The organism is Pantoea sp. V106_11, from assembly GCF_029967885.1.
In the GTDB taxonomy this organism is placed as follows: Bacteria; Pseudomonadota; Gammaproteobacteria; order Enterobacterales; family Enterobacteriaceae; genus Pantoea; species Pantoea ananatis.
The window spans coordinates 230687-288357 of the sequence record NZ_JASCAK010000020.1; the positions used below are offsets into that span (position 1 = coordinate 230687).

At 56.2% G+C, this 57671-nt stretch carries 49 protein-coding genes and 1 tRNA gene (2 of these 50 running past the window's edge); 44 read left to right on the forward strand and 6 right to left on the reverse strand.

Features of this window, described 5'->3' with window-relative positions:
- Together QLG08_RS02425 and QLG08_RS02430 are read right to left on the reverse strand one after the other, a co-directional pair.
- Positions 1-1122, reverse strand: the 5' portion of a protein-coding gene (locus QLG08_RS02425) for a methyl-accepting chemotaxis protein (protein WP_022623359.1). The gene continues 423 nt to the left of window position 1, outside the view; the window shows 1122 of its 1545 coding nt (coding positions 1-1122); its start codon is at positions 1120-1122; its stop codon lies off the left edge, out of view.
- 796 nt (positions 1123-1918) lie between these two features.
- Positions 1919-1994 (reverse strand) — tRNA-Asn (locus tag QLG08_RS02430).
- A 503-nt stretch (positions 1995-2497) separates the two neighbouring features.
- On the opposite strand from QLG08_RS02430, the gene QLG08_RS02435 reads away from it, so the two are divergent.
- From QLG08_RS02435 to QLG08_RS02525, 19 genes are all read left to right on the forward strand, one after another.
- Positions 2498-3421, forward strand: coding sequence for a sugar ABC transporter substrate-binding protein (locus QLG08_RS02435; protein ID WP_013026300.1), 924 nt, complete (start codon positions 2498-2500; stop codon positions 3419-3421).
- Positions 3422-3451: 30 nt separating this feature from the next.
- Positions 3452-4936 (forward strand): sugar ABC transporter ATP-binding protein, encoded by a 1485-nt coding sequence (locus QLG08_RS02440; protein WP_013026299.1) that lies wholly within the window; start codon positions 3452-3454, stop codon positions 4934-4936.
- Positions 4937-4959: 23 nt separating this feature from the next.
- Entirely contained in the window at positions 4960-5985 is a 1026-nt protein-coding gene (locus QLG08_RS02445) for an ABC transporter permease (RefSeq protein ID WP_172796950.1), read from the forward strand.
- Positions 5986-6878: 893 nt separating this feature from the next.
- Complete coding sequence (gene nac / locus QLG08_RS02450; RefSeq protein WP_013026297.1) at positions 6879-7796, forward strand: nitrogen assimilation transcriptional regulator NAC; 918 nt, start codon at positions 6879-6881, stop codon at positions 7794-7796.
- Between the two features lie 210 nt (positions 7797-8006).
- On the forward strand, positions 8007-8966 hold the full coding sequence (gene cbl, locus QLG08_RS02455) for an HTH-type transcriptional regulator Cbl (RefSeq protein ID WP_013026296.1): 960 nt from the start codon (positions 8007-8009) through the stop codon (positions 8964-8966).
- Positions 8967-9117: 151 nt separating this feature from the next.
- Positions 9118-10575, forward strand: coding sequence for an NAD-dependent succinate-semialdehyde dehydrogenase (locus QLG08_RS02460; RefSeq protein WP_013026295.1), 1458 nt, complete (start codon positions 9118-9120; stop codon positions 10573-10575).
- A gap of 354 nt (positions 10576-10929) precedes the next feature.
- Positions 10930-12399, forward strand: coding sequence for an aldehyde dehydrogenase family protein (locus tag QLG08_RS02465; protein ID WP_019106485.1), 1470 nt, complete (start codon positions 10930-10932; stop codon positions 12397-12399).
- Between the two features lie 32 nt (positions 12400-12431).
- Entirely contained in the window at positions 12432-13100 is a 669-nt protein-coding gene (locus tag QLG08_RS02470; RefSeq protein ID WP_013026293.1) for a haloacid dehalogenase type II, read from the forward strand.
- A gap of 10 nt (positions 13101-13110) precedes the next feature.
- Positions 13111-14388: an FAD-binding oxidoreductase gene (locus tag QLG08_RS02475; protein WP_014605499.1), complete on the forward strand. Its 1278-nt coding sequence runs from the start codon at positions 13111-13113 to the stop codon at positions 14386-14388.
- 145 nt (positions 14389-14533) lie between these two features.
- Entirely contained in the window at positions 14534-16141 is a 1608-nt protein-coding gene (locus QLG08_RS02480) for an ABC transporter substrate-binding protein (protein ID WP_014605500.1), read from the forward strand.
- Between the two features lie 26 nt (positions 16142-16167).
- Positions 16168-17121 carry an ABC transporter permease gene (locus tag QLG08_RS02485; protein WP_238493179.1) on the forward strand — a complete coding sequence of 318 codons (954 nt, stop codon included), beginning with the start codon at positions 16168-16170 and terminating at the stop codon, positions 17119-17121.
- Positions 17121-17969, forward strand: coding sequence for an ABC transporter permease (locus QLG08_RS02490; RefSeq protein ID WP_014605501.1), 849 nt, complete (start codon positions 17121-17123; stop codon positions 17967-17969). Before QLG08_RS02485 ends, QLG08_RS02490 begins: the two co-directional genes overlap by 1 nt.
- A complete protein-coding gene (locus tag QLG08_RS02495; protein ID WP_282472796.1) occupies positions 17966-19630 on the forward strand; it encodes an ABC transporter ATP-binding protein in 1665 nt (554 codons plus the stop codon). The genes QLG08_RS02490 and QLG08_RS02495 overlap by 4 nt, the downstream gene beginning before the upstream one ends.
- 89 nt (positions 19631-19719) lie before the next feature.
- Positions 19720-21051, forward strand: a complete 1332-nt coding sequence (locus tag QLG08_RS02500; RefSeq protein ID WP_282472797.1) for an FAD-binding oxidoreductase — start codon at positions 19720-19722, stop codon at positions 21049-21051.
- Between the two features lie 10 nt (positions 21052-21061).
- Positions 21062-21904 (forward strand): GNAT family N-acetyltransferase, encoded by an 843-nt coding sequence (locus QLG08_RS02505; protein ID WP_029570232.1) that lies wholly within the window; start codon positions 21062-21064, stop codon positions 21902-21904.
- Positions 21904-22830, forward strand: a complete 927-nt coding sequence (locus QLG08_RS02510) for a glyoxylate/hydroxypyruvate reductase A (RefSeq protein ID WP_015699998.1) — start codon at positions 21904-21906, stop codon at positions 22828-22830. The genes QLG08_RS02505 and QLG08_RS02510 overlap by 1 nt, the downstream gene beginning before the upstream one ends.
- Before the next feature lies 1 nt (position 22831).
- Complete coding sequence (locus QLG08_RS02515; RefSeq protein WP_041455860.1) at positions 22832-23965, forward strand: M20 aminoacylase family protein; 1134 nt, start codon at positions 22832-22834, stop codon at positions 23963-23965.
- Between the two features lie 113 nt (positions 23966-24078).
- Positions 24079-25395, forward strand: coding sequence for a 4-aminobutyrate--2-oxoglutarate transaminase (gene gabT / locus QLG08_RS02520; RefSeq protein ID WP_013026283.1), 1317 nt, complete (start codon positions 24079-24081; stop codon positions 25393-25395).
- A 251-nt stretch (positions 25396-25646) separates the two neighbouring features.
- A complete protein-coding gene (locus QLG08_RS02525; RefSeq protein ID WP_015700001.1) occupies positions 25647-26159 on the forward strand; it encodes an Lrp/AsnC family transcriptional regulator in 513 nt (170 codons plus the stop codon).
- Positions 26160-26228: 69 nt separating this feature from the next.
- Here the strand turns inward: QLG08_RS02525 and QLG08_RS02530 are convergent, their stop codons facing one another.
- Positions 26229-28154: a phosphatase PAP2 family protein gene (locus QLG08_RS02530; protein ID WP_015700002.1), complete on the reverse strand. Its 1926-nt coding sequence runs from the start codon at positions 28152-28154 to the stop codon at positions 26229-26231.
- A 492-nt stretch (positions 28155-28646) separates the two neighbouring features.
- Between QLG08_RS02530 and QLG08_RS02535 the strand changes: the two genes are divergently transcribed.
- The 16 genes from QLG08_RS02535 to phnE (QLG08_RS02610) all read left to right on the forward strand — a co-directional run bounded on the left by QLG08_RS02535 (position 28647) and on the right by phnE (QLG08_RS02610) (position 42186).
- The gene (locus tag QLG08_RS02535) at positions 28647-29951 is read left to right on the forward strand and encodes a cytosine permease (protein ID WP_015700003.1); all 1305 of its coding nucleotides are present in this window, start codon (positions 28647-28649) and stop codon (positions 29949-29951) included.
- The gene (locus QLG08_RS02540) at positions 29944-30633 is read left to right on the forward strand and encodes an isochorismatase family cysteine hydrolase (protein ID WP_015700004.1); all 690 of its coding nucleotides are present in this window, start codon (positions 29944-29946) and stop codon (positions 30631-30633) included. The genes QLG08_RS02535 and QLG08_RS02540 overlap by 8 nt, the downstream gene beginning before the upstream one ends.
- A gap of 164 nt (positions 30634-30797) precedes the next feature.
- Positions 30798-31511 carry a phosphonate metabolism transcriptional regulator PhnF gene (phnF, locus tag QLG08_RS02545; RefSeq protein WP_015700005.1) on the forward strand — a complete coding sequence of 238 codons (714 nt, stop codon included), beginning with the start codon at positions 30798-30800 and terminating at the stop codon, positions 31509-31511.
- Entirely contained in the window at positions 31511-31960 is a 450-nt protein-coding gene (phnG, locus tag QLG08_RS02550; RefSeq protein ID WP_013026277.1) for a phosphonate C-P lyase system protein PhnG, read from the forward strand. The genes phnF and phnG overlap by 1 nt, the downstream gene beginning before the upstream one ends.
- Positions 31957-32541, forward strand: a complete 585-nt coding sequence (gene phnH, locus QLG08_RS02555; protein WP_014594010.1) for a phosphonate C-P lyase system protein PhnH — start codon at positions 31957-31959, stop codon at positions 32539-32541. Before phnG ends, phnH begins: the two co-directional genes overlap by 4 nt.
- A complete protein-coding gene (locus QLG08_RS02560) occupies positions 32532-33608 on the forward strand; it encodes a carbon-phosphorus lyase complex subunit PhnI (protein ID WP_014605509.1) in 1077 nt (358 codons plus the stop codon). Before phnH ends, QLG08_RS02560 begins: the two co-directional genes overlap by 10 nt.
- Positions 33601-34449, forward strand: a complete 849-nt coding sequence (locus QLG08_RS02565; protein WP_013026274.1) for an alpha-D-ribose 1-methylphosphonate 5-phosphate C-P-lyase PhnJ — start codon at positions 33601-33603, stop codon at positions 34447-34449. The genes QLG08_RS02560 and QLG08_RS02565 overlap by 8 nt, the downstream gene beginning before the upstream one ends.
- Positions 34439-35200 carry a phosphonate C-P lyase system protein PhnK gene (gene phnK / locus QLG08_RS02570; RefSeq protein ID WP_014594006.1) on the forward strand — a complete coding sequence of 254 codons (762 nt, stop codon included), beginning with the start codon at positions 34439-34441 and terminating at the stop codon, positions 35198-35200. The genes QLG08_RS02565 and phnK overlap by 11 nt, the downstream gene beginning before the upstream one ends.
- Positions 35200-35919, forward strand: a complete 720-nt coding sequence (gene phnL / locus QLG08_RS02575) for a phosphonate C-P lyase system protein PhnL (RefSeq protein ID WP_013026272.1) — start codon at positions 35200-35202, stop codon at positions 35917-35919. The genes phnK and phnL overlap by 1 nt, the downstream gene beginning before the upstream one ends.
- Positions 35916-37052 carry an alpha-D-ribose 1-methylphosphonate 5-triphosphate diphosphatase gene (gene phnM, locus QLG08_RS02580; protein WP_015700006.1) on the forward strand — a complete coding sequence of 379 codons (1137 nt, stop codon included), beginning with the start codon at positions 35916-35918 and terminating at the stop codon, positions 37050-37052. Before phnL ends, phnM begins: the two co-directional genes overlap by 4 nt.
- The gene (gene phnN / locus QLG08_RS02585; RefSeq protein ID WP_014594005.1) at positions 37052-37588 is read left to right on the forward strand and encodes a ribose 1,5-bisphosphokinase; all 537 of its coding nucleotides are present in this window, start codon (positions 37052-37054) and stop codon (positions 37586-37588) included. Before phnM ends, phnN begins: the two co-directional genes overlap by 1 nt.
- Entirely contained in the window at positions 37585-38355 is a 771-nt protein-coding gene (gene phnP, locus QLG08_RS02590) for a phosphonate metabolism protein PhnP (protein WP_014594004.1), read from the forward strand. The genes phnN and phnP overlap by 4 nt, the downstream gene beginning before the upstream one ends.
- A 173-nt stretch (positions 38356-38528) precedes the next feature.
- A complete protein-coding gene (gene phnC / locus QLG08_RS02595) occupies positions 38529-39359 on the forward strand; it encodes a phosphonate ABC transporter ATP-binding protein (RefSeq protein WP_013026268.1) in 831 nt (276 codons plus the stop codon).
- 25 nt (positions 39360-39384) lie between these two features.
- The gene (gene phnD / locus QLG08_RS02600) at positions 39385-40314 is read left to right on the forward strand and encodes a phosphonate ABC transporter substrate-binding protein (protein WP_013026267.1); all 930 of its coding nucleotides are present in this window, start codon (positions 39385-39387) and stop codon (positions 40312-40314) included.
- Positions 40315-40444: 130 nt separating this feature from the next.
- Positions 40445-41299 carry a phosphonate ABC transporter, permease protein PhnE gene (phnE, locus tag QLG08_RS02605; protein WP_013026266.1) on the forward strand — a complete coding sequence of 285 codons (855 nt, stop codon included), beginning with the start codon at positions 40445-40447 and terminating at the stop codon, positions 41297-41299.
- Positions 41300-41301: 2 nt separating this feature from the next.
- Positions 41302-42186 (forward strand): phosphonate ABC transporter, permease protein PhnE, encoded by an 885-nt coding sequence (gene phnE / locus QLG08_RS02610; RefSeq protein ID WP_013026265.1) that lies wholly within the window; start codon positions 41302-41304, stop codon positions 42184-42186.
- Here phnE (QLG08_RS02610) and QLG08_RS02615 read toward each other — a convergent pair.
- Positions 42140-44740 (reverse strand): ATP-binding protein, encoded by a 2601-nt coding sequence (locus QLG08_RS02615; RefSeq protein WP_015700007.1) that lies wholly within the window; start codon positions 44738-44740, stop codon positions 42140-42142. The genes phnE (QLG08_RS02610) and QLG08_RS02615 overlap by 47 nt on opposite strands.
- Positions 44741-44884: 144 nt before the next feature.
- On the opposite strand from QLG08_RS02615, the gene QLG08_RS02620 reads away from it, so the two are divergent.
- From QLG08_RS02620 to QLG08_RS02645, 6 genes are all read left to right on the forward strand, one after another.
- A complete protein-coding gene (locus QLG08_RS02620) occupies positions 44885-46399 on the forward strand; it encodes a sugar ABC transporter ATP-binding protein (protein WP_015700008.1) in 1515 nt (504 codons plus the stop codon).
- 10 nt (positions 46400-46409) lie between these two features.
- Complete coding sequence (locus QLG08_RS02625) at positions 46410-47390, forward strand: ribose ABC transporter permease (RefSeq protein ID WP_014593999.1); 981 nt, start codon at positions 46410-46412, stop codon at positions 47388-47390.
- Positions 47391-47460: 70 nt separating this feature from the next.
- Positions 47461-48399 (forward strand): ABC transporter substrate-binding protein, encoded by a 939-nt coding sequence (locus QLG08_RS02630; protein WP_013026261.1) that lies wholly within the window; start codon positions 47461-47463, stop codon positions 48397-48399.
- A 48-nt stretch (positions 48400-48447) separates the two neighbouring features.
- Positions 48448-49140: a D-lyxose/D-mannose family sugar isomerase gene (locus QLG08_RS02635; protein ID WP_015700009.1), complete on the forward strand. Its 693-nt coding sequence runs from the start codon at positions 48448-48450 to the stop codon at positions 49138-49140.
- Positions 49140-50000 carry a ketose 1,6-bisphosphate aldolase gene (locus QLG08_RS02640; protein ID WP_014605515.1) on the forward strand — a complete coding sequence of 287 codons (861 nt, stop codon included), beginning with the start codon at positions 49140-49142 and terminating at the stop codon, positions 49998-50000. The genes QLG08_RS02635 and QLG08_RS02640 overlap by 1 nt, the downstream gene beginning before the upstream one ends.
- On the forward strand, positions 50001-51053 hold the full coding sequence (locus tag QLG08_RS02645; RefSeq protein ID WP_022623342.1) for a carbohydrate kinase family protein: 1053 nt from the start codon (positions 50001-50003) through the stop codon (positions 51051-51053).
- On the opposite strand, the gene QLG08_RS02650 is transcribed toward QLG08_RS02645, so the two are convergent.
- On the reverse strand, positions 50990-51733 hold the full coding sequence (locus tag QLG08_RS02650; protein WP_014593994.1) for a response regulator transcription factor: 744 nt from the start codon (positions 51731-51733) through the stop codon (positions 50990-50992). The two genes, QLG08_RS02645 and QLG08_RS02650, sit on opposite strands and share 64 nt — an antisense overlap.
- Positions 51734-52180: 447 nt before the next feature.
- Between QLG08_RS02650 and QLG08_RS02655 the strand changes: the two genes are divergently transcribed.
- Together QLG08_RS02655 and QLG08_RS02660 are read left to right on the forward strand one after the other, a co-directional pair.
- Positions 52181-53479 (forward strand): NCS2 family permease, encoded by a 1299-nt coding sequence (locus tag QLG08_RS02655; RefSeq protein ID WP_015700012.1) that lies wholly within the window; start codon positions 52181-52183, stop codon positions 53477-53479.
- A 402-nt stretch (positions 53480-53881) separates the two neighbouring features.
- Positions 53882-54610 carry a hypothetical protein gene (locus QLG08_RS02660; protein ID WP_275268718.1) on the forward strand — a complete coding sequence of 243 codons (729 nt, stop codon included), beginning with the start codon at positions 53882-53884 and terminating at the stop codon, positions 54608-54610.
- Positions 54611-54692: 82 nt separating this feature from the next.
- On the opposite strand, the gene QLG08_RS02665 is transcribed toward QLG08_RS02660, so the two are convergent.
- Positions 54693-56147: an AMP nucleosidase gene (locus tag QLG08_RS02665; RefSeq protein WP_014593991.1), complete on the reverse strand. Its 1455-nt coding sequence runs from the start codon at positions 56145-56147 to the stop codon at positions 54693-54695.
- 394 nt (positions 56148-56541) lie between these two features.
- Between QLG08_RS02665 and QLG08_RS02670 the strand changes: the two genes are divergently transcribed.
- On the forward strand, positions 56542-57671 hold the 5' portion of the coding sequence (locus tag QLG08_RS02670) for an EmmdR/YeeO family multidrug/toxin efflux MATE transporter (protein ID WP_024470994.1). Its footprint extends 286 nt past the window's final position; only the first 1130 of its 1416 coding nucleotides appear in the window; it begins with the start codon at positions 56542-56544; its stop codon lies beyond the right edge, outside the window.

Here is a 57671-nt window from a genome sequence, read left to right on the forward strand (position 1 = left end):
GATGTTGGTCTGAAACGCGATGCTTTCAATGACCGAGGTAATGTCCCGGACTTTAGCGGCACTGACGGAAATATCCTGCATCGTGCCAGACATCCGCTGCACGTCGGCCTCACCCGAACGGGCCAGGCGGGCCGTATCGCGGGCCGATTCAGCGGTTTGCTGCGCGCCAGCGGTGTTGCTCTTCACCGTGGCGGTCAACTGCTCCATGCTGGCAGCGGTTTCCTGCAGGGCGGCGGCCTGCTGCTCGGTTCGTGACGACAGCTCGGTGTTGCCCTGGGCGATTTCGTCGGCCGCCAGCGCCACGGAAGTGGAAGCATCCTTTATCTGCGATACCAGGCCGCGCAGCCTGGCCTGCATGCTGTCCAGTGAGGCGAGCAGGCTGCTGGTGTCGTTGCGACGCAGCAGCACGGTGGAGGTGAGGTCCCCGGAAGCGATGGTCGCGGCCAGCGCCTGAGCCTGTGCAGGTTCACCGCCCAGTTGGCGCATCAGCTTCCTGCTGATGACGAGACAAATCAGGGCGCCGGAAATGACGGTTGCAATGATGAGAACAATAAAGGTTTTGATAACGCGGCTGGCGGATGCGTTACTTTCCACGGCGGTGTTTTCAGCAAAGGCACGCTGCATGTCCGTGAGTTCGTTGAGACTGGAGATAAGGATTTGCTGAGGGGGACGAACAACGTTGGTCAGATAATCTGCGAGGCCATTCAGTTGTCTCTGCCTGCCCATGTTTGCCGCCGTCGCGAGTGTCGTGAGCGCGGCCTGTTCATTCTGCTGTACTTTCCTGAGTAGACCAATTTCCTGCTGGTTGTGGTCGCGTTCGATCATGGATGCAAGCTCAGTGCGTTTCTGGGTATAAACCCCTTTCTGAGTTTCAAAGCGGCCCCACTCATTCTCAATTGCTTTTTGATCAGAGAAGAGCGCCATGTTTCTCACCTCAACAAGCATGTTTCTCAGCGCCGTACCTGCATCATTAGACAAAGTCACTTTTTTAAGGTTGGTGTTGACGATCTCATCAATATTCTGACGCGTCTCAAGCAGATTGCTGATTGCAACCGCTGAACTGATGACGAAAAGCAGTATCAAAAAAGCAAAGCCAGCAGACAGTCGTGTCGATACCTTCATCATTCTCTCCGGTTATGGTGTTGTCGTACCCATGTTGTTTTCGGCAAAGAACGAGTGAACCTAAGTGTCCTTTTCAGAAACCGCAGAACGACGCTTTTTTAAGACGGAGGGGATATCGGCAGGAGCTGACGCCATAAAAGCCATTATTTTTATATCAACACATGACTCAAGACTTCTGTTGCCTGTAAACATACCTGACCACGCCAGCGCTATGGGTAGCGCTTCCTTGCCCAATGCTGTCGCGGACAGCGCCACGCTTCACAAACAAAAAGCCTTGGCCGTGTAGACGTTAGCCAAACCGGGCGCAGAACAGCGCGGAAAAACCCAGCTTTCAACAGGATACCTCCTGTTACTGCGCCAGCCTGCAGGTCGGAATCTGAACCAACTTTTCCAGTTTAGTGCGGTTATGCGGGATTGATCTTCTTTTTCAGCCAGTTACGCATAGCGTCGCGCGGATGGCAGACGGAGTCAGTGACGGGCACCTGATGCAATGCGGGATTCTTTTTGGTCGAGGCGCTCTCGGAGAGGACAGCGGCGTGAACCGTCAGGATGGACAAGCAGAGAAAGACGCTGTGTATCAGTCAGTATAAAAGGCGATCACAAGGGGGATGCTGAGGCTTTTCACGTAGGGCTGGGGAACAGATTTATGACGCTATTATCGAGCGGGAATGATGCCAATCAGACTTGCTGTTTCGCCGAATGCGCAGGTAACCCCACTACGCATCGGAAAAATTTCTCACGCAGACGTAATAAAACCGGGTTGAAAGGCTTTAAAGCATGCCTGAAAACAAGAATTTGGCTCCTCTGACTGGACTCGAACCAGTGACATACGGATTAACAGTCCGCCGTTCTACCGACTGAACTACAGAGGAATTGTCAGAACGGGGCGAATAGTAGCGGCGCCGGTTAGGGATGTCAAAGCCCTCTTTCATGGTTTGCGTTTAAGTGCTCGTAAAAGCAGCGCATTGGTGAATATCAGACACATTCGCTTGCTTTTCAAACTGCTAACAGGATCTCACTTTAACGCCATTTCTCAGTAGATGTTAGACGCATGTCAAAGTTTTGTTATTTGACGATATCAAAACGCTTGTTTCAGTGCTTTTATGATAAAAATTTCAAAAAAGAAATATATGGAATAAACAAACTGCTTGGCGCCTGAAAGTGGGATGGACGTACCAGCGTCAGGACAATACCGTCAGCATGTTAAGAAAAATCATGCGGATAAGAAAAGCAGTGGTGATTTTAGCAAAAGCATCAACGTAGTCGTCTTACCTCAAATTTTCCATAAAAACGCCGGCGAGGCAGTGTGAATGTAAAAGATATTTTTCATTCGAAACGTAAATCGCTAGCAAGTTAACAAATAAGAAGGGTCCCTATGAACATCAAAAAAACGATTGTTGCCTCACTGTTAGCCTGCATGTTGCCCGCCGCTGCGATGGCGAAAGATATTTCCGTGGGTGTTTCTATGGCGGTTTTCGATGACAACTTTCTGACGATTGTGCGTAACGCTGTACAAAATGAGATGAAAAAAGATGGCGTCAAAGGCCAGATCGAAGATGCCAAAGGCGATGTGGCCCAGCAGCTCCAGCAGGTACAGAACTTTATTGGACAGGGCGTTGACGCCATCATTGTTAACCCCGTCGACACTGACGCCGTAAAACCCATTATCGATCAGGCGTCCAAGGCCGGTGTGGCGTTGGTATTTGTTAACCGTAAACCCCAGGCCCAGCTAGGCGACAAAATGGCGTTTGTGGGCTCTGACTCTGAACTGGCGGGCCGTCTGCAGATGGAAGCCCTGGCGAAGGCGATGAACGGCAAGGGCAACGTTGCCATTTTATTAGGTGATCTGGCTAACGAATCGACCCGCGAACGCACCAAAGGCGTGGAAGCCGTAGTGGCGAAATACCCGAATATTAAAGTGGTGCAAAAGCAGACGGCGAAATTCAGCCGCAACGATGCGGTAGATGTCGTGAGCAACTGGATGACCGCTGGCGATGATATCAATGCCATCGCGTCAAACAATGATGAAATGGCGATTGGTGCCATTCAGGCATTAGGCAAGAACGATAAACACATTCTGGTGGCAGGCGTGGATGGCACACCGGATGCGTTGCAGATGATCAAGAACGGCAAGATGGTGGCCAGCGTATTCCAGGATGCAAAAGGGCAGGGTGAAGGCGCTGTTCAGACCGCAATCAAACTGGCAAACGGTGAAAAAGTGCAGAAGATTGTTGATATCCCATTCCAGCTGATCACCAAAGACAACTACACCAAATATACCAGCATGAACCAAAAATAAACGTCTGAACCCGTAGTACGGAGGTGATGTATGACCGCTTTTGCGCTTGAAGCCGAAGGCATCAGCAAGTTCTTTCCGGGTGTGAAGGCACTGGACAATGTGTCGCTGCGCGTCCGCTCTGGAACGGTACATGCTTTGATGGGTGAAAATGGCGCGGGCAAATCCACTTTAATGAAGTGCCTGATCGGGATTTACCGTCCCGATCAGGGCACCATCAAGATTAAAGGGGAGCCAGTGCAGTTCAGGGACACCATGGATGCGTTACGTTCGGGTGTGTCAATGATCCACCAGGAGCTGAATCTGGTGCCGCACATGACCGTGGCCGAGAATATCTGGCTGGGGCGGGAGCCGATGAAATTTGGTTTTGTCGATCATGCCCGGCTAAATAAAGACACGCAGGCGCTGCTTAACCGGCTCAATATCAAACTGAAAGCCGACCGCATGGTAGGCGAACTGAGCATCGCCTCACAGCAGATGGTGGAAATCGCCAAAGCGGTGTCCTGGGATGCCGACATTGTCATTATGGATGAGCCCACCTCCGCGTTGACGGAAACCGAAGTCGCACATTTATTTACCATCATTCGCGATCTGCGCGAACAGGGTAAAGCCATCGTTTATATCAGTCACAAAATGGATGAGATCTTTTCCATCACGGATGAGATCAGCGTGTTTCGTGACGGCAGTTGGGTGGGCAGCGACAGCACCAGTGCGTTCACGCGCCAGTCTCTGATCACTAAAATGGTCGGGCGTGAGCTGACACAGCTTTTCCCTAAATTCAACAATGCCATCGGGGAAGAGGTGCTGACCGTTCGTCATCTGAGCTGCAAAGACCGCTTCACCGACGTCAGTTTCGGTGTGCGCCGGGGAGAAATTCTCGGTGTGGCAGGCCTGGTCGGAGCCGGGCGCAGCGAAGTGATGGAAAGCCTGTTTGGCATGACGCATTTTGACAGCGGCGAAATTCTGATTGACGGCATCCCGGCGAATATTGACTCACCGTCGGTCGCCATCGAAAAGGGCATGGCATTTTTGACTGAAGATCGTAAAAAGTCAGGATTGTTTTTGGTGTTGTCGGTGCTGGAGAACATGAGCATTGTCAACATGCCGGAATACAGCGGCAAAAGCGGCTTTGTCAGCCATGTCAAAATGGCTCAGGACTGCATGGATCAAATTCGCCGTCTGAATATTAAAACCCCTACCATGGATCAAATCATCAATAACCTGAGCGGCGGCAATCAGCAGAAAGTGCTTATCGCCCGCTGGCTATTGGCTCAACCGAAAATCCTGATCCTGGATGAGCCGACGCGCGGCATTGATGTTGGGGCAAAAGCAGAAATTTATCGTTTGATTAGTGAGCTTGCCAACCGTGGCGTTGCCATCATTATGGTGTCCTCAGAGCTGCCTGAAATTCTGGGCATGAGTGACCGCATCATGGTGATGCATGGTGGGCGCATTACCGGCATCCTCGATAAAGAAGAGGCCGATCAGGAAACTATTTTGTCGTTAGCATCCGAATGAGGCGCGAAACCACGATGAGTAATATGAAAGCCACGGCCGCTCAGGCTTCTCAGCAACAACCCTCTTTCCTGGCAAGCCTGCGTCACCGGGTTCCAAAGGATACCGGCATCTTTGTGGTAATGGTGGGGATTGCCTTAATTTTTGAAATTTTTGGCTGGTATGTTCGCGATCAGTCGTTCCTGATGAACACGAACCGCCTGATTTTAATCGTATTGCAGGTCGCTATCATCGGTATCATCGCCGTCGGTGTAACCCAGGTGATCATTACGACCGGTATCGATCTCTCTTCCGGTTCGGTGATTGCGTTGACTGCGGTGGTGGCTGCCAGCCTGGCGCAAACCTCAGATACGCTGACGCCGATGTTTCCATCCCTGGTGAATATGCCTGCGGCCGTGCCGATTGCTGCCGGCATTGGCGTCGGTTTACTGTGCGGGTTGATCAATGGCGTATTGATTACCCGCACCGGCATCCCACCTTTTATTGCCACACTGGGCATGATGGTTTCTGCGCGCGGTCTGGCGCAGTATTACACCCAGGGTAACCCCATCAGTTTTCTGTCCGATGGATTCACCTCTATTGGTCAGGGTGCCATGCCGGTGGTGATTTTTCTGGTTGTGGCGCTGGTGTTTCACGTTGCGCTGAAACATACCCGTTATGGCAAATATGTTTATGCCATCGGCGGCAATATGACGTCGGCCAAAGTGTCCGGCATTAACGTCAACAAATACCTGATCATGGTTTACACCATTGCGGGGGCGCTGTCAGGCCTGGCAGGCGTAGTGCTGGCGGCACGCGTCAGCAGCGGCCAGTCAAGCATGGGCGTGGGCTACGAACTGGATGCGATTGCCGCAGCGGTGATCGGCGGCAGCAGCCTGATGGGTGGAGTGGGCCGTATTACCGGCACGCTGATTGGTGCGGTAATTCTTGGTCTGATTAAAAGCGGATTCACCTTTGTTGGGGTGGATGCCTATATCCAGGACATCATCAAAGGCATCATCATTGTTGCCGCAGTTACCATCGATATGCGACGCAATCGCGCTAAACGCTAAAATACGCTGCCGCCTTTGCGCCGTAGCGGCGTTGGCACCAGGCGCTTATCCCAGTCACATAGTTTACTATGCTCCTGGGCCTAAGCGCCTGGCGCCGCCTTGCTACAACACACATGCGTTTGCGTATTCGCACTTCGCTGGCTGGGGTGAACAAAAGACAGCAAAACCAAAAAGCGTTTAAACGGAATCCCGTGGCGGTTTTCTGTGTTGCCAGAGAATCGCTGCCTTGTTACAACACACATGCGTTTGCGTATTCGCACTTCGCTGGCTGAGGAGAACAAAAGACAGCAAAACCAAAAAGCGTTTAAACGGAATCCCGTGGGGGTTTTCTCTGGTGCCAGAGAATCGCCGCCTTGCTACAACACAAATGTGTTTGCGTGTTCGCCTTTCTGACCTTTTTAAAAAAAACGTGAGCGTATTGAGCGTTGCAGGTGGGAAGACGTTTCGAATCGATCAACCGCTCAGGCAATAAACCTGTTTCTCCTCAGCCAACAGTCTTAGATTTTTACGCAGCCACGCAGCCACGCAGCCACGCAGCCACGCAGCCACGCAGCAACACATCTCACTCTCTTTCTGCTTTTTCTCCTGCATAACCGGGCCGGACACTGGCACGTCGATAACCTTTGCTGGCACAGGGCCGACGCTGCACGCTGGTTTGACATGTTTCGCACTGTTGCGGTGCAGCTCACCCTGTGTCGCCGCCTGAATGCGGTGGTGCCCCCCGACGTACCTCTTTGGAGGTACAGAGAAACGCTGTTTATTCTGATGCTTAGCAATTATTTCCCGACATGTTTCGCGATCTGAATAAACCTGGTCTGCATATTGCAATTCATCTGTATACAGGCTGGTTGATACGGATCAGCCAGAAACCTTGACGTAGCAACGGAGGCAAGATGAATTTAAGACGGCTGAAATACTTTGTGAAAATCGTCGATATCGGTAGCCTGACGCGGGCAGCAGAAGTGCTGCATATTGCCCAGCCTGCGTTAAGCCAGCAGGTTGCTACGCTTGAAGGTGAGCTGGAGCAGCAGCTTCTGAATCGCACCAAACGCGGCGTAACACCTACGGAAGCCGGAAAATTACTCTACAGCCATGCGCGCGTTATTCTGCGACAGTGTGAGCTGGCACAGTCAGCGGTGATGAATGCCGGTGAAGTGGTGAAAGGGCAGGTTTCCATTGGACTGGCTCCCGGAACGGCCGCCTCCTCGCTGACGATGCCATTGCTGCAAACGGTACGGGAACAGTATCCGGATATCATTGTTTACCTGCATGAAAACAGCAGCAGCGCCCTGAATGAAAACATTATTAGCGGGCAGCTGGATATGGCCGTGCTGTATGACCGTGCGCCGACGGCAGGGATCAACAGTCTACCGCTGCTCAAAGAAGATCTGTATCTGGTCGGCACCACTGCCTGTCCGGGTACCAATGTGGATCTGGCTGAAGTGGCACAGATGAGCCTGTTTTTGCCACGCGATTACAGTGCCGTGCGTCAGCGCGTTGACGAGGCATTTTCACTGCGCCGCCTGAGTGCGCGTATTATTGGTGAAATAGAGTCGCTTTCCACGCTGACCGCCGCGATATCCAGCGGGATGGGCGTCACTGTATTGCCGGAATCCGCCGCCCGGGCGCTGGTGGGATCCACCCAGGCATGGATGGCGCGTATTACCAGCCCGACGATCAGCCTGCCGTTATCGCTCAACCTTTCACATCGGTTACCTTTATCGCCCCCGGCGCAGGCCGTTAAAAATATCCTGCTGTCGCTGCTGAACAAACCGCTGACGGAAAAACGGGAACTCACCCTGGTCAGCTAGTACGCCTGTCCTGACCCACTTTCTCTAAAGCAGGGCGCGTAGATATCGCGCCGCTGCCCTTTCTGTGACTGTCCATCAGGATGCAGCTCAACGTCTCCCGCCCTGTTCTATATGCTTCAAATGCATAAATAAAACTTTTTTAGTATTTCCAGTTATCGAAAATCCTTTTTACCCTCTGTTTATCGGATTGTGTAAAGAGAGGTAAATAGTGTGAATTTCCAGCAACTTAAAATTATCCGCGAAGCGGCACGACGGGAGTTCAACCTTACAGAGGTCGCAAGCACGCTATTTACTTCGCAATCGGGCGTCAGCCGCCATATTCGCGATCTGGAAGATGAGCTTGGGGTTGAAATCTTTATCCGACGCGGCAAGCGGCTGCTTGGCATGACAGAGCCCGGGAAAGCGCTATTAACCATTGCGGAGCGCATTTTGGACGAAGCCGGTAAAGTCCGCCGTCTGGCAGACGTGTTTACCAATGAATCCAGCGGTATCCTTTCCATCGCCACCACGCATACGCAGGCGCGTTACAGTCTGCCGCCCGTCATCAAGGCGTTTCGCCAGCTTTATCCCAACGTCAGGCTTGAACTGAACCAGGGCTCACCGCAGGAAATTGTGAACATGCTGCTGGCAGGCGAGGTGGATGTCGGAATTGCCAGTGAGATGCTGGTGAATAACAGCAGCCTGGCGGCGTTTCCGTGGTTTAGCTGGCATCATGCCCTGCTGGTGCCGCACGATCACGAGCTGGTGCAGCAACAGCCGGTATCGCTCAATGCGCTCAGTCACCATCCGCTCATTACTTATCGCCAGGGGATTACCGGGCGTTCACGTGTGGATCGGGCCTTCCAGGGGGCAGGCTTAAAGCCGGACATCGTGCTCAGCGCACAGGATTCCGATGTGGTGAAAACCTATGTCAAACTTGGCCTTGGTGTCGGTATTCTGGCCGATCAGGCCTGTGAAACCGAACCGGGCGGTGAGCTGGTCAGGCTGGATGCCACGCATCTGTTTGAGGCTAATACGGTGTGGCTGGGGCTGAAGCGGGGCCAACTGCAGCGCAACTATGTCTGGCAATTTCTGGAGCTGTGCAACGCCAACTTATCGCTTGAAGAGATTAAAGAGCAGGCACTGTCCTCCGCGGGTGACGATGAGCCGGTTATCGATTTTCAGATTTAGCAACCCTGAACATCCAGCGCCCTGGCGCAACGGCATAAAATTTTTTTTCTGCCGTAAATCCTCACAGCGAACGCTTTCTGGCCGGCAATAACAACATCCTGCGCTTCTCCCCTCCCGATAAAGTGGAAAGATCTGAACAAAGGGGGATGCGATGTCACGTATACAACTAAAAGATCACACGCTGTTGCGTCAGCAGGCGCTGTTTGCGGGTCAATGGCAGAACGGTTATCAGGGCGAAACGCTGCCGGTTATCGATCCGGCAACCGGTGAGACGCTGGCGACGGTTCCGGCGCTGGGGCGGAAAGAAACCGAGGCGGCGATCGATCATGCGGAGTCGGTACGCCATGACTGGGCCAAAACACCCAATGCCACACGCGCCGCACTGCTGGAAAAGTGGTATCAGTTGATTGTCGATAACGCCGACGATCTTGCCATCATCATGACGGCCGAGCAGGGCAAACCGCTGGCGGAAGCCAGAGGCGAAGTCCTGTACGGTGCCAGTTTTGTTAAGTGGTTTGCCGAAGAGGCGCGTCGCATTTACGGCGATACCATCCCCGCGCCCACGTCCGACCGCAGAATCATCGTGTTAAAACAGCCGGTCGGCGTAGCGGCAGCCATTACGCCGTGGAATTTTCCCATTGCCATGATTACCCGCAAGGTGGCGCCTGCGCTGGCGGCGGGTTGTCCGATTATCGTTAAACCTTCTGACCTGACGCCGCTGTCTGCCCTGGCGCTGGCGGTTCTGGCAGAGCGCGCCGGCTTTCCGTCCGGTGTTTTGCAGGTGGTCACCGGTATGCCGACGGAAATTGGCGCCGCACTGACCGAAAGCCGCCTGGTGCGTAAAATTTCATTCACCGGCTCAACCCGTGTGGGTCAGTTACTGATGAAACAATGTGCCGACAGCGTAAAACGGTTGAGTCTGGAACTGGGCGGCAACGCGCCGTTAATCGTTTTCGATGACGCCGATATTGAGATCGCGGTGGCTGGCGTCATGACCAGCAAATTCCGTAACGCCGGGCAAACCTGTGTCTGCGCCAACCGGATTCTGGTACAGCGCAACATCTATGAACGCTTTTCCGCCCGCTTACTGGAAGCCGTGGCCACCCTCAAGGTGGGCGACGGATTTGCGGCCGGTAGCACCCTCGGGCCCCTGATCAATACCGCCGCGGTTGAAAAGGTCAATGCACATATCGACGATGCCTTACAGAAAGGGGCGACGCTGTTAACGGGCGGCATCAGCAGCGGAGCGGGAACCTGGGTTCAGCCTACCGTTCTGGGGCATGTGACGAGTGAGATGCGCATTGCGCAGGAAGAGACCTTTGGCCCGGTGGCACCACTGTTTGTGTTTGACGATGAGGCGCAGGCATTGGCGATGGCGAACGACACGCCTTATGGCCTGGGCGCGTATTTCTTTACGGAGAATATTCGACGCGCCTGGCGGGTAGCGGAAGCGCTGGAATTTGGCATGGTAGGATTTAATACGGGCGTAATCTCTTTAGAAGTGGCGCCCTTTGGCGGCGTTAAATTATCGGGAATCGGTCGTGAAGGTTCACGTTACGGAATTGATGAATATCTGGAACAAAAAACATTCCATCTCGGCAGTTTGTAATTTAAGACGTAATACCTGAATTCAGGCGCCAGCATAATCGTTATGCTGGCGCTTTTTTTTGTGCATCAGATCTGGTTTTTGCGCCTTTTCTCCTTTTTAGTGCAAGTTTCATGCGCAATGCACCAAAGCAAGGCGGGTTTTTTGTGAGGTAAATCATCTGTTTAACGCTTCGGCAATTCCGCAATAAATCCGTCATTAATACGGCAGAAAAATTTTTTTGCGTCGTTTTAAACGCATTTTTATTTTTTTAACGGCTGGCATACTTTCTGCATTACCTAATTACTTATTCAGAAAAGCATTGCCGAAATTTAACCAATCCAGAGTGTGATGGGTGTAACAAATAAGGATTCTTCCATGTTGAGTTTCGACCCGGAAAGCGTGCCACTCCCGTTAGGCCATTATATCGGCGGGAAACATGTGCAAACACAAGGCGAATCTTTTGCCGTTAAACGCCCCTCAGATGGTCGTGTTTTTGCCACCCTGCATGAAGCCCAGGCGGACGATGTTGATCGTGCCGTGATGACGGCGCATCAGGCATTAAAAACCAGCGGCTGGTCAGGTTGTCCCCCCCGTGAACGCGGTCGGGTTTTGCGCCGCTGGGCGGACTTAATCGAACAGGATCTGCTGCTGGCCCAGCTTGAAGCACTTGGCTCAACGCGTCCGATCGCCGACGTGGTACAGCATGAAATTCCCTTCACCGCCGAAGCCATTCGTTTCTATGCCGAATGTGCTGACAAATACAGCGGTGACCTGTTTCCCACGCGGGATAGCAGCCTGGGAATGCTGATTGCCGAACCCTATGGCGTGATCGGGGCGATTACGCCCTGGAATTTCCCCCTGTCGATGGCCTCGTGGAAATGCGGGCCGGCCCTGGCAGCAGGAAATGCGGTGGTGCTGAAACCCTCTGAACTCACGCCGCTTTCTACCGTACGCATGGCAGAGCTGGCGGTTCAGGCTGGTTTACCCGCTGGCATCCTGAATATCGTGCAGGGCAGCGGGGCGGTAACGGGCAGCGCGCTCGTCAGACATCCGCGCGTGCGCAAAGTGTCTTTCACCGGTTCCACCCTGACCGGCGCGCGCATCATGAGCGATGCCGCACAGTTTGGCATGAAGCCCGTTACGCTGGAACTGGGCGGTAAAAGCCCCCAACTGGTTTTCGATGATGCAGGGGATATTGAGGTGCTGGCGCAGCGTATTCTGCGCGGCTTCACCGCAAATGGCGGCCAGGCCTGCGTTGCGGGTACGCGCTTAATCGTGCAGCGCGGCATTGCCGATGCGCTGACGGAACGGCTGGCGGCGTTATGTCGTGAGGCCAGGCCAGGCGTTACATGGCAGGACACCTCGCGTTATGCACCGCTGATTGATGCGCGACAGGGCAATAAAGTGCGTTCGGTCATTGAAGATGCCAAAGCGCAGGGCGCTGAGGTGCTGGTAGGCGGCGAACGCTTCGCGGACACCGATGAGGGCTGGTTCTGGCAACCCACGCTGTTAAGCCAGGTGAAGCAGGATAATCCGGCGGTACAGCAGGAAATTTTTGGTCCGGTACTGACCATTCAGACCTTCGACGATGAAGAGCAGGGGCTGGCGCTGGCAGCACATGATACGTACGGCCTGTGTGCCGGTGTGCATACGCTGAGCCTGCCACGGGCCATGCGGGCGATACGGGCGATTGACGCCGGTACCGTGTGGGTCAATCGCTATGGACGCTCCGGCGATTTCATCATTCCAACCGGCGGTTTTCTGGGCTCGGGTATTGGTAAAGATTTGGGACGCCAGGCGTTCCAGGCCTGCCAGCGCCAGAAAAGCGTACTTATCGATTTTTAAGCACCACACCTGACAATAACGAGGTTAATTCCATGGCACTGTTTAAACCCAAATTCATCACTTTTGATTGTTACGGCACGCTGATCTTTTTTGATATGGCAGGTGCAGCAAAGCGCTGTTTTGCGGAGCGGGTGGACGCGAATGCCATGGATGCCTTTGTCGCTGACTTTTCGGGCTATCGTCTGGATGAGGTGCTGGGTGCCTGGAAGCCTTATTACGACGTGGTCAGCAATGCGATTCAGCGCACCTGTAAAAAATGGGGCGTGAAATGGGAGCAGGCAGACAGTGATTTTATCTACACCGACTGCGCCACCTGGGGACCGCATCCGGATGTGCCCGCCGGATTAGCCAAAGTGGCGAAAGAATTCCCGCTGGTGCTGCTGACTAACTCGATGAACGACCTGATTCCGCATCACATTCCTCGTCTTGGCGCGCCTGTGCATATGGCGATTACGGCGGAAGAGGCCGGTGCCTATAAACCGCAGATGAAAGGCTTTGAATACATGCTGGAAAAACTGGACTGCCGTCCAGACGAAATTCTGCATGTGTCATCCAGTTTCCGTTATGACCTGATGACCGCGCACGACCTGGGCATTAAGCATAAGGTCTGGGTCAATCGCGGGCATGAACCGGCCAATCCCTATTATCAATACACCGAAATTAAAGATATTGGCGGCCTGCCTGGCGTCGTCGGTCTTTGAGGACACCGTCATGAAACTGGAATCGTACTGGCAAGCCACCGCCCCGTCGTTCAGCGCCGCCGCTAAAGCCCCCTTACCTGCACAGGCCGATGTGGTCGTGATTGGGGCGGGTTTTACCGGTGTGTCCGCAGCGCTGACGCTGGCGCGTAGCGGAATTAATGTGGTGGTGCTGGACAGCGGAGAGGTGATGAGTCAGGCCTCGTCACGCAACGGCGGCCATTGCAACACCGGCGTGGCGCAAAACTTTGCCTCGCTGGTTGGCAGCCACGGACTTGACCAGGCCAGTCGCTTCTACAAGGCATTTGACGATGCGGTGACCTATGTTGAGCAGTTAATTAAGCAAGAGCAGATCGACTGCGATTTTCGTCTGTGCGGCAAGCTCAAACTGGCCAGCAAGGCATCCCACTTCTCCGGCCTGCAGGACGCCTGGACACTGATGCGCCGCACCGTGGATCCCGATATCCAGTTACTGAGCAAAGATGAGGTTCAGCGTGAAATTGGCGGTGGTGACTTTCATGGTGGACTCTTGCAACAGCATGGCGGCCAGATGCACATGGGCAAGTTTGGTGTGGGCCTGGCCGAAGCTGCGGTGCGCAGTGGCGCAAAAATCTATACCCATCATCACGTCACTCAGCTGGTACGGCTCGACGGCTATCGTCACCGGGTGGTCACCAGCCAGGGCGAAATCCTGGCCGACAAAGTGCTGATGGCAACCGGCTGCTCCAGCGAAGGCCCGTTCCCGTGGTTTCAGCGTCGTATTGTGCCGGTGGGCAGTTTTATTGTCGTCACTGAGCCACTGGATAATGCGCTGCTTCATGCGCTGCTGCCCGAAAACCGCAACTACGTGACCTCGATGAACATCGGTAACTACTTCCGTACCACGGCGGATAGCCGTCTGGTGTTTGGTGGCAGGGCGCGCTTCGCCATCAGCAATCCGACGTCGGATTCACGCAGCGGCGACATCCTGCATGCGGCAATGGCGAAAATGTTCCCCCAACTGGCTAACACGAAGATCGACTACTGCTGGGGCGGCATGGTGGATATGAGTGCCGATCGTCTGCCACATGCCGGTGAACAGGACGGGGTGTTTTATTCACTGGGTTACAGCGGGCATGGCACGCAGATGTCGGTATGGATGGGCCGGGTGATGGCCGATCTGATAAGTGAGAAATCTCGCGATAACCCCTGGCAGCGCGAGGCATGGCCTGCACTACCGGGCTATCACGGAAAACCGTGGTTTTTGCCGCTCGCCGGGCTCTACTACAAAGCAAAGGATCGCCTTTCATAAATTCACACTGTTTTTCAGGCCGCTCTGGGCGCGCAGTGAATGACGACTCGCCAGCCCGGCAGCGGAACGGCCAGCCAGCATGCGCCGTCTGAATGACGCAGGGGATGTTTCCATGTTCTCTCGAACACGTAATGAGGGTGTACAGATGAGTAAAATTGATAATAAAGAATCTGACGTAACCAATCCTGCTCTGACGCGGATGATCACGGAGGGCACGCTGTCCCGTCGCAGTTTAATGAAGCTGCTTTCCGCCGGTGCGGTGATGAGCACCGGACTGATCGGCTTTCCCGGCATGGCGCTGGCAGAAAGCAAACCGGTTCAGGGCGGAAAAATACGTGTCGGCATGTCTAACGCGTCTGCGACTGATACGCTTGATCCGGCAAAAGGCAGCAACAGCGCCGACTACACGCGCCAGTTTATGTTTTACAGCTGTCTGACAGAGGTCGACAAGTCAATGTCGGTTAAGCCCGGCCTGGCAGAGTCGGTGGATTCTGACGACGGTATCACCTGGAGCATCAAACTGCGCAAAGGCGTCACGTTCCACGACGGTAAGCCCTTTACCGCGAAAGACGTGATTTTCTCGCTTAACCGCCATAAAGATCCCGCCGTGGCCTCAAGTGCATTCAAGCTTGCCGAACAGTTCAAGACCCTTACAGCTGTCAACGACAATGAAGTTCAGCTTGTTCTCGTGGCACCTAACTTTGACCTTCCTTACATGCTGACGACATCTCCCTTCCTGATCGTTCAGGATGGCACCAAAGATTTCAGCAAAGGGATCGGCACCGGCCCCTTCGTGTGCAAAAGCTTCACGCCCGGGGTCAATACCGTGGGCACCAAAAACCCCAACTACTTTAAACCGGGGCTACCGCATCTGGATGAAGTGGAACTGCTGGGTGTGACCGATCAGGCCGCCCGCGTCAACGCGCTGCTGTCGGGCGATATCCAGGTGGCCTCGGGCCTGAAAGCGCCGGACAGTATGCGCATCAGCCGTACGCCGGACCATGCGGTGCTTGAAACCAAAGGTGGCATGTACACCAACCTGATTATCCGCACCGATATCAAACCCGGCAGCAACCCGGATTTCGTGCTGGCGATGAAATATCTGCAGCCCAGAGAAATCATCGTGAAAACCGTGCTGCAGGGCTTTGGCGACGTGAGTAATGACACGCCGGTTCCACCTTGGCATCCGCTGTTTAACGCCGACCTTAAACCGCGTCCGCTCGATCCCGAAAAAGCCAAATTTTATATCAACAAAGCGGGCATGACCGGGCAGACCATTGAGATTGTGACCTCTCCGCCGCTGGAAGGCGCAACGGAAGGGGCACAGCTGATTCAGCAGGTAGGACGCAATGCAGGCCTGAACGTCAACGTGCGTCGCGTGCCTTATGAAGGCTACTGGGGCACCCACTGGATGAAAGATCCGGTGGGCTACGGCTCGATCAACCCGCGCCCAACGCTCGATATGCTGTTCTCACAGTTCTACCTGTCAAGCTCATCCACCAACGAGAGCGGCTGGAAAAACCCTCAGTTCGATCAGTTGGTGATTGCGGCACGTGGCGAACGTGATAAAGCCAAACGCAAGCAGATGTACGGCGATATGCAAACCCTGATCTATGACCACTGCGGTACGCTCATCCCGGCATTTATCAGTTCCATGGACGGTTACAGCAAGAAGGTTAACGGACTTGAAGCCTGGCCATCGGGCATGCTGATGGGCTATCGCTTCCATGAGTTCGCCTGGCTTTCAGCCTGATAATCGTCTGAAGAAGGAGTTCGCCGATGAACCGATACATGATGTTCCTGATTGCCCGGCGCATTGGCGCTGGCATCCTGACCTTGCTTATCGTCTCGGCGGTGGTGTTTTTTATCACCAGCCTGCTGCCGGGCGATGCGGCGCAAATGATCCTGGGGCAAAACGCCACGCCGGAAACCGTGGCGGCCCTGCGCCAGCAGTTGGGCTTAGATCAGCCCCTGCTGGTGCGCTATTTCACCTGGCTTGGCGGTATGCTGACAGGGAATTTTGGCACCTCATTTGCCAGTCATCTGCCGGTAGCACAGCTGGTGGCGCAGCGCTTGCCTGCCACCTTTGAACTGGCTGCCACCACCACGGCGATTTGTGTCCCGCTGGCGCTGATTATTGGCATCGCGGCGGCCATGAATCGTGGCTCAAAACTCGATCGTGCCCTGGTGATTGGCACCATGGCAACGGTTGCGGTACCGGAGTTTCTGGTTGCAACCGTCGCGGTCCTGATTTTTGCAGTGAAGCTGCACTGGGTTTCGGCCATGTCGCTGGGCAGCCCCAATATGGACTTCGCCAGCTACCTTAAAGCCTATGCGCTGCCGGTGATGACGTTATGCTGCGGCCTGGTGGCACAAATGGCGCGCATGACCCGCGCGGCCATTATTAACCAGCTCGACAGCCCTTATCTGGAAATGGCCTTGCTGAAAGGCGTTTCCCCGATGCGGGCGGTGCTCCGTCATGCCTTACCGAATGCCGTTGGCCCTATCGCTAACGCCATTTCCCTCAGTCTTTCTTACCTGTTTGGTGGGGTCATCATTATCGAAACCATCTTCAGCTATCCCGGCCTGGCCAGTCAGATGGTCGATGCGGTCAGCAACCGCGATCTGCCGGTAGTTCAACTCTGTGTGATGCTGTTTGCCAGCTGCTATCTGCTTCTGCTGCTGGTGGCCGATATCCTGACTATCGCCTTTAACCCGAAATGGAGGAGCTGATGAAAATATTGCTTCCCTGGCGCATTTTTCAGTCACTGTCTTTATCGGGCCAGTTAGGCCTGGTGGTGACCTTGTTCTGGCTAATTATCGCGCTCTTCGGCACCTGGTGGGCGCCCCACAATCTCGACGACATTGGTGCGGGCCCGTTAATGGGGGGATTTACGCATGAAAACCTGCTGGGTACGGATTACCTGGGGCGGGATATGCTCAGCCGCATTATGTACGGGGCGAAATTTTCCCTTGGCCTGGCGCTGGGCGCTGCGGTGCTGGCCAGCCTGATTGGCACCCTGCTGGCGCTGTTAGCGGCGGTGACCGGACGCTGGCTGGAAGAGCTGCTGGGCCGTATCAACGACGCCATGCTGGTGTTACCGGGGAAAATCCTGGCGCTGATGATCGTGGCAGTGTTCGGATCTTCATTGCCGATGCTGCTGATTACTGCGGTATTCACCTACTGGCCCGGCGCATTTCGTATCGCCTTTGCCCTGGCCAGCAACTTGCGCAATATGGATTATGTCCGCGCCTCCCGACTGCGGGGAGAAAGCCGCTGGTACATCGCCATCCACGATATTCTGCCCAATATGGTGCACCCGGTCCTGGCCGATTTTGGCCTGCGTTTTGTGTATATCGTTTTACTGCTGAGCGGGCTGAGCTTCCTTGGCCTGGGCGTTCAGCCACCTTATGCCGACTGGGGAACATTAGTGCGTGAAAATATTCAGGGGCTGTTTGATGGTTCACCGGCCGTGTTGATGCCCGCGGTGGCCATTGCCAGCCTGACCATCGCCGTTAACCTGTTTATTGACAGCTTGCAAAGCATGCGTCCGTTGACGCTGGCAAAGGAGGGGGCATGAACGTGACGCAACATACGGCAATGCCTGTGATATCTGTCGATAACCTGCGCGTAACGGCGCATAACGACAACGGGGATGAGCTGGATATCGTGTCCGATATTCGCTTCACGGTGCAAAAAGGCGAAGTGCTGGCGCTGATTGGCGAATCCGGCTCGGGTAAAACCACTATTGCGATGGCGCTCATGGGCTATGCACGCCACGGCTGTAAAATAGCCGAGGGCAATATTCATGTTGCGGGGACCAACATCATGAATCTTACCCCCGCACAGTTGCGCGTTTTTCGCGGCAACAAAGTCGCCTACATTGCCCAGAGTGCGGCTGCCTCTTTTAACCCCGGCATGAAAATTATCGATCAGGTCATTGAACCGGTCGTGATTCACGGCACCATGACGCGCAAGGCGGCGAAGGCCAAAGCGCTGGCGTTGTTTCGTGAGCTGGCGTTACCCAACCCGGATACGATTGGCGATCGCTTCCCCCATCAGGTCTCGGGCGGGCAGTTACAGCGTTTGATGACGGCGATGGCGCTGATCAGCGATCCGGACGTGGTGATTCTGGATGAACCCACGACGGCGCTGGATGTCACCACCCAGGTTGAAGTGTTGAAAGCCTTTCGTCGGGTGGTCAAACAGCGCGGCGTAACGGCAATTTATGTCAGTCATGACCTGGCCGTGGTGGCACAAATGGCCGATCGCATCCTTGTTCTGCTGCAAGGTAAAATCGCTGAGTACGGCACCACTGCGCACCTGATTGGCGCACCGCAAGCGGACTATACGCGCCTGTTGATGGATGCGGCTCAGCAGAAAGAGCGGCCCAGCCACTGGTGCCCGGCGAAAGCCGGTGAACTGCCGCTACTGGAAGTGCGCGATCTGTCTGCCGGTTACGGCCCGAAAGGCAGCGATGGTTTACCCAAAGTGCGCATTCTGGAAAACATCAATCTGACGCTCTGGAAAGGTCAGGCCATCGGCATTATTGGTGAATCCGGATCGGGCAAAACCACCCTGGCTCACGCTATCGCTGGCCTCAATCCGGCCTGCCAGGGGCAAATCTTGTTTAATGGCTACACGGTGGCCGATCAGATGCAAAAGCGCACGGATAACGAGCTGCGCCGTATTCAGTATGTTTTCCAGATGGCGGATACGGCGCTCAATCCGGCGCAAAGCGTGGAGCGGATTCTGTCACGTCCCCTGACGCTGTTTCATGGTCTGAGCGGCATCGCCCGGCAGAACCGGCTGTATCAACTTCTGGATCTGGTGAAGTTGCCGCGCACGGTACTCTCGCGCCGTCCCTGGTCGTTGTCCGGTGGGCAAAAGCAGCGTGTGAATCTGGCACGTGCCCTGGCGGCAGAACCGGATGTCATTCTCTGTGATGAGGTGACCTCGGCGCTCGATACCGTAGTGGCCTCGGCGGTGCTGGATCTGATCAGTGAACTGCGCCGTGAGCTGGGATTGTCGGTAATGTTTATCAGCCACGATATGCACGCCGTGCGTGCCGTGTGTGACGAGATCGTTGTGATGCGCAATGGCGCTATCGTGACCCAGCTGGCACGCGGTAACTACGATCAACCGACCAGTGAGCTCTATTTCGAACGCCTGAAACGTGCGGTTCCTGAGCTACGTCAGGGCTGGCTGGACGAGCATGAAGAGATTCTGAAAGCCGAATAACCGGCACCGCCATTTTGGCAAGCAAAACTCATTTTGGGGCAGCTGAACCAGGGTCATTCTGCCCCAATACACGACGAGGTTGTGACGTCATGCCTGCACCGATTCGTTATGTACAGGACAGCCCGGACTTCCCGGATGCCGCTGATGTGGTGGTGATTGGTGCCGGTATCGCCGGTGCCGCTGCCACCTGGTATCTGGCAAAGCAGGGCCTGAAGGTGGTGCTGATTGAGAAGGGCCTGGTCGGGGCTGAACAATCCAGTCGCAACTGGGGCTGGTGCCGTCAGCAGAATCGCGATGAACGTGAACTGCCGCTGGTGATTGAAGCCTTACGAGGCTGGGAAGAACTCAGTGTGGAAACCGGTGAAGAGCTGGGTTTTCGCCGCAGCGGACTGGTTTACGCCACCCGCAATGAAGCGGACATCGCCGCCTGGGATACATGGGGCCAGATGGCCAAACAGTATGGCATTCGCAGCGACATATTAAATGCGCAGCAGGCGAAAGCCCTTACGCCGGGCAGCACTACAAACTGGCTGGGCGGCGTTTCGGCCCCCACCGACGGTGCAGCAGAGCCCAGACTGGCCGCACCGGGTATAGTGATTGGCGCACAGAAAAAAGGGGCGCTGGTGTTTCAGCAATGTGCGGTGCGCGGGCTGGATATTTCAGCAGGACGCGTCAGCGGCGTGATAACCGAACGGGGAGTCGTCAAAGCCCCCCGCGTGATCTGCGCAGCGGGTGCATGGACCTCGATGTTTTGCCGTCGGCACGGCGTCGATCTGCCGCTGGGGAATGTGATTGGCACCGCCTTTCGGACTCAGCCCATCGAGCAGGCCATTGCCGTTCCTTTTTATACCGAAAGCTTCGCCTGTCGGCCGCAGCTGGATGGCAGCTATACCGTTTCCGTATCGGGCCGTGGACGGCTGGAGCCCGGTGCTCAGGGCTTGCGATATCTGCGTCAGTTTTATCCCACGTTCAAAAGTCGTCGTAAAAATCTTACCCTGAATCTGGGAGTGAAGCCGTTCTTTAACGGCCCTGAGGCGATGGGGCGCTGGGATCTGGATGCCGTTTCGCCTTTCGAGCGGATGCGTATTCTGGATCCGGCTGCCGATGCCTGGGTCGTGGAAAGCGGACTGGCCGCCATGCGCCGCGAATTTCCTGCCCTGGCGAATCTCAAAGTCGCCCAGGCCTGGGGGGGAATGATTGACAGTACGCCGGATGCCATTCCGGTTATTTCAACGGTGGCAAAACTGCCTGGCCTGGTGCTGTCGGCGGGGTTCAGCGCACACGGTTTTGGTATTGGCCCCGGCGCGGGCCGCCTCGCCGCTGAACTGGCGACGGACGCGACGCCGGTGGTGGATCCCACCCCTTATCGTTACAGCCGTTTTATTGACGGCAGCGGACTTGATGCACCTGGCATGATGTAAGGAAAGCAAAATGACATTTGATATTCGTAGCATGACGACCGAAGACATTCCGCAGGTTTATGCGATGAGCCAGACGCTAAACTGGCCGCACCGCCATGAAGACTGGGCGATCGGCATTGAGCTTGGCGAAGGCGTGGTGATTGAAGATCAGGGTGAAGTGATTGGCAGCGCGATTCTCTGGCGCTGGGGCGACAAAGCCGCCACCATCGGTCTGGTCATTGTCGCAAACTCACATCAGGGGCGCGGGCTGGGCAAGCAACTGATGCTGGCCTTGTTAGAGAAAGTTCCCGGCTACAATGTGCGTCTGCACGCCACCGAGATGGGGAAAGGCCTGTATGAAAAGCTCGGCTTCGTTGCCTGCGGTAAGATCCTTCAGTACCAGACGCCATCCCTGACGACGCTGCCCAGGGTCGCGATCCCGGCTGGGTTGACGTTGCGCAGCGCCACCCTTGACGACCGGGATGCGCTGGTAAACATGGACCAGGCCGCCCACGGGCTTTTCCGCCCGGCGCTGGTGGCGCATCTGATTACCGACAATCAGACCGTGATATTGCAGGATGATGAGCAACGCCTTAAGGGCTTTGCCAGCCTGCGCCGTTTTGGCCGTGGCTGGGTCATTGGTCCCGTTATTGCAGAAGATTTTCCGGTTGCGCAGGCGCTGACGGCTGCGCTGATGCAGGGCATGAAGGGCGAGTATTTGCGCATGGATACGGATGCGGCTTTACCGCTGGCTCCCTGGCTGGAGAGCCTGGGCCTCACGAATGTTGATGCGCCCGTCACGATGGTGCGCGGTGAGGTGTGGGTAGCGCAAGGTATGCAGGCGTTTGGTCTGACCACGCAGGCCATGGCCTGATGCACGTTGTCTATAAATCTGAACCCCAGCGCGGCCTCTACTGGCAGCGTTGGCTGGCTGAACACGCGCCCGATATCCACTTACATCTCTGGCCGGAAACCGGTGATGCGGCTCAGGTTGATGCCCTGGTCGCCTGGTTGCCGCCGGATGACCTTATGGCCTGTTTTCCCAATCTGAAAGTCCTGTTTTCTGTGGGCGCAGGGGCTGAGCAGTTTGATCTGTCCACGCTGCCTGGCCACATCCCGCTGATCAGAACGATTGAACCTGGCCTGACGCAGGGCATGGTGGAATACGTCACCTTTGCGGTGCTGGGGCTGCATCGCGACATGCCACGCTATTTCCAGCAGCAACGCCACCAGCAGTGGCAGGCGCATCTGGCGATGCCCGCCAGTCAGCGTCGCATCGGCATTATGGGCCTGGGCGAACTGGGCCGCGCGGCGCTGGCGCAGCTTCAGTCGATGGGATTTGACTGCGGCGGCTGGAGCCGTACGCCGCATCATATTGCGGGCGTGCCGTGCTGGCACGGTGACGATCAGCTGTCCGACTTTCTGGCGCGCAGCGATATTCTGGTGTGCCTGCTGCCGCTAACGTCCAGCACCCAGGGACGCCTGAATGCCGGGCTGTTCGGCCAGTTGCCTGCGGGAGCCGCACTGGTTCAGGTGGGACGCGGCCCTCAGCTAAATCATCAGGACCTGTTGGATGCGCTCGACAGCGGCCAGTTACGGGCCGCGGTGATCGATGTCACCGACCCCGAACCTTTGCCTGCCGGTCACGCATTTTGGACGCACCCGGCTGTGTGGTTGACGCCGCACATCGCCAGCCAGACGCAGAATGACAGCGCGATTAAGGCGCTTCTGGCTAACCTGCGTCGCTTTCAGCGTGGCGAGCCGCTGGTCGGCGTCGTTGATCGTTCACGAGGATATTGAAATGGACCCTTTAGTGGCATTGCGCCGTGATCTGCACCGTCATCCGGAGCTGGGCTTTCATGAAGCGCGGACCAGCGATATTGTCGCGCGGTTTTTAGAGGATCTCGGCATTGAGGTGCATCGCGGCATCGGTAAAACGGGCGTGGTGGGCGTACTGAAAAAAGGCAGCGGTTCACGCATGATTGGACTGCGGGCTGATATGGATGCGCTGCCCATGCAGGACAACGGCGAGGTGCCCTGGACCAGCCAGACGCCGAACTGCAGCCACGCCTGCGGTCACGATGGCCACACCATTATGCTGCTTGGCGCGGCGGCAAAGCTGGCGCGCGAGGTCGAGTTTACCGGCACGGTCTGCTTTATTTTTCAGCCAGCAGAAGAGGGCCTGGCGGGCGCGAAGGCCATGATTGACGACGGTCTGTTCCAGCGCTTCCCCTGCGATGCGGTGTTTGCCCTGCATAACTGGCCTGAATTACCCTTGGGTGAAATTCAGACTCGCCCCGGTGCCATCATGGCCGCGGCAGACCGATTTGATATCACCCTGAAAGGGCCTGGCGGCCATGCCGCTCAGCCCCATCTCACGCACGATACGCTGCTTGCCGTCAGTGAACTGGTGGTGCAGTTAAACACCCTGGTGCCCCGGGCGCTTGATCCCTGCGAACCGGCGTTGCTGACCGTGACGCGCATGCAGGGCGGATTTTCCCACAATATGATCCCTGCGGAAGCCAATATCACCGGCACGGTACGCACGTTCAACCCAGCGGCACAGGACATCATCGAATCACGTCTGCGGCACATGGCCGGGCACATCGCGGCGGCGCATGGATTGGACGCCGAGGTGAATTATTCGCGTTATTACCCGGCCACCATCAACAGCGAGTCTGAGGCAAGTCAGGCCCTTGCGGCCTTGCAGGCGGCAGGCATGACAGCCCGGCTGGCCCCTCAGCCTGCGCTGACCTCAGAAGATTTTGCTTTTATGTTACAGGCAAAGCCTGGTGCTTATTTGTGGATAGGATCGGCACCCAGCAAGCCGCTCCATCACGCCGCCTATGATTTTAACGATGCGCTCATACCCTACGGAATCCAGGCCTTTGTCACGCTGGCCTGTTATGCAACAGGGGCAACATTTCCCGGCTGAAATCCGTGGGATTTTGACACGAAATGCCGCGGCTGACGGAATTACGGCAGCGTCATTGACCAACAGATTGCGATACTTAAGCCAACCGAACACGACGTGGATGAGGTATAAAAATGCAGAATGTCCTGGCAGAGCAGCAAACCTATGCGGACAACAGCCAGTTGCTGGATGTCCGAGATCACAATGTGCCGCGTGGCATTATTACCGCTCATCCGCTGGTGATTGAGCGAGCCAAAGGCAGCGAAGTATGGGATGTGGAAGGCAACCGCTATCTGGATTTTGTGGGTGGTATTGGCGTCCTTAACGTAGGCCACAACCATCCGGCCGTGGTTAACGCCGTGACCCGCCAACTGGGCATGGTGTCCCATGCCTGTTTTCAGGTGGCGGCCTATCCGGGATACATTGAGCTGGCCCAGCGCCTGAATAAGCTGGTGGGCGGTGACGAGCACTATAAAAGCGTGTTTTTCACCAGCGGTGCAGAAGCGGTAGAGAACGCGGTGAAAATCGCCCGTTCTTATACGCAACGGCCGGGCATCATTGCGTTTGACGGGGCTTTCCACGGACGTACCCTGCTTGGCGTGACGCTGACGGGCATGTCTGCGCCATACAAACAGAATTTTGGTCCGTTCCCGGGGGATGTTTATCGCCTGCCGTTCCCGAATCCGTTGCACGGTGTGACTGAGGCCGACTGTCTGAAGGCACTTGATCAGCTGTTTTCTGTGCAGATTTTGCCGGAGCGCGTCGCCGCGATTATCATCGAACCCGTTCAGGGCGATGGCGGCTTCTTACCTGCAGGCCCGGCATTTATGCAGGCGCTGCGTCGTATTACTACCCAGCACGGCATTATGCTGATCTGTGATGAAATTCAGAGCGGCTTTGGCCGTACCGGTACCATGTTTGCCTTCCAGCAACTCGGCATCAAACCCGACATGATCACCACGGCGAAGAGCCTGGCCGGTGGCTTGCCGATTTCCGGCGTGGTGGGCAAAGCCGAGATCATGGACAGTCCGGCCCCGGGCGGGTTGGGCGGCACCTATGGTGGTAATGCGCTGGCCTGTGCGGCGGCACTGGCTGTACTGGATATCTTTGAGCAGGAAAACCTGCTGGCGCGTTCCTGCCAGTTGGGCGAGCAGTTAAACCAGCGTCTGCGCCAGCTTGCGGATAAATATGCCTGCATCGGCGATGTACGCGGCGTGGGCTTTATGCAGGCAGTAGAAATTCTGGATGTGGATACCCATAAACCCGACAGCGCGCTGACACAAAAGATCCTCGACAGCGCCTGTCAGGAAGGCCTGCTGCTGATCAAATGTGGTTTGCATCGCAACACCATCCGCTTCCTTGCACCGTTAGTGACCACCGATTCGCAACTCGAAGAAGCGCTGCATATCTTTGATATTGCGCTGGCGCGTGCGACCGGACGCTTAGGATAGCCGCTCTCTCTCATTGGAAAGGCATCATCCCGGCAGTGCCGCCAGCGTGCGCGCAGCCGGGGTCAACGCTGGCGCATTTTTTGCAAAGCGTGACAGGCCGGGAATTTTTTGTGTTACAAAAAAGTGGCGTACTTGTTATTTTAAAGTGGCGTATTTTAAGTATTGCTAAAAGTGCGCTTTACGCTCGTGTACGCAGATTATCGCCGGGTAGGAGCGAACATCCAGTACAGCTGTAAACAATGAGGGGTGCTATGAACGGCTTAATGAAACTCGACCGCATCGATATCAATATTCTGGTGCAACTCCAAAAAGATGGCCGTATCAGCAACGTCAATCTCGCCGATGCAGTGGGGCTGTCCCCGAGTCCCTGCCTGCAGCGGGTAAAACGGCTGGAGCAGGCCGGCTTTATTACCGGCTACGAAGCGCACGTTAATCTCACCAAAATTACCGATTCCGTCACCGTGTTTACCGAAGTCACCCTGAACGGACATCGTCGCGAAGACTTTATGAAGTTCGAAGCTACGATGCGTGAAGTTGATGAACTGATGGAGTGCCACTTGATTACCGGCGGCTACGATTACCTGTTGCGCTTTATTACCCGCAGCATTGAGCATTATCAGGATGTGATTGAGAAGATGCTGGATGCGCAAATTGGTATCGATAAGTACTTCAGCTATATCGTGATTAAATCACCCGTCATGAAAAGCAGCGTGCCGCTGCGCTCACTGATTAGCAAGCATAACCCGATGGAGTTCGGCGTCTGACTTTTGGTTAAGCGCGCAGGAATCTGACAACCTCATTGCCTGCGCGCGCCTTGCCAGGGCTTATCAGGTTCAAAGCAGCTTAATACTGAGTCGCGTCGCGCTGCTGACAGGTCGAGCCTGATAGCCTTCGACAACGATGCGACTAAAGTGCGCCGCAAGTGAGCCTGCCTGCATCAACGGGATCAGATCGCCCGCTTCGGGACGATAGCCTTTGACAAACTTCACCAGCAGCGTCCCCCCCGCCACTAAAGGCCCGTTCACGATGAGACGGCCACCGCCCTGACCATCAATATCCAGTTCAAGACTGGCTTCGGGCAGCGCCGTGTAGCTTTTCACCTGTACCGGCGACAGGGCAGCAATGCGCACGCGGCCCTGATTGCCCACATAGAGATCACCCACGCCAAAGGCGCGGGCTGAACCGGCTTCCAGCACGCCACCCTGAACCTCCGTACCGCCGCTGTAGCGGTTCGCGCCAGTCAGCCTCAGGGTGCCTGAACCCTGTAAGGTCAGCTTTCCCTGACCGCCGATCGCATTCCGCCAGCTGTCGGACTGATTAAAACCGCCTTTAGCGGCGTCCATTGCCACTTTAACGTTGCCGGTAAACTGACCATATCCGTCGGCGGCGGCCACAATGTTCAGGCGTCCCCAGCCCTCAGCATCGTCCATGATCGGGTAGCCTGAGGCCAGCGCGGTAGTTTTTAATACCACGCGCCGTTGCAGGGCGCTCAGATAGGGAAACCGGGTTTCCAGCAAAATCTCGGCCCCTTTGGGCACCACGGGGGGACGGTGGCGAGGGCCGATGGGGGCGAAACCAAAGGTCATGCGCCGCAGCGCCTGAAGGCGGTTAAGGGTGGGATCGGCGAAGCGATCGGCGCTCGGCGGCGCGGCATGGGCATAGGCAAAGAAGGTGGCCGGTTGCGTCGCAGTGCGTTGCCATAATGCCTGATGCGCCTGGGTGAAGGCACGCCTGGCATCCTCATGATAAGCCGTCAGATTTGCGGTGGTCACCGCCAGCGCCAGCATGCGCCCGCCGATGACGTCCAGAGGCGAGTGCATTCCGGCCACGATCCGGTTTTCGCCCAGCTCCATACCGCGGCTGACCATCTCCTGATAGCGCTCCGGCACCAGCCACGCCATGGTAAGGGCATCTCTGACGGCTTCCGCCGTGTGGCCGCTGATAAATCCGCCGTCGGTGGCGGGCTGTGGATTTTCCGCAGGCACAAGGGCAGGAACAACCTCCACCGCCGAACGCCAGCGATACGGACGCGCATATTTATAGAAGCGCTTCACCGGTTCGGTCGAGGCGTTGTTGCCCATTTCATTGAGAAAATCCACCACCAGACCGAAGTCGCGATTGCCTTCCTGACTGCCCACGCCGGTATTGTTGCCCTTATCCACGTACAGCACGGTGGTGGCATCAGCCGGAATGCGTGTCAGGGTTGTGACCTGCTGGGCCGCACTGCGCCATGCGCCCGTCAGTGGCCCCATGCCATCTGTGACGCTGTAGCCTTTGCCACGACGGTCGTCGTAATAGGCCGCCTCAGCCTGGGCTGCCGTGCGGCGTCGTGTCGTTGTCACCACATACTGAACATTCGCGGCCAGGACGTGAGAATTAAGGATTGTGCCGCATACGGGGGCTTTGTCAGGCAGTCCCGTACAGTCAGAAGGCGTAATGGCTGCAAAACCCTCACGGGCCGGCGCGGTAACTCCCGCATCGACCTTCAGCGTGCGTGGGCGCCACAGGGCAAGAAAGCCGGATACCACGCGCACGCCAGCATTGGTGTCGAGCGTCGCAAACCGGGCATCACCACGTTGGTTCGTGGCGATATTGTCGATAAAAGCGGGCACGTCTGCCGCAGGCGCGCTGTCGGTGAAGCCCGGCTCCCTAGGCGGGACAGGCAGTGCGGTAGCGGGCCGATCCTGACCCAAAACAGGCGTCGAAACCATGCCAGAAAACAGCGCCAGATAAATGCCAAAACGAACAGCAGCAGACATGTTGAAAACCTTCAGGGCGAATAATGGCCCGGTATTGTGGCCGCAAAGCGTTAATGACACATGACAATCCCGTGACGATCTGACGTGAAAATTGCTTTCCAGATGGAGTTATAAAGTTTCCCATTTGTTGTGCAGTCTGCCCCACAAGCGTGCCCTGAACCACCGTGACGCTGCCGAGGGTTCAGCGCGTCTTATCATAAGAATTCGATCTTGTATCCAAGGCCGTATCCCGACAGGCATTCACGCCCCATGACGTCGCGGCGGCGATTCCTGGCATGCTTCATGCAGTTTCTGTCCGGTAAGCCCTATCCAGTAGAACACAGGCGTGGAAAACGGATTAACACCCCGGCAAGGCGGCACATCAACGCCACGCAATGCACACATGTCGGCGGCGATACGGCACGTTTTTCGTCATAACGATGGCGAGTACAGGATGAAAAACAGTGCCCCAACGCGGCTACCCGTGGACTGACATTGACCAGGAACTGACAAATGAAAAAACAGGCTTCCCCAACGTTAGAACAGGAGTTTGAGCACGAACCCGTGCCGCTCTCACATCGCCATCCGACCCGGTCGGTTTCGGCCGTCTGGTTTGGTTTTCCTATGATCCTCACGAATTCGCTGTTTGGCGGCATCATCACCTGGCACCTTGGCTTCTGGCCTGCGCTGCTGGCGATTGTGATGGGCAATCTGGTGCTGTTTGCCTACGTCGGTGCGCTGAGCTGGTTTGCCGGTAACACCGGTATGAACTTTGCCCTGCAGGCGAAAAGAACCTTTGGCAGCAAAGGTTACATCCTCGTGTCGGGCTTCCTCTCGACCGTGGTGATTGGCTGGTACGCCTTTCAGACCGGACTGACTGGCACGGTGATTCATGAGACCTTCGGCTGGAATGCCCTGTCGGTGACGGCATTTGCCATGGTGCTGTTTACGGCCGTGACCTTCCTGGGCGTGCGCGCCCTGTCGGTGTTGGGCATGATTGCTGCGCCGATGTTTGTGATTCTGGGGTTTGTCGCGCTGTACTTCGTGGGGCAGACGCATGAATTTTCCAGCATGTTTCACTGGAAAGGCAGCCCGGCGGTGGCGGGGGCCATGAGCATGGGCACGGCGGTCACCATGGTGGTGGCGGGTTTTGCCGATTCCGGCACCATGACCGCCGATTTCACCCGCTGGTCGAAGAGTGGACGTGCTGCGGTCATTGCCGCCTTTTCGGCCTTTCCGGTCGCGAATTTGATCGCCTATCTGTTTGGCGTGATTATCGTCTCGGTTGGCGCGGCGGTCGATCCGCTGACCAACGGCGGCAACTTTCTGCCCATGCTGATGGGCCATGGTGATGTCCTGACCCTGGTGGCTTTCCTGTTTGTGTTTATCAACCTTGGCTCGGTATGTACGCACTGTCTTTATAACGGTGCAGTCGGGTTTAGCCATCTTTTTAACAGCAAGATGCGCCGCTGGACCCTGATTCTTGGCGCCATCGGCGGTCTGCTGGCACTGGCAGGCGTCTGGTCATATTTTCTCGAGTGGCTGAGTCTGCTGGGCGTGGTGGTGCCGCCGTTTGGTGCGGTCATGATTGTTGATCTGATTTTTATGGCAAAGCTGAGTGAACAGCGCCCGGCGCAACGCTTTCATGGCGCGGCTTTCGCGGCCTGGGCGCTCGGAAGCCTGTGCGCGGTCGTCGCGCATCTGGCATTCCCCCAGTTTGGCGAAGCGGTCATTGGTCTGGTGACGGCCGCACTCAGCTACACCCTGATTATTAAATTACGTTCCCCCACGCCGCGACTGGAGAAGAACAATGCCTGAGTACAGTGTGAATTCCACCCCTTATGCCTGGCCGTTTAATGGCCATTTTAGTCCGGCCGACACGGCTCTCCTCGTCATTGATATGCAAACCGATTTTTGCGGCCCGGGGGGCTACGTTGACAGGATGGGCTACGACATTGGCCTGACGCGTGCGCCTGTCGAACCCCTTAAAGTGTTACTGGCACGTATGCGTGAGCTTCAGTTTCCCATCATTCACACCCGGGAAGGGCATCGCGCGGACCTGAGTGACTTACCGGCAAACAAGCGCTGGCGTTCGGCCAGGATGCAGGCGGAGATCGGCAGTGCAGGGCCGTGCGGCCGTATCCTGGTGCGCGGTGAGCCGGGCTGGGAGATTATCCCCGAGCTCGCCCCCTTAGCAGGAGAAGTGATCATTGATAAGCCCGGTAAAGGATCCTTTTATGCCACAGACCTTGAGCTGGTCTTACGCAGTCGCGGCATTCGGAATTTAATTATTACCGGTATCACGACGGATGTATGTGTTCATACGACGCTGAGAGAGGCCAACGATCGCGGATATGAGTGCCTGGTTTTGTCCGACTGTTGTGCCGCCACAGAGCAACGCCATCATGAAGCCGCGCTGAGCATGATCCACATGCAGGGCGGCATCTTTGGTGCCGTTGCCACCTCTGCCGCGCTGCTGGACACGCTCGGTCAGCCTTAACGGGCTGTTCTGCCAGCCTGTCGCCCTGAGCGGGACAGGCTGGCGCAAATTCATTTTTACGTCACCGTCTCGTCACCTCGCTGTCATCTGATCCCGTCACTCTGTTTCCATCCCGCAGCATCTTCGCTGTGAAATCCCTCTACTGATGTGAGGATTTAATTGTGATGGAGTTATCCAGACATCCGACCACTGTCTATCAGGCTGTTGCCGCGCAACTGGAGCAGGCTGTTCAGGAACGCTACCGCAGCGGTGACTATTTACCCTCTGAGCAGCAGCTGGCCGATCACTATGCGGTGAACCGCCACACGCTGCGTCGGGCGGTAGACGAACTGGTGAACAAGGGCCTGCTGCAGCGTCGCCATGGCGTCGGCATTTTAGTGCTGATGCGCCCCTACGACTACCCGTTACACGCTCAGGCTCGCTTCAGCCAGAACCTGATGGAGCAGGGCAGCGATCCCACCAGTGAACGTCTGCTGGCGGTGCTGCGGCCGGCCAGTGCCGACGTGGCTGCTGCGCTTGGCGTCAGTGAAGGCGATAACGTTATTCACCTGCGAACCCTGCGCCGTGTAAATGGCCTGCCGGTCTGCCTGATCAACCACTTCCTTGCCGATCTCAGCTGGTGGCCACAGCTGCAGCGCTTTAACAGCGGCTCACTTCATGACTATCTGCAGCAGCACACAGGTAAGCAGCTGGTACGCAGCCAGACGCGCATCAGCACCCGCCGGGCCCAGGCCAAAGAGTGTAAGCAACTGGAAATCGCGCTGCACTCTCCACTGTTGTGCGTGCGGACGCTGAATAAAACCACCGATGGCGCGATGGCGGAATACTCCGTCAGCCTCACGCGTGGCGACATGATCGAACTCACTCTGGAGCATTAATGAAACAGCAAACGGCCCGCCAGCACTGGCTTTCGGTGTTGGCACACAGCAGCGCAGCCGAGCTTGACGCGTACTGGCAGCCGCTCAACCTCAAGCCCGAATTTACCCTGATTCGCCCGGCCGAGATTGGCCTGACGCGTCTGCAGGCCCGCATGGGCGCCACCGGCAAACGCTTTGTGGTGGGCGATGCCACCGTGACGCGTGCGGTGGTGCGGCTGAACGACGGCACCCTGGGTTACAGCTATCTGCTCGGCCGGGATAAAGCCCATGCCGAACGCTGCGCCCTGATGGATGCCCTGTTGCAACAGGCCGACACCGCTGAACTGCTGCAGGAAAAAATGATTATCCCGCTGGCGGCCTCACGTGAAGAGCAGCGTCAGCTGCGCGCACGTGAAATCGCCAGCAGCAAAGTGGACTTCTTTACGCTGGTACGCGGAGACAATGAATGACTTTACTGGCAAGTTTTAATCACCCGGTTGCGGATGCACAGCACGCCTTCCGCCGCATCCTGAAAGCCATGAGCGAGCCTGGCGTGATGGTTTCCCTGCCGCTGCAACAGGGCTGGGGCGCACTTTCGCCTGCCGCCACCGCCGTGCTGCTGACGCTGGTGGATCAGGAAAGCCCGCTGTGGCTGGATCCCCAGGTCGATAATCAGGAACTGCGCGATAACCTGCGTTTCCATACTGGTGCGCCCCTTACCGACAGCAATGACGCAGCCTTTGCGCTCAGCCACGCGACTGCTCAGCCCAATCCTGCCGACTTCGCCGCAGGCGACAATCTGGCACCGGAAAAAAGCACCACGTTGATTATTGAGGTGCCCGCACTGAACGGTGGGCTGGCGCTACGGTTGTCTGGACCGGGCCTGCGTGAAGCGCGCGCCATTGCGCCCCAGTTGCCGGAAAGCGTGCTCGAATACCTGCGTGCCCGACCGCATCCGTTCCCTCAGGGCGTGGATCTCATCTTTACCTGTGGCGAAGCGATGATGGCGGTGCCACGGACAACCCATGTTGAGGTGTGCTCATGTACGTAGCGGTTAAAGGGGGCGAAAAAGCCATTGCCAATGCCCATCATCTTCAGGCCGATCTGCGTCGGGGCGACCGTGCGGTCGCGGAGTTATCCTGCGATCAGATCGCGCAGCAGCTTGGCCTGGCGGTAGATCGTGTGATGACCGAAGGCGGCATTTACGATCCCGCGCTGGCGGCGTTAGCCATTAAACAGGCCAGCGGCGATCTGGTTGAGGCCATTTTTTTGCTGCGTGCCTATCGCACAACCCTGCCACGCCTGGCGCAAAGCACGCCGCTGGACACCGGCAACATGCGGATCGAGCGGCGTATCTCCGCGGTTTATAAGGATTTGCCTGGCGGTCAGGTTTTAGGCCCAACCTATGACTACAGCCACCGGCTGCTGGACTTTACCCTGATGGCTAACGGGGAAACGCCTCTGCCGCCGCGCAGCGAGCAGGCGCTGCCCGAACACTGCCCGCACATGTTCAGCATGATGAGCGACGAAGGCTTAGCAGAGCGTGAAAGCGACGACGGCAGCGAACCCACCGACATCACCCGAGAGCCGATGGGCTTTCCCGCCTCCCGTGCCGCACGACTGCAACAGCTGGTGCGCGGCGATGAAGGTTTTCTGCTGTCGCTGGGCTATTCCACCCAGCGCGGCTATGGCCGAACCCATCCGTTTGCCGGAGAAATCCGGACCGGTTATGTCAGCGTCAGCGTTTGCCCGGAAGAACTGGGATTTGAGCTGGAGATTGGGGAAATGCTGCTGACCGAGTGTGAAATGGTCAACGGCTTTACCCACGATGGGGAAAGCGCACCGCACTTCACGCGCGGCTATGGCCTGGTCTTTGGTCGGGCAGAGCGTAAAGCCATGTCCATGGCGCTGGTGGATCGCGCCTTACAGACGCGCGAGCACAATGAACGTATCACCAGCCCGGCGCAGGATGAGGAATTTGTTCTGTCCCATGCGGATAACGTTGAAGCCGCAGGCTTTGTTTCCCACTTAAAACTGCCGCACTACGTCGATTTCCAGGCGGAACTGGAACTGCTGAAACGTCTGCGTCAGGACTATCAGGAGCAGCAAAATGGCTGAACTCAGCGGCTATAACAACGGCTACCTTGACGAGCAAACCAAACGCACGATCCGGCGCGCCATCTTAAAAGCGGTGGCGATTCCCGGCTATCAGGTGCCCTTTGCCGGACGCGAAATGCCGATGCCTTACGGCTGGGGCACCGGCGGGATTCAAATCACCGCCAGCGTCATTGGCGACAAAGACGTTCTGAAAGTCATCGACCAGGGCGCGGACGATACGACCAACGCCGTCTCCATCCGTCGTTTCTTCCAGCGAGTGAGCGGCGCGGCCACCACGGAACGCACGGTGGATGCCACGCTGATTCAGACGCGTCACCGTATTCCGGAAACCCCGCTGGAAGAAGATCAGATCCTGATTTTTCAGGTGCCGATTCCCGAGCCGCTGCGCTTTATTGAGCCGCGCGAGACGGAAACCCGCACCATGCATGCGCTGGAAGAGTACGGCATCATGCAGGTCAAACTGTACGAAGATATCGCCCGTTTCGGCCACATCGCCACCACCTATGCCTATCCGGTGAAGGTCAACGATCGCTATGTGATGGATCCGTCGCCGATTCCCAAATTCGATAACCCGAAGATGCACATGATGCCCGCCCTGCAGCTGTTTGGTGCCGGACGCGAGAAGCGCATCTATGCCTTGCCGCCTTACACCAAAGTTGAAAGCCTCGACTTCGACGATCATCCCTTCACCGTGCAGCAGTGGGACGAACCCTGTGCGCTGTGCGGATCGCGTCACAGCTATCTGGACGAGGTAGTGATGGACGATCAGGGAACGCGCATGTTTGTGTGCTCAGATACCGATTTTTGCCACCAGCAGCAGGAACAACAACATGCACAGTGAACAACCGCTGCTCGCGGTCAATAACCTCACGCACCTTTACGCACCGGGCAAAGGTTTTGAAGAGGTCAGCTTTGATCTCTACCCGGGCGAGGTGCTGGGGATTGTGGGAGAGTCCGGTTCGGGTAAAACCACCTTGCTGCGGAGCCTGTCTGCCCGGCTGGCCCCGCAGGCAGGCGCAATTCATTACCTGCAGCGCGATCTTTACCAGATGAGCGAAAGCGACCGTCGCCGCTTACTGCGCACGGAGTGGGGCGTGGTACACCAGCATCCGCTGGAAGGACTGCGTCCTCAGGTCACGGCGGGCGGCAATATCGGTGAACGTTTAATGGCCGTCGGCCACCGTCACTATGGCGAGATCCGCGCCGAGGCGAGTCACTGGCTGCAGGCGGTGGAAATCGCAGCGAACCGTATCGATGACCTGCCGACGACGTTTTCCGGCGGCATGCAACAGCGTCTGCAAATCGCCCGCAATTTAGTGACCCAGCCGAAACTGGTGTTTATGGATGAACCCACAGGCGGGCTGGACGTCTCGGTGCAGGCGCGACTGCTGGACCTGCTGCGTACGCTGGTGCGCGAACTGAATCTGGCGGTGATCATTGTGACCCACGATCTGGGCGTGGCGCGCCTGCTGGCGCATCGGCTGCTGGTCATGAAGCAGGGCCGGGTCGTGGAAAGTGGTTTAACGGACCGCGTGCTGGATGATCCGCATCATCCTTATACGCAACTGCTGGTTTCATCGGTGCTTAACTAATGGCGACAGCGACTATGAAGACGCAACTGCGCGTGGAAAATTTGTGCAAAACCTTTGTGCTGCACAATCAGAACGGGGCGGCTCTGCCGGTGCTGCAGGATGCCAGCCTGGAAGTCAGTGAGGGCGAATGCGTGGTGCTGCACGGGCATTCGGGCAGCGGAAAATCGACTCTGCTCCGTGCCCTGTATGGCAACTATCAGGCTAACAGCGGCAGTATCTGGGTGCAGCATCTGGGCGAATGGGTCGATATGGCACAGGCACCCGCCCGCCAGATTATTGCCATTCGCCGGGATACCATCGGCTGGGTCAGTCAGTTTCTGCGGGTCATCCCGCGCGTGCCGACCCTGGAGATCGTCATGCAGCCGCTACTGGAACGCGGCGTTGAGCGCAGCTTCTGCGAAGCGCGCGCCAAAGATCTGCTGACCCGGCTCAACGTCCCGCAACGCCTCTGGTCCCTGGCACCCTCGACGTTCTCCGGTGGAGAGCAGCAGCGCGTCAACATCGCCCGTGGCTTTATTGCCGATTATCCCGTGCTGCTGCTGGATGAGCCTACGGCATCGCTCGACAGCGTTAACAGCGCCGCAGTCGTGAGTCTCATTGAACAGGCGCGCGCGCGTGGCGCGGCCATTGTCGGTATTTTTCATGATGAAGCGGTGCGGGAGCGTGTGGCCGATCGCCTGCACGTGATGCAGCCCTTCAAAACAGGGGCAGAAGCATGATCATCAATAATGTAAAGCTGGTGCTGGAAAACGAAGTGGTAGAGGGATCGCTGGAGTTTCGTGAAGACCGTATTACCAACTTTAGCGAAACCGCCAGCCAGCTCGCCAGCGCGCTGGACGGAGAGGGCGCGTTTCTGTTGCCCGGCTTGGTCGAGCTGCACACGGACAACCTGGATAAGTTCTTCACCCCGCGGCCTAAGGTTGACTGGCCGGCCCATTCCGCCATGAGCAGCCACGATGCGCTGATGGTGGCCAGCGGCATCACCACCGTGCTGGATGCCATCGGCGTAGGTGATGTGCGCGATGGGGGGCACCGGCTGGAAAACCTCAGCAAAATGATTGGCGCGATTCGTGACAGTAACCGCAAGGGGCTCAACCGCGCCGAGCATTTATTACATCTGCGCTGCGAACTGCCGCATCACACCACGCTGCCGCTGTTTGAGGCGCTCATCTCCTCACCAGAGCTGTCGCTGGTCTCGCTGATGGACCATTCACCGGGCCAGCGCCAGTACGCATCGCTGGAAAAGTATCGCGAGTACTATCAGGGAAAATATCAGCTCAATGACGAGCAGATGGACGAGTTTGAGCGCGATCAGCTGGCGCTGGCCAGAGAGTGGTCACAGCCCAACCGCCTGGCGATTGCCGCGCTGTGCCGGGATCATGGTATTGCGATTGCCAGCCACGATGATGCGACCGAAGCGCACGTGGAAGAGTCGCACGGCGTGGGCAGCGCGATAGCTGAATTCCCCACCACGCTGGAGGCGGCGAAGGCGTCACGTTATTGCAATATGCAGGTGTTAATGGGCGCACCGAATATTGTTCGCGGTGGCTCGCACTCCGGTAACGTAGCCGCCTGGGAGCTGGCATCACACGGAATGCTGGATATTCTGTCATCGGACTATTATCCCGGCAGCCTGTTGGATGCGGCCTTCCGCTTAGCGGCGGATGAGCGGAACACGCTGTCACTGTCCCAGTCTGTTGCGCTGGTCACCTGTAATCCGGCGCGCGCGTTGGGGCTGGAAGATCGTGGCGTGATTACGGAAGGCTGCCGCGCCGACCTGGTACTGGCGCATACCCAACATGGTCATCCCCACATCCGCCATGTCTGGAGCAAAGGCCGGCAGGTGTACTGATGGCCCGGCTTATCTGGCTCATCGGCCCGTCCGGCTCAGGAAAGGACAGCCTGCTGGACCTGCTGCGCGAGGCGCCGCCTGACGGCCTGCTGATTGCGCACCGCTATATCACCCGCCCTCACGATGTGGGGGGCGAAAACCACGTGGCCCTGACGGAAGCGGAGTTTATCCGGCGCAAGGCGCTGGGGTTATTTGCGGTCAGCTGGCAGGCCCACGGTTTTCATTACGGTATCGGGAGTGAAATCGATGGCTGGCTGGCGTGCGGGCAGAACGTGCTGGTAAACGGCTCCCGTCAGCATCTGGAACAGGTTCGTGCGCGTTACGGCGCACGGCTGTTGCCGCTGTGCATTGAGGTTTCGCCATTGGTGCTGGCCGCGCGTTTACGACAGCGGGGACGTGAGAGTGAAGAGGAGATCGTTCAACGACTGGCGCGCGCGGCGCAACATCAGCCAGAGGGCTGCCTGCGGCTGAACAATGATGGTGCGCTGGTGGATACGGTACAACAGTTACGACAGCTGCTGGCGGAATTCCCATGAAACTGACCTTGCTTGGTACTGGCGGTGTGACAGGCGCGCCGGTGTTCGGTTGTGACTGTCATGCCTGTTTGCGCGCCCGCGACGCTTCCCGCTATCGCCGCGCGCCTACCAGCGCGTTAATTGAGGCCGGACGCGAACGTATTTTACTGGATGCCGGTTTGCCATTGCTGGCCGAGCGCTTTCAGCCTGGCGAAATTAACCGAATTTTGCTGACTCATTATCATATGGACCATGTGCAGGGGCTGTTCACTCTGCGCTGGGGCGAGGGCGAATCTATTCCTGTGTGGGGACCGCCGGACGACAAGGGCTGCGATGACCTGTTTAAGCATCCCGGACTGCTGGATTTCCGCCCCGCTTTAACGCCTTACGTGGCACATCAGTTCGGTGAATTACAGGTGACACCACTGCCGCTTCAACATTCACGACTGACCCACGGCTATCTGTTTGACTGGCATGGATCGCGTCTGGCCTGGCTGTGCGATACCTGCGGTCTGCCGCCGGACACCGCCGATTTCCTGCGTGGACAACGGCTGGATCACCTGCTGGTAGACTGTAACGATCCCCCCGGGCAGGGCGGACGCAATCATAACGATTTGACCGCCGCGCTAAACATCATTGATGAACTGAAACCGCACCAGGCCTGGCTGATTCATCTGAGCCATCACATGGATAACTGGCTGGCAGAGCACGCCTTACCCGATGGGGTTCGGGCAGCCTGTGACGGCTTGTCGCTGTCTCTGGGTGCCGATTTGCCTGTCACAGTTTAATCATCTAACCGTAATACAGCCTTCATCCCCCGTGTTCTTAATATAGCGGTCTCTCGTCAGGTTCCGGCGGCGTGAGCCACAAACGCAAGATAATGACTCTCGCCAGACAGTACCGACCAGATGGGTTAATGGGGCGCGGGTACAGAACGTAAACTGCAACAACGGAGAACATCATGGCACAGGCACTGCTTAAAACGGTGGTCGATAACGTCTCGTCATTGACCCAGTCAGGCGGGCAAAAAGTGTTATCTGTTCAGGGACTGAGCAAAGCTTACGGTAACAACAAAGTCCTCGATAATGTCAGTTTCGATTTGCATGCGGGTGAACTGGTGGCGGTAATCGGCCGCTCTGGCGCAGGCAAATCGACGCTGCTGCACATGCTGAATGGCACAATCTCCGCCTCACAGGGCGCCATCGTCAGCCTGCACCACGGCGAAGCCGATCGCGATGTGGTGAATCTCAGCAGCCGCCAGATGCGTGAATGGCGCACCCAGTGCGGCATGATCTTTCAGGATTTCTGCCTGGTGCCTCGCCTTGATGTGCTGACCAACGTGCTGTTGGGGCGTCTCAGCCAGACCTCTACGCTGAAATCGTTTTTCAAAGTGTTCTCTGACACCGATCGCGCCCGCGCCATTCAACTGCTTGAGTGGATGAACATGCTACCGCAGGCGTTACAGCGCGCCGAAAACCTCTCCGGCGGTCAAATGCAGCGCGTAGCGATTTGTCGGGCGCTGATGCAGAACCCCAAAATTCTGTTAGCGGATGAACCCGTTGCCTCGCTCGATCCTAAAAATACCACCCGTATTATGGATGTATTGCGTCAGGTCAGCGATCAGGGCATCAGCGTGATGGTGAATCTGCACTCGATTGAATTAGTAAAAAGTTACTGCACGCGCGTGATAGGTATTCAGCGCGGTGTGGTGCTGTTCGACGGTCATCCTTCCGCACTTACCGACGGCTTGCTGCATCAGCTGTACGGCGACGAATTTAACCAGATCCACTAACTATCACAGCAAGAGAACAAGGCTAATGAAAATGAAAGCTTTCGCGTTATTGACTACAGCATTGCTTACCTTTGGCGTTAACGCAGCGGACGCACCAAAAGAGCTGAATCTGGGTATTTTGGGCGGTCAGAACGCGACTCAGCAGATTGGTGATAACCAGTGTGTGAAAACCTTCTTTGATAAAGAACTGAACGTGGATACCAAAATCCGCAACTCTTCAGACTATTCCGGCGTGATTCAGGGGCTGCTGGGCGGTAAAGTGGATCTGGTATTGAGTATGTCTCCCTCCTCGTATGCGTCCGTGTATATTCAGGATCCCAAGGCCGTCGATTTAGTGGGCATTGTGGTGGATGACAAAGATCAGTCTCGAGGTTATCACTCCGTGGTGATTGTGAAAGCCGACAGCCCTTATAAGAAGCTGGAAGATCTGAAAGGCAAATCTTTTGGTATGGCGGATCCCGATTCCACATCCGGTTTCCTCGTGCCAAACCAGGCGTTTAAGAAAATGTTTGGCGGCAACATCGACAATAAATACAACAACTTCTTTTCAAGCGTGACCTTTTCAGGTGGTCATGAGCAGGACATCCTGGGCGTGCTGAATAATCAGTTCGACGGCGCGGTGACCTGGACCTCTATGGTCGGTGATTACAACACGGGCTACACCTCGGGTGCCTTTGGCCGCCTGATCCGCATGGACCATCCGGACCTGATGAAACAGATTCGGATTATCTGGCAGTCGCCGTTAATTCCTAACGGTCCTATCCTGGTGAGCAATAAACTGCCAGCGGATTTCAAAGCGAAAGTCATCGCCGCGATCAAAAAACTGGATAAAGACGATCACGCCTGTTTCACCAAAGCCGTAGGGGGCCAGCAGCACATTGGCAAGACCTCGGTAGCGGACTTCCAGAACATCATCGATATGAAACGCGAGCTGATGAAAGGCGCGCGCGGCTAACGGCAGGGCAGTTTGCTTGCAGCCATCGTGCCGCCCTGAATAAGGGGGCGGCACGACCTCACCGGCGGGCTAGTCTGCGCGTCAACCTTGCCTGGATGGCTTTGTAACACATCAATCTGAGACACCTCACGTGACCGACTTCGAACGCTATTATCAACGTATCCGCCGCCAACAGAAGCGTGACTCGCTTATCTGGTCTTTGGTGCTGGTCGTGATTTATCTGGCGGCGGCCAATATGGCAGAGTTCAATCTGGTGACCATCTGGCAGTCGTTGCCGCACTTTTTTGATTATATCCGTGAAATCATGCCCGTTTTGCATCTGCCGCTCCTGTTTGCCGATGGCAAAACGGAAGGGTCGCTGGCCTACTGGGGCTATCGTCTGAATATTCAGCTACCGCTGATCTGGGAAACCCTGCAGCTGGCGCTGGCCTCCACGCTGGTTGCCGTGGTGATTGCCGGTATCCTGGCGTTTTTTGCGGCCGATAATACGCAAACGCCCGCCAGCCTGCGCATGGGCATTCGCGCCTTTGTCGCATTTTTACGCACCATGCCTGAACTGGCCTGGGCGGTAATGTTTGTGATGGCGTTTGGCATCGGGGCGATTCCCGGCTTTCTGGCGCTGGCCCTGCATACTATCGGTAGCCTGACCAAACTGTTTTATGAAGCCATCGAATCGGCGTCGGATAAGCCGGTACGCGGGCTGGCGGCCTGCGGAGCCAGCAAGCTGCAACGGATGCGCTTTGCGTTCTGGCCCCAGGTCAAGCCCACCTTTTTGTCTTACAGCTTTATGCGCCTGGAGGTTAACTTCCGCTCATCGACCATTCTGGGGCTGGTCGGGGCAGGCGGGATCGGCCAGGAGTTAATGACCAACATTAAGCTGGATCGCTTCGATCAGGTCAGCATGACGCTGCTGTTGATTCTGATTGTGGTGTCGTTACTGGATACGGTTTCTGGCCGCCTGCGCCGCCGTGTCGTGGAGGAATAAATATGGTTACTCTCGCGCCGGATATCACGGCGATGAAGCAGCAGCATCATGAACTCTTCGCTGCGCAGCACCGCTATCTGCGCCGTCTGGCCATGCTGGCGCTGGCGCTGGTGCTCTATTACGTCTTTTTCTTTATGGTCTACGGTATCGAGTGGGGCCGCCTGCTGGTTGGCTGCCAGCAGCTGGGACGCTATTTTTTGCGTATGTTTGTCTGGCAAGACTTTGCGAACTGGCCCTTTGGCTACTATTTCTCTCAGGTCGGGATTACGCTGGCGATCGTGTTTGCCGGCACGATAACCGCCACGCTGCTGGCGCTGCCGCTGTCCTTTCTGGCGGCGCGTAATGTGATGCACGATAAAGTTGCCAGACCGATTGCTTTCCTGATGCGCCGCCTGTTCGACATGCTGCGCGGCATTGATATGGCGATCTGGGGCCTGATCTTTGTGCGTGCCGTCGGCATGGGGCCGTTAGCCGGGGTGCTGGCGATTATCCTGCAGGACGTTGGCCTGTTAGGTAAGCTCTATTCGGAAGGACATGAAGCGGTGGAGCGTTCGCCGAGTCGTGGGCTGGGTGCACTGGGGGCGAACAGCCTGCAGAAACACCGTTTCGGCATCTTCACCCAGTCGTTTCCGCAGTTTCTGGCGCTCAGCCTTTACCAAATCGAGTCGAATACTCGCTCAGCAGCGGTGCTCGGCTTTGTTGGCGCAGGCGGTGTCGGCCTGGTTTATGCTGAGAATATGCGTCTGTGGAACTGGGATGTGGTGATGTTCCTGACGTTGATTCTGGTGGTCGTGGTGATGATCATGGATGCCATCTCAAGCCGCCTGCGTAAGCGTTATATCATTGGGAAACCGGTGCCGTTGTGGCAGCCTGGCGGGCACGATTAAGCCTTGCACTCCGCTGCCAGGCGCGCTGCAGCGCCTCCACCAACTGTGCCGCCTGCCAGGGTTTCGCCAGCCGCTCACACAGCGGCAGCGTAACGGGCTGGTGGCGCAGGTCCTGGCCGCTGATCAGCAAGGTTGCCAGCTGTGGCCACTTTTGCTGCGCCTGACGAATGACCTCTGCGCCGTTTATCTCACCGGGCAACATCAAATCGCTGATTAACAGATCGATATCGGGTGTCTGGTGCAACAGCGCCAGCGCCTCTTCGCCGGTCGCGCACTCCAGCGTCAGATAGCCGAGTTGATGCAGGTGCTCACACAGGGTTTGCCGCACCGCCGGTTCATCATCCAGTACCAGAATCAGACGATCGTCTGCAGCCGCGGGGTGAGACGGGGCAGGGACGGGGGACCGGGCGGCTGCGGCATCGGGCGCGCGCGGCAGCAACAGCCGCACCGTTGTGCCCTGACCGGGGGCCGTTTCCAGCTCCACCTGTCCACCCGACTGGCGGACAAAGCCGTACACCATCGACAGTCCCAGCCCGCTCCCGGTTCCGGTGGTCTTAGTGGTGAAGAAGGGTTCGAACACCTGAGCACGCACCTCGTCGGACATGCCGCAGCCGTGATCGATCACTTCGATGGTCACCCGGTCACGTTTTTCCCCTTGCTCGCTTCGCCGCTGATTCCAGATGCGCAGGCGGATTTCGCCGCTTTGGCCACCCATCGCATCCCTGGCATTGACCACCAGATTCATCACCGCATTCTCCAACTGGCTGGCATCTATCCAGGCCGGCCAGCCGGGGCGCTGGGCGTCAATGATCAGATGCTGACCGGGCAGCAGCGAATGCTGAAGCAGCCCCTGCAGATTCTCGATCAATGTCACCACGGAAACCGCGTGGGGATTCAGGGTTTGTTTGCGTGAAAAGGCCAGAAGTCGTTGGGTCAGAAGTGCCGCTCTGTCTGCCGCCTGGCGGGCTCGTTCAATCCGGCTGGCGACGGGGCCGGGTGCCAGTTGCCCCTCGGTTAACGCCAGGCTGCCGATGATAACGGCCAGCAGGTTATTAAAATCATGGGCGATGCCGCCGGTCAACTGGCCCACCGCTTTCATTTTCTGACTGTGCACCAGCGCCTCTTCCAGCACCTTACGCGAAGTGCGCTCCAGCACCGTATTGACCATTCCGCGCCGTGGTACCGGGCTGAAACGCAGTTCCAGCGTGCGGCCGTCTGCCAGCCTCACTTCCTGGGGTTCCGCTAAATCGTGCAACTGCACATTAAGCGGCGCCAGCAAGTGCTGATAGTGCAAACCGCGATGCAGATCGCGGGGAGCGATGCCCAGCAGCGCCGGATACTGCGCATTCCATACCACGAGTTCTCCGCTGTTATCAAACAGGGCAAAACCGTCACGCATGGCCAGGAAGGTTGACTCCAGTTGGGTGCTTTTTTCTTTTAGCAGGCGAGAAGTCTGGGCCAAAGAGGCGGTATTTCGCGCAAAAACGTTAAACGCGCGCGCCAGTTCACCCAGTTCGTCCCGACGCTGTAATCCCGGCACGTTGACGTTCTGCTCTCCCTGTGCCAGCCGGGTCATCGCACCGGCAATGGCGGTAAGACTGGAGCCCAGATTGCGGTAAATGTAGTACCCGGTATAGAGGGTTATGGCCAGCGCCAGCAGGGCAGACAGCATGATAAAGCTGCTAACCGAGTCGAGTTGATGATGGGTGGTGATGTTACGCCTTTCCGTTTGCTGCGCGACCTGCTGGACGTAAGCGGTAATGTCATCATTCAGCGCCGCCACCAGCGCCTTGATACGGTAAGTCGCATAGGCAATCGCCAGGTCACTCTCCTCCAGCTCTGCGGCCAACGGGACCAGGCCGCGCTGTGTTTCCAGCAACTGCTGTACATTGTCGCCCAGTGCACCTGGCGCGACCACGCTGCGCCATTGCATCATCACCTGTTGCAGGTGCTCGATGACCGCCGTCGATGACGGCGTGCGAATCGCGATATCCAGTAGCCTGCCGGTTTGCTGGCGCAGCGTTAAATCGGGTGCGTTGATGCCGTCGCGCTGTGTCAGATCATTAATGCGTTCAAGCAGCAGTTGTGACTGCCACAAGCCGCTTAGCACCCTGTTGCGCTGTAAATGGCGTTCATGGCCTTGACGCAACAGCATACTCACCGACTGCTCAAGCATCAGGCTACGCGCACGCAGGCGCGCCACGCGTTCAGGCTCACGCGCGGCAAGTGGCGTGCTCGCCAGTAAAGAGAGTGAGTGCTGTAGGGCCTGTTGGTTCTGCTGTAAACGTCGTGATTCGCTCTGATACTCAAGCGCACCGACCACCTGGGACAACCGCACTGCCGTGATGGCCACATTGGCGGTATCGCGCGCCAGGGCAAGGCTGCCGTTCATATCAGCCAGCGTTTGCGCCTGGGCCTGGGCCTGAATGGTGCCCGCATGGCGAAAACTGGTCACCGCCACCACGCTCACCATTAAGGTGACGCACACCACCAATAAATGAGACAGCAACAGGCGACCGCGCGCCCCGACCTGCCACGGTGAACTGCGTTGCATAAAGACTCTCCGCTCGTGCGACGATGAGCCGAGTATAGGAGTGAGGACAAGGCGAAATATGACAAATATGAATGGCCTCTGACATTTTCCATTTATCTGACACTGCTTAACTCGCTGCTATCCATAACCAGCAGGAGCGGGTAGATGACAGCAAAGCCGATACTCGAAATGCGCGAGATCACCCGACGCTTTGGTAATTTTTACGCCTTGAAAGGGGTGGATCTCACGGTGTATCCCGGTGAGGTCCATGCCCTGATGGGCGAAAATGGCGCGGGTAAAAGCACCCTGATGAAGATCCTGGCGGGGGCCTATGCGGCCAGCAGCGGCGAGGTGCTAATTGATGGCAAACCCTGGCAGCTGAAAGGCCCTAAAGAGGCGTTAGCCGCCGGAATCACGCTGATCTATCAGGAAATCAATCTGGCGCCCAATCTTACCGTGGCGGAAAACATCTTTCTGGGCAGTGAAATTACCCGTGCAGGCATGGTGAAACGTCATCAGATGGCGGATGAGGCGCAGCAGGTGATCAACCGGTTGGGCGCGCAGTTTAGCGCCACCGACAAAGTCAGCAGGCTGAGTATTGCTGAGCAGCAGCAGGTGGAAATTGCGCGCGCCTTACACCGTAACAGCCGGATTCTGGTGATGGATGAGCCGACTGCCGCACTCTCGAACCGTGAAACCGAACAACTGTTTGCCCTGATCAAGCGCCTGCGTAGCGAAGGCATGGCCATTATTTACATCAGTCATCGTATGGCGGAAGTGTATGAGCTGTCAGATCGCGTCAGCGTGCTGCGTGACGGGCAGTATGTCGGCAGCCTGACGCGCGACAATCTGAATGCCAGCGAGCTGGTGCGCATGATGGTGGGGCGGCCGCTCAGCGACTTGTTCAATAAAGATCGCACGATAGCGCGCGGGGCCGTCCGGCTGGCTGTCAATCATCTGTCCGACGGCGACAAAGTGCATCCCAGCAGCCTTGAGGTTCGCGCGGGCGAAATTGTCGGCCTGGCCGGCCTGGTGGGCGCGGGACGGAGCGAGCTGGCACAGCTGATTTTTGGCGTGCACCGGCTTCAACAGGGCGACGTCTGGATCGATGGTCAGAAGGTGGATATTCACTCACCACGTGAGGCGATTGCGCACGGCATTGGTTTTCTTACCGAGAACCGTAAAGAGCAGGGGCTGTTTCTGGAGATGGCCGCGCAGGAAAACATCGTCATGGCCACGCTGGAGCGTGATGCCCGCTACGGCATGCTTAACCGCGGGAAATCGCGGAAAATTGCCAGCGAAGCTATCTCCTCGCTCAACATTCGCGTGCCCCACGCGCTGGTGCGTGCGGGCGGCCTGTCGGGCGGCAACCAGCAAAAGCTGCTGATTTCCCGCTGGATCGCCATCGGTCCCCGTATTTTGATTCTGGATGAGCCAACGCGCGGCGTTGACGTCGGCGCGAAAAGCGAAATTTATCGCATGATGCAGGAAATGGCGCGTCAGGGCGTAGCCATTCTGATGATCTCCAGCGAATTACCGGAGGTTGTTGGCATGAGCGATCGGGTTTATGTGATGCATGAGGGTGCCATCGCCGGAGAGCTGGCGGGCGATACGATCACTCAGGAAAACATCATGACGCTGGCAACCGGTGCGCACAGCGCATCACCGCTTGAAGTATGAGGATAAAACAATGACACAAACGGCACGTGTTAATCCACCGACGGTCAAACGCGCTCTGATGGGCGACATCATGCAGACTGTGGGCATTTTACCGATTTTGATTTTAATCGTGGCGGTCTTTGGTTTTGTCACGCCTAACTTCTTTACCGAAGCCAATTTGCTCAACATTACGCGTCAGGCCTCCATCAATATCGTGCTGGCCGCTGGCATGACCTTTGTCATCCTGACGGGCGGTATTGATTTGTCCGTAGGCTCAATGCTGGGCACCACGGCGGTGGTGGCGCTGCTGACATCGCTGGACCCGATGCTGGCGTCGCTTACTATTCCGATGGCGCTGGGCGCCGGGCTGGTGATGGGATTGTTTAACGGCATTCTCGTGGCCTGGGCCGGACTGCCTCCGTTTATCGTCACGCTCGGCACCTATACCGCACTGCGCGGGGCGGCCTATCTGCTGGCCAACGGCACCACGGTGATCAATTCCGATATTAACTTTGAGTGGATAGGCAATGGCTACCTGGGGCCGGTGCCCTGGCTGATCGTCATCGCGTTCGCCGTTATCGCGATTTGCTGGTTCATTCTGCGTCGCACCACGCTGGGCGTTCATATTTATGCGGTGGGCGGCAATATTCAGGCCGCGCGACTGACCGGCATCAAAGTGGGCCTGGTGCTGATATTTGTGTACGGCATGAGCGGATTGCTGTCGGGGTTGGGCGGGCTGATGAGTGCTTCGCGCCTCTACAGCGCCAACGGCAATCTGGGCGTGGGTTATGAGCTGGATGCCATTGCCGCGGTGATTCTGGGCGGCACCAGTTTCGTCGGCGGCATCGGCACCATTACCGGCACGCTGATTGGGGCGTTGATTATCGCCACGCTGAATAACGGCATGACATTAATGGGCGTCTCCTACTTCTGGCAGTTGGTTATTAAAGGTGCGGTCATCATCATCGCCGTCCTGATCGATAAATATCGTACTCGTCATCATGTGGGCTGACAGCCCCCATGCGCAGAGAAACAAAGCGCCATTCAGCAGTTGGCAGATAAATCACAGCAGGAGAAGATCTATGCGTTTTAATCCGATTGTAACCGGGCTGCTGGCGGCAACGCTGCTCAGTGCCGGTGTGGCTCAGGCAAAAGAACTGAAATCGATTGGCGTAACGGTAGGCGACCTCGCTAACCCATTCTTTGTGCAGATCACCAAAGGTGCAGAGATGAAGGCGCGTCAGCTGGCCGGGGATAACGTAAAAGTCACGCTGGTGTCGAGTGGCTACGATCTCGGGCAGCAGGTGGGACAGATTGATAACTTCATTGCGGCAAAAGTGGACATGATTATCCTGAATGCCGCCGACTCAAAAGGGATTGCCCCTGCGGTCAAGCGCGCGCGTGATGCGGGTATCGTTGTGGTTGCGGTCGACGTCGCCGCAGATGGCGCTAACGCCACCATCACCTCTGATAACACCCAGGCGGGTGAAATGGCCTGTAAATACATCGCCGATCGCCTGAAAGACAAAGGCAATGTGGTGATCATCAACGGCCCGCCGGTCTCTGCCGTACAAAACCGCGTGGAAGGCTGCATGACCGAACTGAAACGCCATCCGGATATTAAGCTGCTTTCCTCTAATCAGAACGCCAAAGGCAGCCGTGAAGGCGGGCTGGAAGTGATGACCGGCCTGCTGTCAGCCAATCCAAAAATCGACGCGGTATTTGCGATTAACGATCCGACCGCGATCGGTGCCGATTTGGCGGCAAAACAGGCCCAGCGTAACGAGTTCTTTATCGTCGGTGTGGATGGTTCGCCGGATGGTGAGGAAGCGCTGAAACGTAAGAACTCGCTGTTCGCCGCTACGCCAGCCCAGGATCCGCAGGTGATGGCAGCCAAAGCCGTCGAGATCGGTTACGACATCCTTCAGGGCAAACCGGCACCGGATAAACCCGTGCTGATCCCGGTTAAATTAATCGATCGCAATAACGTCAGCAGCTACAAGGGCTGGACAGTGAAATAAAACCGGCGCGCGGCATCGTCGGGTGCCGCTTTAACGGGAGAGCTGACGATGCAACGCTCCGAAGTGAATGTGTTTTTGCAAAACACGCGAGACTTTTTTACACGCCAGGATATTCATCTGCCGCCCTGGGCTGATTACGACCTCAGTCAGTGGCGTCAGCAGCAGGGCGACATTGAGGAAATTATCGCGTTAGGGCTGGGCTGGGACCTCACCAGCTTTGGCGCCGATGATTTTCTGCAAACCGGCCTGACGCTCTTTACGCTGCGCAACGGCTCGCCGGGCGGCAAGCCCTGGCACAAACCTTATGCTGAAAAAGTCATGCACGTGCGTGAAGGGCAGGTCACGCCGATGCATTATCATCCCCGCAAAATGGAAGACATCATCAACCGCGGGGGCGGCAATCTGATCGTCGAACTGTATAACCGTGAAGGCAATGAGAAGGCGAACTCGCCGGTGACGGTATCGCTGGATGGCATCACACAAACCCATGCGGCCGGTTCGCAACTCAGGCTGTCTCCGGGCGAAAGCGTGACGTTAATCGCCGGCGTCTGGCACAGCTTCTGGGGCGAAAACGGCTTTGGCGATGTGCTGGTTGGCGAAGTCTCGATGCCTAACGATGATGACAACGATAACGTATTTTTGACGCCGCTGGCGCGCTTTAACGCCCTTGATGAGGATCAGGAACCGCACCGGCTGCTCTGTAACGACTATTCCCACTGGCTCAATCTGAGGAGTGAATAATGGCTTTGATCTCTCTGGCACAGGGGCTGGCCCATGCGCAGAAGCAGGGGTACGCGCTGGGCGCCTTTAACGTTCTGGACACGCATTTTCTGCGCGCGCTGTTTGCGGCCGCAGAGCAGCAACGCTCGCCTTTTATCATCAATATTGCGGAAGTGCATTTTAAATACGTCACGCTCGACCAGCTGGTTGAGGCGATAAAGTTTGAAGCGGTGAAGCACGCGATTCCGGTGGTGCTCAACCTGGATCACGGTTTGCACTTTGAGGCGGTGATGCAGGCGATTCGTCTGGGATTCACCTCGGTAATGTTCGATGGCTCAACGCTGAGTTATGAAGAGAATATTCGCCAGACGCGTGAAGTGGTCAAAGCGGCACATGCCGTCGGCGTGTCGGTTGAGGCAGAACTGGGCGCGGTGGGCGGAGACGAAGGGGGCGCGTTATTTGGCGAAGCCGACAGCGAAAAATTTACCGATCCACGGCTGGCTGCTGAGTTTGTGCGTGAAACCGGCATTGATACGCTGGCGGTGGCTATCGGTAACGCCCACGGGAAATACAAAGGGGAGCCTAAACTCGACTTTGACCGGCTGGCGGCTATTCGCGAGCAAACCGGCGTACCACTGGTGCTGCACGGTGGCTCAGGCATCAGCGACGCGGATTTCCGGCGGGCGATCTCACTCGGCATCCATAAAATCAACTTCTATACCGGCATGTCGCAGGCGGCACTCGACGCGGTGGAACGCAGTCTGGCCTCACGCAACACCCGCTATGACGAGTTTGCCGAACTGCTGATGGCGGTGGAGAACGCAATTTGTGAAACCGTGATGCAGCAGATGAAGATTTTCGGCAGCGTAGGGCAGGCGTAAATGGAGGCGCGGCGCGGCATTCTGGCCGCTGGCGTGATGCTGGTGGATTACGTTCATCGTATTAGCCACTGGCCGGAACAGGGCTGGCTGGCAGAGGTTCAGCATAGCGAAAAGGCGGCAGGCGGCGCACCGCTGAATGTTTTACTTACTCTTTCGCGCATGCAGTGTCAGCTTCCGCTGGTGGCGATTGGCCTGCTAGGCAATGACGCCGACGGTGATTACCTGCTGGCTATCATGCAGGCGTCGCAGATCGATCATCGCTGGGTTCAACGTACCTGCGATAAACCCACAGCGATGACGCAGGTGATGACCGCACCGGACGGGCAACGAACGTTTTTCTTTTCCCCTGGCGCAAATGCCCTGCTGGACAGAACGCATTTCGCCGCTGTAGACGATGCGCAGCGCATCTTTCATCTGGGCTATTTACTGTTGCTTGAAACGCTGGACGGCGCGGACAGCGAATTCGGCACGCGCAGCGCCCGTTTGCTGGCCCAGATGCAGCAGCGTGGCTATTTTACCTCGCTCGACCTGGCGTCCCGGGCCGGGGATTACCGACCACAGGTATTGCCTGCGTTGCGCTGGTTAGATTACCTGGTTATTAACGAACTGGAAGCCCAGGCGTTGTCTGGCGTCGTTTTGCGGGATGATAACGGTATTCAGCCACCCGCAGCCTTTTCCCTGGCTGCGCAGTGGCTGGCCGGGCAGGGGGTGCGTCAGCGCGTGGTGATACACGCGCCCGAAGGCGCATGGGGGCAGGAAGTCGGCGGCGAGGGCATCTGGCAGCCTGCGTGGCAGCTGGCACCCAACGAGATTGTGGGCAGCGTTGGCGCAGGTGATGCATTTTGTGCGGGTGTACTCTATGCCAGCCATGAAGGGGATGACATGCTGTCAACGCTGCAACTTGCGCACACCTGCGCCCGGTTTAATTTGCGCGCGGCCAATGCAATCGACGGTATTCGCCCGTTGACCGACATGCGGCAGTGGATGGCTCAGGCCGTTTGCGTCGAGAGCCGCAAACCTTCAGGTTTGACCACGTCCGCCGAGAAAACATAACCCAGCCCACGAATCGTGCGGATCAGGCCGGGCTGATGGGGGTTTGCTTCGATTTTGCGCCGCAACCGCATAATCAGCACATCGATGGTGCGGTCAAACACGTCCATCGTTTCGCTGTGGGTGAGTTCCAGCAACTGGTCACGCGTCAGGACCTTACGCGCGTGCCGCACCATCGCGCGCAGCAAGGTATATTCACCCTGCGTTAACGGCACGGTTTCTCGCTGCGGATTAAGCAACTGGCAGCGCGTTTCATCAAGCAGCCAGCCATTAAAGCGCCATCCCTCATGGTCAGTTTCCGGCAACACCACGCGCCCGCTGCGCCGGAGAGCCGCCCGCGCCCGCGCAACCACAACGCGTGGATTAAAGGGCTTGGCGATATAATCATCCGCCCCCATCTCCAGGCCTACCACCATTTCCGCTTCCGAACCCATACCGGTCAACATAATCACGAGAATATCAGGCCGCAGTCGCTGCAGCTGCTGCAAAACCAGTAAACCGTTGGTGTCGGGCAACATCATATCGAGCATAACCAGGGAAATATCCGGATGTTCGCACACCATCGTCAGGGCATCTTTCCCTTGATGGCAGCGATAAACCAACAACGCATGTTCACTGAGTGCGTCCTGCAACAAATCGCAGACGGCATGGTCGTCATCCACCACCAAAATTGCTGGCTTCATCGTGTGACCTCAATGTTACTGAAGGGTTAAATGCGAGTTTACACATTCCAGCATGGCCTGCTGATTGATGCAGCTGAAACGTGACCAGCGTCGCCTGACAAATTGCTGAAGCGTGCGGAAACGCATAATTTTGCCGGGCAGGGAGGTAAAAGGAAAACGATTGCGCATTTAGGGGGCAATGCACCATAATCGCGCCCTGATCTGGTTCAGAATTATCTTAAGGCTCGCTGACGCGTATCCAGGTAATCGATTGCGTATCGGGCTGGCACAGCAATTGCTTTAGCCTTTGCAATTGCTCATGTGACAAAGGAAAGCGAAAACCGTATTTCGGGTGGTCGGGCTGGCATGCGACAGCACTGGCGGCCCCTCAGTATCACAACAAACAGCATGACCATAACCTTGGCAAGAGAACGCGCACCTGAGTGACGTCTCTATCATCGAGAGATAATGATGTTAGAAAAACTATTTAAATTAAAAGCGCACAACACAACTGTACGCACTGAAATCATCGCCGGTATCACTACCTTCCTGGCGATGGCCTACATTCTGTTTGTTAACCCCAGTATTTTGGGTGCAACCGGCATGGATAAAGGGGCTGTTTTTGTCGCGACCTGTCTGGCAGCCGCAATTGGTTCGGTGTTAATGGGACTGATTGCCAACTACCCGATTGCGCTGGCACCGGGCATGGGGCTGAATGCTTTTTTCACCTATACCGTTGTCTTGCACATGGGCTACAGCTGGCAGATTGCGCTGGGCGCGGTATTCCTGTCCGCAGTGATTTTTTTCGCCTTATCGATATTTAAGATTCGCGAGTGGATTATCAAGAGCATTCCGCTGCCGCTGCGCGCCGGTATTGCCGCAGGGATCGGTCTCTTCCTGGCGATTATCGCATTGGAAGGCGCGGGTATCGTTGTGGATAATCCGGCTACCCTGGTGGGGATTGGCGATCTGACGAAGCCGGGCCCCTTACTGGCGATGTTAGGGTTTATCATCATCGTGGTACTGGAAGCGCGTCGCGTCACGGGCGCGGTCTTAATAGGCATTCTGATCATCACCTTTATCTCGATGGGCATTGGTCTGACGAAATTTGGCGGTGTATTTTCAGCACCGCCTTCAATCGCACCAACGTTCATGCAGTTGGATATTGCGGGTGCATTTAACGTTGGCTTAATTAGCGTGATTTTCGCGTTCTTGTTCGTGGATGTGTTTGATAACACCGGCACGCTATTGGGTGTAACCAAACGCGCCGGGCTGGCTGACGAGCAGGGCAATGTGCCCAAAATGGGACGCGCGCTGGTTGCGGACAGTGCGGCTGCGCTGTTTGGTTCGCTGCTGGGCACCTCTACGACCACCAGTTATGTCGAGTCTGCCGCCGGAGTGAGCGCAGGCGGTCGTACCGGCCTGACGGCGATTGTGGTTGCGGTGCTTTTCCTGCTTGCGCTGTTCTTTTCTCCTCTGGCGTCAAGCGTGCCGGTTTATGCCACCGCGCCAGCATTGCTGTTTGTTGCGGTTTTGATGACGTCCGGGCTGGCCGAAATTGACTGGAAAGACATCACCACTGCTGCCCCGGTAACCGTGACCGCGCTGACGATGCCGCTGACCTACTCCATTGCTAACGGTATTGCCTTTGGCTTTATTACCTGGACCGTGGTGAAGTTGCTCAGCGGACGCACCAAAGAGATTAATGCGGCACTGATTGTTCTGTCTGTATTATTTGTGATTAAACTCGGCTGGCTGAGCGCCTGATTAACCCAACCGTTACAGCATATTGAATATGCTGTAACGGTTTTAACATTAGAACTCAAAAAGCGTTTGCGGTTGTTTTCTCTGTTATTTTCCATCATTGTGCGCACCCTTCCAGAATATCGATCTACGCCCTTTTCTTCGCGCGGCCGTGCTTTTATTCTTTGACTCAACATTGTGAATAAAGGAAAAGAACAATTCCCATTTTATTTTTCCTTTTTATTCAATCAGGTAATGTTTATTGCGCAAGACTTTGCTTCAATAATGCTGAAGCAGGTTGCGACTTACGTTAATGGATTAAGTTAATCCGCCTGTCAGGAAAAGCTCATGGGCAATCTGTATGGAAAACGGAATCGCGGTAATCCGCATTTGACCCTCAGTCATCGCTGGACAGGAGGCAAAAAAATGGAAAATTTTGAGATGCGCTTTGAGCGGCTTGAAGAAGACAACCATCAAATAAAAATCGACCTGGCGCTTTTTAGCGGGCAGGCTATGGCGTTTGCGACCAAAGCCGATCTTGAGCTTCTGCGTGCGGAACAGGCGGTGTTTCATGTTGAAAGGGTTCAGCGATTTACGCTGCTTGAAGAGAAAGTCCAACAGTTTAGCATCCGGTTTGACGATGTTGATGGCAGGCTGGTCAGCATCGAAGGCAAACTTTCAGCAATCGATGGCATCTTATTCAATTTTGCTAATAAATTTAATGCTATCGAGGTAAGTTTTAACATTATCAATGCGAAGTTTGATGATGTTTACAAAGAATTCGCTGCTAATGAGGTGAGATTTAACGGCATTGACGCTCGGCTCGACGCAATGGATATACGGTTTGATGGCATCGATAAGAGACTGGACGGCATCGACAAGAGACTGGACGGCATCGACAAGAGACTGGACGGCATTGATATGAGACTGAATGGTATTGATATCAGGCTTGATGGTATCGATCGGCGACTGGATGCGATGGACCGGAGAATGGATGCCATGGACCAGCGATTCGACAGGATTGATGAACGATTCGATAAACTGGATTTACGCTTTGAAAGCCTTAATAACCGCCTTATCTGGACGCTCATGGTACCGGCTATTCTTGCGGTGTTTGCCTGGTTCATCAATACCGCCGTTCTGAACGCGGCCTGATTCGGAATATCGTCTTAATTAACGAGACGGTATTAACGGGAAGGATTTTCGCATTAATACCGTCTTTTTCATTCATTATTGTTTAACGGAAAGGCGGTTCGTTAAACGTACGTAACTTACGTGAATGCAACTTATCACCTTCGGCGCGCAATAATTCAACCGCGCGAATACCAATCTGTAAATGCTCTGAAATCGCGCCGTCGTAAAAGCGGTTTGCCTGGCCCGGCAGTTTGATTTCACCGTGCAGCGGCTTGTCCGAAACACACAGCAATGTGCCATAAGGCACCCTGAAACGGTATCCCTGAGCAGCAATCGTTGCACTTTCCATATCGACAGCCACGGCCCGGCTCAGATTAAAACGCAGGGCAGAGGCTGAATAGCGCAGCTCCCAGTTACGATCGTCTGTTGTCACAACGGTTCCGGTGCGTAGCCGTTCTTTTACCTCCTCGCCTGGCATACCGCTCACGGACTTGGTTGCGTCATACAAAGCCCGCTGAACTTCGGCAATGCTTGGAATCGGAATGTCGGGCGGCAGAACGCTGTCCAGCACGTGGTCGTCGCGCAGGTATGCATGAGCCAGCACGTAGTCACCAATGCGCTGACTCTCGCGCAGGCCGCCACAGTGCCCTATCATCAGCCAGGCGTGAGGACGAATGACCGCCAGATGATCGCAGATTGTTTTAGCATTGGACGGGCCCACGCCGATATTGATCAATGTAATTCCCCGGCGATTGGGTGAGGTCAGGTGCCAGGCTGGCATCTGATGCTTTTTCCAGGCCAGATCAGACAGCATGGCTTCATTGTCTTCTGTACTCGCCGTCAGAACGACATCGCCCGCACACACAAGGCTGTCGAAAGGGGTTGAAGGATCGCGAACCTGTTCAATGGCCCAGCGTACGAATTCGTCTACGTAGCGCGTGTAGTTGGTAAACAGGACAAAGGGTTGAAAATGCTCAACCGCCGTGCCGGTATAGTGGCGCAGGCGGGCAAGCGAAAAATCTGTGCGCAACGCGTCAAAGTGAGACAGAGGAAAGGTCGCATCGGCATGAAATAAACCATCTGCCGTTTCATCACCAATCTGCGACAGTTCAGTCGTTGGAAAGTGACGCGCAATCCCCGCACTCATGGTGCGATCCAGCGACAGATCGGACCCGTCTATGACGTAAGGATAGGGAATTTCCTGACGCGAAGGACCGACGTCGATCGTCACCTCATACTCTTTTTCTAGCATGGCCAGCTGTTCAGAGATGTAATGGCGCAGCAGAGCAGGGCGCGTCACCGTGGTGCTGTAACTGCCAGTATGGGTAAAGCGGCCCCAGGCTCGGGTGCGATTCTGCTGAGGCCCGTCGCCCTGCCACGTAATGCGTAGTTCAGGATAAACAAACAGACCTTGCGCGCGGGCAACGGGATCGGGTAGCGAGCCTTCTTCCGTATAGGCCTTAATTGATGCGCGCAGAGCGTTGACGGCTTCATCATACATCTGCTCAAGCGTATCAAGAGCCTGCTGGCGTGTCAGATTTTTCCGTTGGGCTGGCATAACCTCTCCTTTAACGTTCTTACGACAATTTCCCCAAGCTTAGCGGGTTTAACGCAGGATTTGGTGAAGAATCTATGATCAAGCGCATTTTGCTGCCGCCAGTTATAGGCGAGGCTTAGCGCTGGTGCGTGGGTTTACATCAAAATGCAGACAAACCTGACGCCTGCCTCCGCTTTTTGGTAAAGAAGAGGGCCGTTTCCGGGCATGATCGTGCGATGACATCGGCAACGCGATGATTCAACGAGGTGAGGAAAAAGGTAAAAAAAGTGTGTAACGATGATTTAACAGGAATGCAAAACGTTTTGCATATTTGCCCGCAGGCTACCATCATTAGAGTTCTTTCCCCGACTTCTTCATATTTGGTACTCCTTTGCAAAATCCCGGCGTAGCAGTGGTGCAGGCGATTAAGCGCACGGCGTGGTATCCCAAACGTCGTTCTTACCGCACGCTGTACTGGCGTGAAATTTCGCCTCTTGCAGTCCCGATCTTTTTTGAAAATGCCTGCGTGCTGTTAATGGGCGTGCTCAGTACCTTCCTGGTCAGCTGGCTAGGTAAAGAGGCGATGGCAGGCGTTGGCCTGGCTGACAGTTTTAATATGGTCATCATCTCCTTTTTTGCCGCCATCGATCTGGGCACCACGGTGGTGGTCGCTTTCAGTCTGGCAAGGCGTAATGGTAAACGGGCGCGTGCCGCTACGCGGCAGTCGCTGGCGATGATGACCATTTTGGCGCTAATTCTGGTCATTGCGATTGAGTTCTGGGGCCATCTGATTATTGACGCCATTGCCGGCGCTGCCGAACCGAAAGTAAAAGCGCTGGCGCTGAGCTATCTCCAGGTTTCGGCATGGAGCTATCCGGCAGCGGCCATCACGCTAATCGGCAGTGGCGCGCTGCGTGGGGCAGGGAATACCAAGATCCCGATGCTGATTAATGGCGGGATGAACATCCTCAATATCATGATCAGCAGCGTACTTATTTACGGCTGCTTTTCATGGGATGGATTAGGGTTTGTCGGGGCTGGCCTGGGGTTAACCATTACCCGTTATATCGGCGCTTTCGCCATTATTTATGTGTTAATGATTGGATTTAACGCCTCGCTTAAAATCACGCTGTCCAGCTATTTTCGTCGCTGGAACAGCAGCATACTTTATGAGGTACTGAGCATTGGCGTGCCTGCCAGTATCGAATCTGTGCTGTTTAACGGCGGTAAATTGCTGACCCAGGTATTTGTGGCTGGCATGGGCACCAATGAGATCGCGGGTAACTTTATTGCGTTTTCTGTTGCCTCGCTGATTAACCTGCCGGGTAACGCGCTTGGATCGGCTTCAACCATCATCACCGGAAAGCGGCTGGGTAAATACCAGGTATTTCAGGCTGAACGACAGGCGAAGCATGTTTTTTGGCTGGCAACCATTTGCCTGTCGTGCGTTGCGGCCCTGACCGTTCCGCTGGCGGGCTTGTTGGCACGTTTCTATACCAGCGATCCTGAAGTGATAAATGTCACGAAACACCTCATCTGGCTCAA

Excerpts from the sequence above, each read along its gene's own strand:
- QLG08_RS02435 (WP_013026300.1), top strand. The coding sequence starts at position 2,498 with ATGAACATCAAAAAAACGATTGTTGCCTCACTGTTAGCCTGCATGTTG.
- QLG08_RS02440 (WP_013026299.1), top strand. The coding sequence starts at position 3,452 with ATGACCGCTTTTGCGCTTGAAGCCGAAGGCATCAGCAAGTTCTTTCCG.
- QLG08_RS02445 (WP_172796950.1), top strand. The coding sequence starts at position 4,960 with ATGAAAGCCACGGCCGCTCAGGCTTCTCAGCAACAACCCTCTTTCCTG.
- nac (WP_013026297.1), top strand. The coding sequence starts at position 6,879 with ATGAATTTAAGACGGCTGAAATACTTTGTGAAAATCGTCGATATCGGT.
- QLG08_RS02460 (WP_013026295.1), top strand. The coding sequence starts at position 9,118 with ATGTCACGTATACAACTAAAAGATCACACGCTGTTGCGTCAGCAGGCG.
- QLG08_RS02465 (WP_019106485.1), top strand. The coding sequence starts at position 10,930 with ATGTTGAGTTTCGACCCGGAAAGCGTGCCACTCCCGTTAGGCCATTAT.
- QLG08_RS02470 (WP_013026293.1), top strand. The coding sequence starts at position 12,432 with ATGGCACTGTTTAAACCCAAATTCATCACTTTTGATTGTTACGGCACG.
- QLG08_RS02475 (WP_014605499.1), top strand. The coding sequence starts at position 13,111 with ATGAAACTGGAATCGTACTGGCAAGCCACCGCCCCGTCGTTCAGCGCC.
- QLG08_RS02480 (WP_014605500.1), top strand. The coding sequence starts at position 14,534 with ATGAGTAAAATTGATAATAAAGAATCTGACGTAACCAATCCTGCTCTG.
- QLG08_RS02485 (WP_238493179.1), top strand. The coding sequence starts at position 16,168 with ATGAACCGATACATGATGTTCCTGATTGCCCGGCGCATTGGCGCTGGC.
- QLG08_RS02490 (WP_014605501.1), top strand. The coding sequence starts at position 17,121 with ATGAAAATATTGCTTCCCTGGCGCATTTTTCAGTCACTGTCTTTATCG.
- QLG08_RS02495 (WP_282472796.1), top strand. The coding sequence starts at position 17,966 with ATGAACGTGACGCAACATACGGCAATGCCTGTGATATCTGTCGATAAC.
- QLG08_RS02500 (WP_282472797.1), top strand. The coding sequence starts at position 19,720 with ATGCCTGCACCGATTCGTTATGTACAGGACAGCCCGGACTTCCCGGAT.
- QLG08_RS02505 (WP_029570232.1), top strand. The coding sequence starts at position 21,062 with ATGACATTTGATATTCGTAGCATGACGACCGAAGACATTCCGCAGGTT.
- QLG08_RS02510 (WP_015699998.1), top strand. The coding sequence starts at position 21,904 with ATGCACGTTGTCTATAAATCTGAACCCCAGCGCGGCCTCTACTGGCAG.
- QLG08_RS02515 (WP_041455860.1), top strand. The coding sequence starts at position 22,832 with ATGGACCCTTTAGTGGCATTGCGCCGTGATCTGCACCGTCATCCGGAG.
- gabT (WP_013026283.1), top strand. The coding sequence starts at position 24,079 with ATGCAGAATGTCCTGGCAGAGCAGCAAACCTATGCGGACAACAGCCAG.
- QLG08_RS02525 (WP_015700001.1), top strand. The coding sequence starts at position 25,647 with ATGAACGGCTTAATGAAACTCGACCGCATCGATATCAATATTCTGGTG.
- QLG08_RS02530 (WP_015700002.1), bottom strand. The coding sequence starts at position 28,154 with ATGTCTGCTGCTGTTCGTTTTGGCATTTATCTGGCGCTGTTTTCTGGC.
- QLG08_RS02535 (WP_015700003.1), top strand. The coding sequence starts at position 28,647 with ATGAAAAAACAGGCTTCCCCAACGTTAGAACAGGAGTTTGAGCACGAA.
- QLG08_RS02540 (WP_015700004.1), top strand. The coding sequence starts at position 29,944 with ATGCCTGAGTACAGTGTGAATTCCACCCCTTATGCCTGGCCGTTTAAT.
- phnF (WP_015700005.1), top strand. The coding sequence starts at position 30,798 with ATGGAGTTATCCAGACATCCGACCACTGTCTATCAGGCTGTTGCCGCG.
- phnG (WP_013026277.1), top strand. The coding sequence starts at position 31,511 with ATGAAACAGCAAACGGCCCGCCAGCACTGGCTTTCGGTGTTGGCACAC.
- phnH (WP_014594010.1), top strand. The coding sequence starts at position 31,957 with ATGACTTTACTGGCAAGTTTTAATCACCCGGTTGCGGATGCACAGCAC.
- QLG08_RS02560 (WP_014605509.1), top strand. The coding sequence starts at position 32,532 with ATGTACGTAGCGGTTAAAGGGGGCGAAAAAGCCATTGCCAATGCCCAT.
- QLG08_RS02565 (WP_013026274.1), top strand. The coding sequence starts at position 33,601 with ATGGCTGAACTCAGCGGCTATAACAACGGCTACCTTGACGAGCAAACC.
- phnK (WP_014594006.1), top strand. The coding sequence starts at position 34,439 with ATGCACAGTGAACAACCGCTGCTCGCGGTCAATAACCTCACGCACCTT.
- phnL (WP_013026272.1), top strand. The coding sequence starts at position 35,200 with ATGGCGACAGCGACTATGAAGACGCAACTGCGCGTGGAAAATTTGTGC.
- phnM (WP_015700006.1), top strand. The coding sequence starts at position 35,916 with ATGATCATCAATAATGTAAAGCTGGTGCTGGAAAACGAAGTGGTAGAG.
- phnN (WP_014594005.1), top strand. The coding sequence starts at position 37,052 with ATGGCCCGGCTTATCTGGCTCATCGGCCCGTCCGGCTCAGGAAAGGAC.
- phnP (WP_014594004.1), top strand. The coding sequence starts at position 37,585 with ATGAAACTGACCTTGCTTGGTACTGGCGGTGTGACAGGCGCGCCGGTG.
- phnC (WP_013026268.1), top strand. The coding sequence starts at position 38,529 with ATGGCACAGGCACTGCTTAAAACGGTGGTCGATAACGTCTCGTCATTG.
- phnD (WP_013026267.1), top strand. The coding sequence starts at position 39,385 with ATGAAAATGAAAGCTTTCGCGTTATTGACTACAGCATTGCTTACCTTT.
- phnE (WP_013026265.1), top strand. The coding sequence starts at position 41,302 with ATGGTTACTCTCGCGCCGGATATCACGGCGATGAAGCAGCAGCATCAT.
- QLG08_RS02615 (WP_015700007.1), bottom strand. The coding sequence starts at position 44,740 with ATGCAACGCAGTTCACCGTGGCAGGTCGGGGCGCGCGGTCGCCTGTTG.
- QLG08_RS02620 (WP_015700008.1), top strand. The coding sequence starts at position 44,885 with ATGACAGCAAAGCCGATACTCGAAATGCGCGAGATCACCCGACGCTTT.
- QLG08_RS02625 (WP_014593999.1), top strand. The coding sequence starts at position 46,410 with ATGACACAAACGGCACGTGTTAATCCACCGACGGTCAAACGCGCTCTG.
- QLG08_RS02630 (WP_013026261.1), top strand. The coding sequence starts at position 47,461 with ATGCGTTTTAATCCGATTGTAACCGGGCTGCTGGCGGCAACGCTGCTC.
- QLG08_RS02635 (WP_015700009.1), top strand. The coding sequence starts at position 48,448 with ATGCAACGCTCCGAAGTGAATGTGTTTTTGCAAAACACGCGAGACTTT.
- QLG08_RS02640 (WP_014605515.1), top strand. The coding sequence starts at position 49,140 with ATGGCTTTGATCTCTCTGGCACAGGGGCTGGCCCATGCGCAGAAGCAG.
- QLG08_RS02645 (WP_022623342.1), top strand. The coding sequence starts at position 50,001 with ATGGAGGCGCGGCGCGGCATTCTGGCCGCTGGCGTGATGCTGGTGGAT.
- QLG08_RS02650 (WP_014593994.1), bottom strand. The coding sequence starts at position 51,733 with ATGAAGCCAGCAATTTTGGTGGTGGATGACGACCATGCCGTCTGCGAT.
- QLG08_RS02655 (WP_015700012.1), top strand. The coding sequence starts at position 52,181 with ATGATGTTAGAAAAACTATTTAAATTAAAAGCGCACAACACAACTGTA.
- QLG08_RS02660 (WP_275268718.1), top strand. The coding sequence starts at position 53,882 with ATGGAAAATTTTGAGATGCGCTTTGAGCGGCTTGAAGAAGACAACCAT.
- QLG08_RS02665 (WP_014593991.1), bottom strand. The coding sequence starts at position 56,147 with ATGCCAGCCCAACGGAAAAATCTGACACGCCAGCAGGCTCTTGATACG.